At 32.3% G+C, this 54,750-nt stretch carries 37 protein-coding genes and 1 pseudogene; 25 read left to right on the top strand and 13 right to left on the bottom strand.

Going from position 1 to position 54,750, the window contains the following annotated elements; all coding sequences use genetic code 11:
- A pseudogene (locus IUY40_RS17565) lies at window positions 1-306 on the bottom strand (hypothetical protein); the annotation flags it as partial.
- 372 nt (window positions 307-678) lie between these two features.
- Between IUY40_RS17565 and IUY40_RS17560 the strand changes: the two are divergent.
- The 12 genes from IUY40_RS17560 to IUY40_RS17505 all read left to right on the top strand — a co-directional run bounded on the left by IUY40_RS17560 (window position 679) and on the right by IUY40_RS17505 (window position 21,816).
- Window positions 679-2,781 carry a glycoside hydrolase family 97 protein gene (locus IUY40_RS17560; RefSeq protein ID WP_195738165.1) on the top strand — a complete coding sequence of 701 codons (2,103 nt, stop codon included), beginning with the start codon at window positions 679-681 and terminating at the stop codon, window positions 2,779-2,781.
- Window positions 2,782-3,096: 315 nt separating this feature from the next.
- A complete protein-coding gene (locus IUY40_RS17555) occupies window positions 3,097-4,062 on the top strand; it encodes a type I phosphomannose isomerase catalytic subunit (protein WP_195738164.1) in 966 nt (321 codons plus the stop codon).
- 356 nt (window positions 4,063-4,418) lie between these two features.
- Complete coding sequence (locus IUY40_RS17550) at window positions 4,419-5,429, top strand: LacI family DNA-binding transcriptional regulator (protein ID WP_195738163.1); 1,011 nt, start codon at window positions 4,419-4,421, stop codon at window positions 5,427-5,429.
- Between the two features lie 299 nt (window positions 5,430-5,728).
- Window positions 5,729-8,818 (top strand): SusC/RagA family TonB-linked outer membrane protein, encoded by a 3,090-nt coding sequence (locus IUY40_RS17545; RefSeq protein WP_195738162.1) that lies wholly within the window; start codon window positions 5,729-5,731, stop codon window positions 8,816-8,818.
- 16 nt (window positions 8,819-8,834) lie between these two features.
- Window positions 8,835-10,349 (top strand): SusD/RagB family nutrient-binding outer membrane lipoprotein, encoded by a 1,515-nt coding sequence (locus IUY40_RS17540; protein ID WP_195738161.1) that lies wholly within the window; start codon window positions 8,835-8,837, stop codon window positions 10,347-10,349.
- A gap of 483 nt (window positions 10,350-10,832) precedes the next feature.
- On the top strand, window positions 10,833-12,821 hold the full coding sequence (locus IUY40_RS17535) for a glycoside hydrolase family 2 protein (protein ID WP_229335638.1): 1,989 nt from the start codon (window positions 10,833-10,835) through the stop codon (window positions 12,819-12,821).
- A gap of 221 nt (window positions 12,822-13,042) precedes the next feature.
- Window positions 13,043-15,307 carry a GH92 family glycosyl hydrolase gene (locus tag IUY40_RS17530; protein ID WP_195738160.1) on the top strand — a complete coding sequence of 755 codons (2,265 nt, stop codon included), beginning with the start codon at window positions 13,043-13,045 and terminating at the stop codon, window positions 15,305-15,307.
- Window positions 15,308-15,509: 202 nt separating this feature from the next.
- Window positions 15,510-17,795 (top strand): GH92 family glycosyl hydrolase, encoded by a 2,286-nt coding sequence (locus IUY40_RS17525; RefSeq protein ID WP_195738159.1) that lies wholly within the window; start codon window positions 15,510-15,512, stop codon window positions 17,793-17,795.
- Between the two features lie 4 nt (window positions 17,796-17,799).
- Window positions 17,800-19,260: a glycoside hydrolase family 125 protein gene (locus IUY40_RS17520; RefSeq protein ID WP_195738158.1), complete on the top strand. Its 1,461-nt coding sequence runs from the start codon at window positions 17,800-17,802 to the stop codon at window positions 19,258-19,260.
- 131 nt (window positions 19,261-19,391) lie between these two features.
- On the top strand, window positions 19,392-20,294 hold the full coding sequence (locus IUY40_RS17515) for an ROK family protein (RefSeq protein WP_195738157.1): 903 nt from the start codon (window positions 19,392-19,394) through the stop codon (window positions 20,292-20,294).
- A gap of 176 nt (window positions 20,295-20,470) precedes the next feature.
- The gene (locus IUY40_RS17510; protein ID WP_195738156.1) at window positions 20,471-20,635 is read left to right on the top strand and encodes a twin-arginine translocation signal domain-containing protein; all 165 of its coding nucleotides are present in this window, start codon (window positions 20,471-20,473) and stop codon (window positions 20,633-20,635) included.
- A 176-nt stretch (window positions 20,636-20,811) separates the two neighbouring features.
- The gene (locus tag IUY40_RS17505) at window positions 20,812-21,816 is read left to right on the top strand and encodes a N(4)-(beta-N-acetylglucosaminyl)-L-asparaginase (RefSeq protein ID WP_195738155.1); all 1,005 of its coding nucleotides are present in this window, start codon (window positions 20,812-20,814) and stop codon (window positions 21,814-21,816) included.
- 106 nt (window positions 21,817-21,922) lie between these two features.
- Here IUY40_RS17505 and IUY40_RS17500 read toward each other — a convergent pair whose 3' ends face one another.
- Window positions 21,923-22,531, bottom strand: coding sequence for a YkgJ family cysteine cluster protein (locus IUY40_RS17500; RefSeq protein WP_195738154.1), 609 nt, complete (start codon window positions 22,529-22,531; stop codon window positions 21,923-21,925).
- Between the two features lie 437 nt (window positions 22,532-22,968).
- Between IUY40_RS17500 and IUY40_RS17495 the strand changes: the two genes are divergently transcribed.
- The gene (locus IUY40_RS17495) at window positions 22,969-23,439 is read left to right on the top strand and encodes an Mpo1-like protein (RefSeq protein ID WP_195738153.1); all 471 of its coding nucleotides are present in this window, start codon (window positions 22,969-22,971) and stop codon (window positions 23,437-23,439) included.
- Between the two features lie 117 nt (window positions 23,440-23,556).
- On the opposite strand, the gene IUY40_RS17490 is transcribed toward IUY40_RS17495, so the two are convergent.
- On the bottom strand, window positions 23,557-24,606 hold the full coding sequence (locus tag IUY40_RS17490; RefSeq protein WP_195738152.1) for an AraC family transcriptional regulator: 1,050 nt from the start codon (window positions 24,604-24,606) through the stop codon (window positions 23,557-23,559).
- A gap of 262 nt (window positions 24,607-24,868) precedes the next feature.
- Between IUY40_RS17490 and IUY40_RS17485 the strand changes: the two genes are divergently transcribed.
- Together IUY40_RS17485 and IUY40_RS17480 are read left to right on the top strand one after the other, a co-directional pair.
- Complete coding sequence (locus IUY40_RS17485) at window positions 24,869-27,364, top strand: TonB-dependent receptor (RefSeq protein WP_195738151.1); 2,496 nt, start codon at window positions 24,869-24,871, stop codon at window positions 27,362-27,364.
- 9 nt (window positions 27,365-27,373) lie between these two features.
- Entirely contained in the window at window positions 27,374-28,690 is a 1,317-nt protein-coding gene (locus IUY40_RS17480) for a hypothetical protein (protein ID WP_195738150.1), read from the top strand.
- 312 nt (window positions 28,691-29,002) lie between these two features.
- On the opposite strand, the gene IUY40_RS17475 is transcribed toward IUY40_RS17480, so the two are convergent.
- Complete coding sequence (locus IUY40_RS17475; protein WP_195738149.1) at window positions 29,003-29,866, bottom strand: DMT family transporter; 864 nt, start codon at window positions 29,864-29,866, stop codon at window positions 29,003-29,005.
- 216 nt (window positions 29,867-30,082) lie between these two features.
- Between IUY40_RS17475 and IUY40_RS17470 the strand changes: the two genes are divergently transcribed.
- The 3 genes from IUY40_RS17470 to IUY40_RS17460 all read left to right on the top strand — a co-directional run bounded on the left by IUY40_RS17470 (window position 30,083) and on the right by IUY40_RS17460 (window position 33,404).
- Entirely contained in the window at window positions 30,083-30,571 is a 489-nt protein-coding gene (locus IUY40_RS17470) for a GNAT family N-acetyltransferase (RefSeq protein ID WP_195738148.1), read from the top strand.
- A 5-nt stretch (window positions 30,572-30,576) separates the two neighbouring features.
- Window positions 30,577-31,059: a MarR family transcriptional regulator gene (locus IUY40_RS17465; protein WP_195738167.1), complete on the top strand. Its 483-nt coding sequence runs from the start codon at window positions 30,577-30,579 to the stop codon at window positions 31,057-31,059.
- Window positions 31,060-31,946: 887 nt separating this feature from the next.
- A complete protein-coding gene (locus IUY40_RS17460) occupies window positions 31,947-33,404 on the top strand; it encodes a glycosyltransferase family 2 protein (protein ID WP_195738147.1) in 1,458 nt (485 codons plus the stop codon).
- 712 nt (window positions 33,405-34,116) lie between these two features.
- Here the strand turns inward: IUY40_RS17460 and IUY40_RS17455 are convergent.
- Window positions 34,117-35,112 (bottom strand): metal-dependent hydrolase, encoded by a 996-nt coding sequence (locus tag IUY40_RS17455; RefSeq protein WP_195738146.1) that lies wholly within the window; start codon window positions 35,110-35,112, stop codon window positions 34,117-34,119.
- A 371-nt stretch (window positions 35,113-35,483) separates the two neighbouring features.
- Here IUY40_RS17455 and IUY40_RS17450 point away from each other — a divergent pair, with 371 nt between their 5' ends.
- A complete protein-coding gene (locus IUY40_RS17450) occupies window positions 35,484-36,275 on the top strand; it encodes a polysaccharide deacetylase family protein (protein WP_195738145.1) in 792 nt (263 codons plus the stop codon).
- Between the two features lie 632 nt (window positions 36,276-36,907).
- Here the strand turns inward: IUY40_RS17450 and IUY40_RS17445 are convergent.
- The 8 genes from IUY40_RS17445 to gndA form a co-directional block, all read right to left on the bottom strand.
- Entirely contained in the window at window positions 36,908-38,125 is a 1,218-nt protein-coding gene (locus IUY40_RS17445) for a hypothetical protein (protein WP_195738144.1), read from the bottom strand.
- A gap of 30 nt (window positions 38,126-38,155) precedes the next feature.
- The gene (locus IUY40_RS17440; RefSeq protein ID WP_195738143.1) at window positions 38,156-39,073 is read right to left on the bottom strand and encodes a DUF4625 domain-containing protein; all 918 of its coding nucleotides are present in this window, start codon (window positions 39,071-39,073) and stop codon (window positions 38,156-38,158) included.
- 27 nt (window positions 39,074-39,100) lie between these two features.
- Entirely contained in the window at window positions 39,101-41,533 is a 2,433-nt protein-coding gene (locus IUY40_RS17435; protein WP_229335636.1) for a TonB-dependent receptor, read from the bottom strand.
- Between the two features lie 9 nt (window positions 41,534-41,542).
- Complete coding sequence (locus tag IUY40_RS17430; protein WP_195738142.1) at window positions 41,543-42,049, bottom strand: DUF4625 domain-containing protein; 507 nt, start codon at window positions 42,047-42,049, stop codon at window positions 41,543-41,545.
- A 452-nt stretch (window positions 42,050-42,501) separates the two neighbouring features.
- Entirely contained in the window at window positions 42,502-42,816 is a 315-nt protein-coding gene (locus IUY40_RS17425) for a hypothetical protein (RefSeq protein WP_229335634.1), read from the bottom strand.
- Window positions 42,817-43,550: 734 nt separating this feature from the next.
- Window positions 43,551-44,264 carry a 6-phosphogluconolactonase gene (pgl, locus tag IUY40_RS17420; RefSeq protein WP_195738140.1) on the bottom strand — a complete coding sequence of 238 codons (714 nt, stop codon included), beginning with the start codon at window positions 44,262-44,264 and terminating at the stop codon, window positions 43,551-43,553.
- A 10-nt stretch (window positions 44,265-44,274) separates the two neighbouring features.
- Complete coding sequence (zwf, locus tag IUY40_RS17415) at window positions 44,275-45,783, bottom strand: glucose-6-phosphate dehydrogenase (RefSeq protein WP_195738139.1); 1,509 nt, start codon at window positions 45,781-45,783, stop codon at window positions 44,275-44,277.
- Window positions 45,784-45,802: 19 nt separating this feature from the next.
- Complete coding sequence (gndA, locus tag IUY40_RS17410; RefSeq protein ID WP_195738138.1) at window positions 45,803-47,209, bottom strand: NADP-dependent phosphogluconate dehydrogenase; 1,407 nt, start codon at window positions 47,207-47,209, stop codon at window positions 45,803-45,805.
- Window positions 47,210-47,953: 744 nt separating this feature from the next.
- Here gndA and IUY40_RS17405 point away from each other — a divergent pair.
- The 6 genes from IUY40_RS17405 (at window position 47,954) to IUY40_RS17380 (ending at window position 54,405) form a co-directional block, all read left to right on the top strand.
- The gene (locus IUY40_RS17405) at window positions 47,954-49,972 is read left to right on the top strand and encodes a site-specific recombinase (protein ID WP_229335632.1); all 2,019 of its coding nucleotides are present in this window, start codon (window positions 47,954-47,956) and stop codon (window positions 49,970-49,972) included.
- A 30-nt stretch (window positions 49,973-50,002) separates the two neighbouring features.
- On the top strand, window positions 50,003-50,956 hold the full coding sequence (locus IUY40_RS17400) for a YARHG domain-containing protein (protein ID WP_195738136.1): 954 nt from the start codon (window positions 50,003-50,005) through the stop codon (window positions 50,954-50,956).
- 164 nt (window positions 50,957-51,120) lie between these two features.
- Window positions 51,121-51,963: a GNAT family N-acetyltransferase gene (locus tag IUY40_RS17395; RefSeq protein ID WP_195738135.1), complete on the top strand. Its 843-nt coding sequence runs from the start codon at window positions 51,121-51,123 to the stop codon at window positions 51,961-51,963.
- 415 nt (window positions 51,964-52,378) lie between these two features.
- Entirely contained in the window at window positions 52,379-52,867 is a 489-nt protein-coding gene (locus IUY40_RS17390; protein ID WP_195738134.1) for a helix-turn-helix domain-containing protein, read from the top strand.
- Between the two features lie 82 nt (window positions 52,868-52,949).
- Window positions 52,950-53,855, top strand: coding sequence for a DMT family transporter (locus IUY40_RS17385; protein ID WP_195738133.1), 906 nt, complete (start codon window positions 52,950-52,952; stop codon window positions 53,853-53,855).
- A 91-nt stretch (window positions 53,856-53,946) separates the two neighbouring features.
- Window positions 53,947-54,405, top strand: coding sequence for an RNA methyltransferase (locus tag IUY40_RS17380; protein WP_195738132.1), 459 nt, complete (start codon window positions 53,947-53,949; stop codon window positions 54,403-54,405).
- The last annotated feature ends 345 nt before the right edge of the window (window positions 54,406-54,750 follow it).

Raw genomic sequence — 54,750 nt, 5'->3', positions numbered from 1 at the left:
GTAATTTTTCTCTAATAGTATAGGTATATTTACTGTGTGGGAAGGAGCCATAGGGGCAAAACCTAAATAACGGCTAAAGGATTTAACCTCTTTGTTTTTTGTTACAACTCGGTTTTCATTATCAAGACCAATTTCAAAAAATGAATCATCTCCATTATGACCTAGCAGCGGAACATCTCTTATGATTATATCTCCATTAACATCCAATGTTGCTTTTGGTGTTGTTGTATTTATACCTGTATTTTGTGCAATACTGAATTGTGATATAAGTAATGATAATAATAAATATGTAATTGAGAATTTCATAAATCGTTTAGAATTGATTTTACATGAATTATTTGGTATTAAAATAATTAATACCTTTCAATATAAAAAATGATTATTAGATTAAGTGTTTATTTTTAATCGGCAAATGTACAATTAAGACCTGCATTAATGAATTTATAAGCACGAATTGCGAATATTTAATTATTTAGTTCCTTTATTTTATAAATCATGATTTTTTTATAAAATAAAAGCTTATTTTACTCAAAGAGTCTCATGTTTTTTGTCTTTATTAGATATTAAATTAGGCTTGCTTACCTTGTTTAATAATACTATTTATAAAATTATATAAAGTATAACTTTTTTTGTTATTTTTACTAAATCGATTTAGTTGTTAATGTTACTTTAAAATTTATGAAAAACATACTTTTTCTCTGCTTTGTTTTTGTTGTTTCATGTGCATTTTTAAATGCACAAGTACTAAAATCTCCCGACAGGAATTTGACTTTAGAATTTCAATTAAATAGCGAGGGAACTCCAACTTATTCGTTAAGTTATAAGCAAAAAGAAGTGATTAAGGAAAGTAAATTAGGCTTTATGATAAAGTCTGATATTATACTTAATAAATATTTTCAGATTGCAGACAGCAAATTTCAGTCAGAAAACAGTACTTGGAAACCAGTTTTGGGAGAACAAAAAGAAATACGTAATATGTACAATGAATTGAAAGTGGACCTTGTTCAAGAGAAAAGTAAGCGTAAAATATCAATTTATTTTCGTTTGTTTAATGATGGTTTGGGATTTAGATATGAATTTCCCGTTCAAGATAATTTACGTCATTTTATTATTCAGGAAGAAACAACAGAGTATAATTTGACAGGAGATCATAAACTTTTTTGGATTCCGGGTGATTACGATACAAACGAATATAGTTATACGACTTCTAAAATATCAGAAATGCAATCTTTGGTGTATAAAGCCGTACATGTTCCTCTGGCCGCACAAGCTCCAATTAAGAATTTGGCAACACAAACACCTTTAATGATAAAGACTACCGATGGACTTTATATCAATATTCATGAAGCAGCTTTAAAAAATTATCCAGCAATGTGTCTTAATGTCGATGATAAAACCTATTCGTTAAGCTCGCATCTTGTTCCAGATGCTGTAGGCAACAAAGGATATATTCAAACAGGAAGTTTCACGCCTTGGCGAACGATTGTTGTAAGCGATGATGCGAGAAATATTTTGGCTTCAAAAATGATATTGAATCTTAATGAGCCGTGCAGTTTTGAAGATACTTCTTGGATTAAACCAGTGAAATATATTGGTGTTTGGTGGGAATATTTTACAGGAGGAGGATCTACTTGGGCATATTCGGATAATCAAGATGTTGTTATTGGTTCTACCGATTTCTCTAAATTAAAACCTAATATTACGCATGGAGCGAATACCAAACATGTAAAAGAATATATAGATTTTGCTTCTGCAAATGGTTTCGATGCCGTTTTGGTTGAAGGTTGGAATGAAGGCTGGGAAGATAATACTGCTTTTAAGAAAGAACGCATTTATAGTTTTACCAAAGCATATCCAGATTTTGATGTAAAAGATTTAAGTGAATATGCGAGTAAAAAGAATGTGAAAATTGTCATGCATCATGAAACTACATCTTCGACTGCCGAATATGAACGACAATTAAATGACGCATTAAATTTCATGGTTGCTAATAATTATAATGCGGTTAAAACAGGATATGTTGGTTCAATTATTCCAAGAGGAGAACACCATGACGGACAACAAATGGTCAATCATTATACGTATGTTGCAAAAGAAGCTGCAAAGCATAAAATAATGGTAAACTCACATGAAGCAGTTCGACCTACAGGATTACATCGTACCTATCCAAACTGGTTTGCACAAGAATCAGCACGAGGAACAGAGTTTGAAGCGATGGAAGGAATTCACCCTGATCACACTACAATCTTGCCTTTTACTCGCCTAATGGGAGGCCCAATGGATTATACACCTGGTATTTTTCAAGGAGATTTATCGGTTTATGGTTCTAAAAAGAATAAACTAAGTACAACACTTGTAAAGCAATTGGCATTGTATGTTACCATGTACAGTCCGTTACAGATGGCTGCTGACTTACCAGAAAATTATATGCGTTTTAAAGATGCATTTCAGTTTATAAAAGATGTTGCCCTAGATTGGGACGAAACTTATATTCTTGAAGCTGAACCAGGAGATTATATCACCATTGCAAGAAAAACCAAAGGAAAGAAAGAATGGTTTATAGGCGGAATTACTGATGAAAAGCCACGTACTGCTATGATTGATTTTAGTTTCTTGCCTGCAGGAAAATCATACACAGCAACGATTTACGAAGACGGAAAAACAGCAGATTATAAAACCAATCCACAATCGTATAACATTCGTAAAGTAACCGTAAATAGTAAAACTAAATTAAAACAAAAATTAGCTGCAAGCGGTGGTGTAGCTATTTCTATAAAATAAACACTGTTTATGAATGGTACGCGGATGATACGGATTTCCTAAAGGAAAGACGCTGATAAAAACGGATTTTTTATTTTATGAATTGATTAAAAAATCTGCTTAATCTGTTTGATCTGCGAGAAAATAAAATCATTTTAATCTGTGGCTAAACTTTTCTCTCGCAGATCAAGCAGATTGAGCAGATTTAAGCTAGAGACAAAACAAAGTATTGTTTTAAAATCCGTGCTTATCCGTGTTTTCGCGATAGCGAATCCGCGTCATCCGCGTTCCCTTTTAGGCAATCCCAAAAAAACAATAATTTAAAAAACATAAAAAATGAGCATAAAAATTTATCCTTTACAATTTGAACCGATCTTAAAAGAAAGAATCTGGGGAGGCGAAAAACTAAAAACTGTTCTTAATAAACCCATCGTTTCTAAAATTACGGGAGAAAGTTGGGAATTATCTACAGTAGAAGGAGATATTAGTATTGTTGCCAATGGCGAATTAAAAGGGAAATCATTAACAGAATTAATAGATGAACAGCCAAACGAAATTTTAGGAACGTCTGTTTATAACCGATTCGGGAAACAATTTCCATTGCTTTTTAAATATCTAGATGCTCGCGAAGATTTATCGATACAAGTACATCCTAATGATCAGTTGGCAAAAGAACGTCATAATTCATTTGGTAAAACCGAAATGTGGTATGTAATGCAAGCTGATGCCGATGCAAGGATTATTGTAGGATTTAAAGAAGATTCTAGTAAAGAAGAATATCTGGAGAATTTAAATAACAATACATTAGTTTCTATTTTGGATGATGTCAAAGTCAAAGCTGGTGATGTGTTTTTTCTTGAAACAGGAACGGTTCACGCAATTGGTGCAGGATTGGTTGTTGCAGAGATACAGCAAACATCGGATATTACGTATCGTTTATATGATTTTGATAGAGTAGATGCTCAGGGAAATAAAAGAGAATTGCATGTTGATTTAGCTTTAGATGCTATCAATTATAATACAGTTGATACGTATAAGAAATACGAAAAGACTGTAAATGAGTCTAATGTAGTTGTGGATTGTACTTGTTTTACAACCAATTTTATTCCGCTAAACGGAGAGATTAAAGTAAGTAAAAAAGGTGATACTTTTACAGTCTATATGTGCATCGATGGAGCTTTTGAAATTAGATATGAGAATATAACCTATCAATATAAAAAAGGTGATACTGTTTTAATTCCTGCTGCCATGACTGTTTATGTATTAAATGGAGAAGCATCTATTTTGGAGGTAACGATTTAATTGTCAATTATTAATTGTTGATTGTGAAATGTCAGGCGTTGATTAAAATTCACACAATAGCACCACAATATTGTCATCCTGAATCTCCACTAGAAACTCGACAAAGATTGGTTTAGGAGTTGAAGAAAGGTTCAAAGAGACAAAGGTTCTGAGACTATCACTGAACACTAAAACTGAAACTGAACACTGAATGCTAATTAATCGGTAAAGACTTATGATAACTGATGAAAACACTAATAATTATGCATAAAATAGCGATATGTTTAAAAAAATAATTACAAAATCGTTTTAGTAATTATTTTTATATATATTTGTGATATAATTAATAATAGCTTATTAAAAAATTAACCTGCTAAATGAAAAAGATTACTATTAAGGATATTGCCACAGAGGCGCAAGTGTCTATATCTACAGTATCTTTTGTCATTAATGATAAAGGCGAAAAAATGGGAATTAGTCCTGCAGTAATTAAGAAAGTGCAAGAAGTTGCCGAAAAACTTAATTATCGACCTAGCATGATTGCAACAAGTCTTAGAACAGGAAAGACCAGATCTATCGGACTTATTGTTGAAGATATTTCGAATCAGTTCTTTGCAGATCTTGCCAGAGTTATAGAAGATGAAGCTAAAAGTATTGATTATAGAGTTTTTTATTGTAGTACAGGTGGAGATGATGAACGTTCTGAAGAGTTAATACATAGTCTCTTGCAGGCAAATGTAGATGGCTTTATAATTACACCAACTGAAAAGTTGGAAAAAAGTATAGACCTACTTTTAAAATTGCAAAAACCAGTAGTATTAATAGATAGATATTTTCCTAACCAAAAAGTGAGCCATGTAGTTATGGATAATTATGAAGGTTCCCATTCCGCAACTAAATATCTATTAAATAAAGGAAGAAAAAATATTGCTGTTGTTAATACTAATTCTGGAATGATCCAGATGAAGCTTAGAGAAGAGGGATATAGAGATGCTTTAAAAGAAGAAGGCATTTATAATGATTCCCTAGTTCTTCATATGGATTACAATAGCAGCGAGGAAAGTAAAATTGCCGATATATTTAGTTTTTTTACAAAGAATCCACAAATAGATGCCGTGTTGTTTTTAGCGAATTACATGGGATTAGCAGGTCTTCAGGCTTTTAGAAGAATGAAGTTTAGGATTCCAGAAGATGTTTCGGTTATAAGTTTTGATGATCATGATAGTTTTCGATTACATACTCCAACCATATCAGTTATTGCACAGCCAATTAAAGAAATAGCTGAAAATGCAATAAAATTATTAATGGATCAAATGACAGGAATTAAACCTTTTGTTATTGAAGGAATACGTAAAAAAGGAAATTTAATAATAAGAGAATCGGTATAATAAGATGCCCTTAAAAAAAGAAGAAAGGGAACTTTGGTTTTTTTTACTCTTTTTACTAAATCGTTTTAGTAGGTTTTAATTTATCAAAAAAGAGGAATTGTTAAATTTTTTTGACCAGTTCACTATATCGATTTAGCAAAATAACAGAAGTGTTAAATAGTTGCTAATCAATGATATTTATGGTTTAGAGACTATGGATGAAATAATTAAATTGAGTTTATATTTTTTATTAATATTTTAAAAACAAACAAGTCAAACACAAACACAAATCAAAACAAATAAACCAAAAACAAACGCTTATGAAACAAATTTTAGCAGTGTTAGCGATGGTAATGTTAAGCAGTTTAGGAGCTGTGGCGCAAAACCGATCACTAACTGGCGTAGTAGCAGATGCAGATAACAAAGGAATTGTTTCTGCCACCATTAAGGTAAAAGGAAAATCAATTAGTTCTATAACGGACTCTGAAGGACGCTTTGCAATGACTATTCCAGTAGGAAAGGTTAGTCTAACAGTATCTTCTATTGGTTATGTTACACGCTATATAGAAGTAGGAGAGAAAGAAAACACTATTAATATCTTATTACTATCTAGCGTAGAAGAATTAAAAGATGTTGTGATTACTTCATTTGGAGTAAAAAAACAAAAGAAAAGCTTAGGATATGCAGTTGGAGAACTCAAAGGAGATGATTTAACAAAAACCAAAGAAATTAACCTAGGAAATGCACTTCAGGGGAAAATAGCTGGGGTAAATGTTTCTGCACCAGTTACAGGACCATCAGGCTCTAGTCGTGTAGTAATTCGTGGAGCCACTTCGGCATCAGGATCTAACCAGCCTTTGTATGTTGTAGATGGTATTCCTATTGATAATAGCCAACAGGGGAATGTAATTATATGGGGTGGAGCAGATAAAGGAGACGGTATGTCTTCGTTTAATCCAGATGATATTGCATCTATGTCTGTATTAAAAGGGAGTGCTGCATCGGCACTTTATGGATATAGAGGTTCAAATGGGGTTATTTTGATTACAACTAAAAAAGGTAAAGGTGGAAAAGGATTAGGAGTTGATTTTAGTACAAATTCTACATTTAATACACCAGTAAATCTTTTAAGATGGCAAGACCAATATGGTAGTGGCCAGCCAGTAGATGGAGTTCCTACAAGATTTACGACTTTACAACAACTTAGAGATAGTTATGTTTTAGCTTGGGGAGATAAATATGACGGAACACCTTCACTTTCTCTTGATGGAATAACCAGACCTTATCAAGCTTATGGTAAAGATAATGTGGGCAATTTTTATAGAACTGGATATTCTTTTAGTAACACTTTGGCAGTGTCTGGAGGAAATGAGAATACAAATTTCAGATTATCATTTGGAAATACAAAAGATGAGGCAATCTTGCCAGGAACAAATTTTAGAAGAAATAACTTTGCTTTAAATTTGAACTCAGTTGTAAATGAAAAGATAAGTATTGAGACTAATGCACAATATATCTCTGAGAAAAGCCATAATAGACCTTATTTGAATGATTCTCCTAGAAATGCATCTTATTCTACAACATTTTTGAATCCAGGGGCAGACATAAGATGGTTAAGTAATGGTTATGATGAAGATGGTGGTGAAGCAGATTATTTTGGAACAAATAATTATCAAACAAATCCTTACTTTGCTACACAAGAAACATTAAATGAAGATCTTAGAAAGCGTTTTATTGGTTCAGCTAAAGTAAATTATAATATCACAAAAAATGTTTATGCTAAGGCAGTAATTGGTATCGATGATATTAATTATGAATATACAGAAATTGAACCTACAGGAATTAACTACCAGCCAGGAGGATCTTATGAAAACAGAATTGAAAGCCGTTCTGAGGTTAATGCATCTGGTTATTTAGGATATAAAGGCGATATAGGTAAAGATTTTTCATTAGATGCATTTGTTGGGGCAAATCGTCAGCATAATAGGTTTAGTGCCAATAAAATGAAAGGAAAAAACTTTATTGTTCCGTTTAAATATTTTTATGGAAATACTACACCTGAGAAAACAGAGAAGTTATATGCAGAAAGCGAAGTAAATTCTCTTTTTTATTCTGCTGATTTAGGATACAAAAATTTATTATATTTAAATGTAACAGGTCGTCAAGATTGGTTTTCTACTTTAGATCCTTCAAATAATAGTACTTTTTATCCATCTGTTAGTACAAGTTTTGTTTATTCTGAGTTATTCAGTTTACCAGAGTGGATTTCATATGGTAAGATTAGAGCAGGTTGGGGTAACGTAGGAGGAGCTTTGCCAGATGCGTATGCACTTGCACTTACTTATATTGGACCAGACGGTCAAACAGATGCGCAAGGTCAACCAATTTTGGGAGTTAACGGAGAAACAGTTCCAAATAAATATTTGAAACCATATAACGTAAGTACAATCGAGTTTGGTTTCGAAAATACATTCTTCAATAACAGAGTGAGTACAGATTTGACTTTTTACGAAAAGAGAACAACAAATGATATTACCGATGCAGATATTTCACAATCTTCTGGATATAGAACTACAAAAATTAATGTAGGAGAAATTGTTAACAAAGGAGTTGAGTTTGCAATCAATGTAAAAGCGATAAAAACGGAGAACTTCAGTTGGAGTGTTGGTTATAACTTTGCTTACAACCACAGTGAAGTAGTTAATTTATCGGATAAGATAACAACCAAAACATTAGAAGGTAACAGAGACTCAAGAGCATCAGTAGTTTTAGAAAAAGGACAACCATTTGGAGTAATCAAAGCATACGACTATTTAAGAGATAAAGATGGAAATATCGTGATTGGAGCAGACGGTAAATTCTTGAGAGGAGATTTAATCGTTGCAGGTCAAGGTGTAGCTCCTACATCAATGGGACTTTCTAATGATTTTACATATAAAAATCTAACACTTTCAGTTTTTGTTGATGCTAAATTTGGAGGAGACATTTATTCAGCTACAAATCAGTTAGGAACGCGTTATGGATTATCAGATAAGACACTTGAAGGTCGTGAAGGAGGAATTGCTGTAACAGGTACTGATCCTAATGGAAATCCTGTAAATAAACAAGTTTCAGCATTTGATTATTGGAGAAGTTATGCTGATGTAACATCAAATTTTGTTTATAGTTCTGATTTTGTTAAGCTAAGAGCCATTTCGTTGAGCTATAACTTACCGAAAGCATATCTTGCACATTCGCCATTTCAATCTGTTAGTTTGGCATTTTCTGCTCATAATTTATGGACAATTTATAGTGTAACACCTAATATTGACCCAGAGTCAAACTTTACTAATAGCAATGCTCAAGGGCTTGAGAGAGCATCTATGCCTTTGACTAGAAATTATGGACTAACTCTTAATGTCAAATTTTAATAATAAAAATTGTAAGATGAAAAATAAATATATAAAAATATTTTGTATCGCAATAGTTGGCGCAATGGTATTGACAGCATGCGATGAAGGATTCGAGGATTTAAACAAGAATCCAAATGCTTTGATAGATCCAGCGCCAAAATCGATGTTTACGCTTGCTGAGATTTATATCGATGGACAAGATTATTCGAATACAAGAGGAAATAATGGATATGCTGCTCAAATAGTGCAACACTTTGCTTCATTAGGAGGACCAGGTTCAAAATATACCTACTCATCAGAGTATTCAGGTTCTTTGTTTGGAGAATCGTATGGTAAAGGATTGAATCAAATTTTCCAGTTGTTATCCGTTTTACCAGATACTCCAGAAAACTCGAATATGATTCAGGCATGTAGAATCATGAAAGTATTTATGTTTCAAAAATTGACAGATACTTACGGAGAAATTCCATATTTTGAAGCAGGTAAAGGATATAATGGAAATGTTTATGCTCCTAAATACGATACACAACAAGCCATTTATAATGATTTATTAAAAGAATTAGACGAGGCTGGTACTGCATTAGATGTGAATAAACCTTTTGTAGGTAATGCTGATTTATTTTACCAAAGCGATGTAACAAAATGGAAAAAATTTGCCAACTCATTGATGTTGAGAGTAGCCATGCGTTTGTCTAAAATAGATCCTGCAAAGTCGAAGGAGTTTGTAGAGAAAGCTGCTACTAAAGGTGTTTTTAATTCTAATAACGATAGTGCGGTATTAAAACATGATCCAAGTCCACAAGGGGTTAAAACAAATCCGATTACATCTTCTTGGGTTATGAATGATTTAAAGGGAGGTAATACAGATATTAAATACAGTAAAACTTTTATAGATTTATTAAAAAATACAAATGATCCACGATTAAGAATTTATGCTAAGTTAGAAGGCTCAGGAGATAATAACCCATCTCATCAGCAAGGGCTTGCAAATGATGCAAAAGAATTCCCGGGTGGAGATAAAAAACTGTTTTCAGATCCTAATACTTCTACTGTATTGCGTTTAGATGCGCCTACATTAATCATGACTTATGCCGAAGTAGAATTTTTATTGGCAGAAGCTGCTGCAAAAGGTTGGAACGTATCAGGAACAGCTCAACAGCATTACGAAGATGGAGTAAAAGGAGCAATGTTTGGTCTATCTATTTTTGGAGACAAAGTACCAGCAGTTACCATTGCAGAGTATAATGATTATATCACAGCTCACCCATTTAAAGCTACTGGAACAGAAGCAGAGAAAATAGAGCAAATTATAACTCAAAAATGGATTGTTTTACTATTTAATGGTTTCGAAGCTTTCTCAGAATGGAGAAGAACCGGATATCCTGTTTTAGTACCAGTTAATGATCCTCTGGGAGAAACAGATGGTACAATTCCAAGAAGATTAATATACGATCAATCGGAGTTAATTACAAATGGAGCAAACTACAAAGAAGCAATACAACGTCAAGGGTTAGATTTAATGACAACTAGAATTTGGTGGGATAAATAAATAATTAATTTGGTTGATTAGTTAGAATAAGTCGGGTAGGATATACCCTCCCGGCTTATTTTTAAGTTTCTATTTTGATTTTTATATAAAAAAAAAACATTTATTATAAAGAGGTTAATACATTGTTTTTTAGTACCTTTTTTTTCGCAATCAGTAAAATACTTTTTGCTGAAAAAGATGGAATTACTTTCAATATAACTTAAAATGAATGATTGATTTTTTTAAGCAATCTAAAATCTAAAGTCACTCCCGAAGCGTCGGGACTAAAATTAATTAAAGTTTGGCAGCCGTAAAAAGGGAAAATAATGTCTAGATATTTTTGTTAGTTACTCTTATTCTAAGATATAAAACCTAAAGAGAGAAGGAATTAATTGTGGAGGGCAATTATCCTTCTCCCACTGCCAACGGCTAAATTATCTTTTGCTATTTGCAAAAAAACTTTTAAGAATTAGACATAAATAATAATTTTATTACTCAGTAAAAATGGAATGTAAAAAAAGCTTTTATTGGTTTGTCGGCATATGTCTTGCAAATTTTTCATTTGCAGTACGTGCACAAAATATAGATATAAAAAAAGATTGGCAATATCGGGAAACAAAAACCACAAAGTGGTATCCAGCAACTGTTCCTGGAGAGATTCATACCGATTTGTTAAACAACAAATTAATACCAGACCCATTTTATCGGGACAACGAAAAAAAGCTGGAATGGATAGAAAAGAAAGATTGGGAGTATAAAACTACCTTTCAGGTTACGCCAACAACGCTTAACAAAAAAAATGCAGAACTAGTATTTGATGGATTAGATACTTATGCAACAGTTTACCTGAACAATCAATTGGTTTTAAAAGCCGATAATATGTTCAGACAATGGAGAGTTGATGTAAAGAAAATAATCAAATCAGGAAATAATGATTTGGTAATCGTATTTAAATCGGCACAAAATGTAGTAGACTCACTAGCTAAGAAAGATTTACCATTTGTAATTCCAGATAATCCTCGTGCTTATGTGCGTAAAGCGCAATACCATTTTGGATGGGATTGGGGACCAAAATTTACTACTTGCGGAATATGGAAAACACCACGATTAGAAGCTTATGACGAAAAAACTCCTGAAAAACCGTATGTACTTAACCGTAAGATAGAGCTAGTACAACAACCAGACAGTTTAGGTAAATCATTCTATTTTAAAATCGACGGAAAGCCTGTCTATATGAAAGGAGCCAATTACATTCCTTCAGATGCATTTCTTTCCCGAATGACCAAGAAAGAATACGAAAAAGTAGTTTTGATGGCCAAAGATGCCAATATGAATATGTTGCGTATTTGGGGTGGAGGAGTTTATGAAGATGATTATTTTTATGACTTATGTGATAAATACGGAATTAATGTTTGGCAAGACTTTATGTTCGCAGGAACAATGGTGCCGGGAGATGATGCCTTTTTTGACAATGTAAAAAAAGAAGTGCAATATCAGGTAAAGCGTTTGCGTCATCATCCGAGTATTGTATTGTGGTGCGGAAATAACGAAGCCGATGAAGCATTTAAAAACTGGGGTTGGCAAAAAAGCATGAATATGTCCAAACAAGATTCAACACGATTGTGGAAAGATTACGTTCGCTTATTTCAGGATAGTATCCCAAAATGGGTAAAAGAAGTCGATAATAAAAGACCATATATTAGTTCATCACCATTATTTCATTGGTCTAAAGAAAAAAGTATTACCGAAGGAGATAGCCATTATTGGGGAACTTGGTGGGGACTAGAAGATGTAGAAGCCGTACAGAAAAAAACAGGACGGTTTGTGAGTGAATACGGAATGCAGGCAATGCCAAATTATTCTTCAGTCGAAAGATTTACTTTGCCAGAAGACCGATATTTATATTCAGATATTTTGCAAGCGCATCAAAAAGCAGGAAAAGGATTCATGAAATTAGATTCTTATTTGAGCAGATATTTCATTGATTCGACTAAAATCAAGAAAATGAATGTCGAGGATTATACGTATCTCACACAGTGTTTACAATATTATTCGCTTAAAAATATTATCGGAATTCACCGTTCTAAAGCACCTTATAATATGGGAACATTGGTTTGGCAACTTAACGATTGCTGGCCAGTAGCAAGCTGGAGTGTAACCGATTATTACGATCGTCAGCCCAAAGCTGCTTGGTATGCTATGAAAGAAGCCTATCGAGATGATATTAAACCAGAAATTGATTTGACACGTCCGATAGATTTAAAACTAGAAGACCCAAAAATCACATGGAAAGTTCAAGGAAATAAGCTGACCCTGAAAGCTTCTAAGTTTGCCAAATATGTAAATGTTTCCATAAAAGGATATACAGGAAAATGGAGCGATAATTACATCGACTTAAAAGAAGGAGAAGAAAGAACAATTACGTTTGAAGGGAAAATTGCAAAACCAGAGGTTAAGGTTTATTCTCTTTATGATGTTTTAAAGAGGTACTAAAAAAAGGTACTAAGGTTCTGAGGTGCAAAGTGACAAAGGTTTTCCGTAGAGGTCCACAGCAGTGCGTCTACTTTGTGAACTTTGCGTATCCCGATAGCTATCGGGACTGTGTACTGTGCGGTTAATTTTTTTATGTTCAAAGATTAAAAAATATCTGCGTAAATCAGTTTAATCCGCGTCATCCGTGTGCCATGACACAAGTAAAATAAAAAACGAATAACATGATTACAAAATATAAACACATTGTTTTCTCCATAATTATACTAATTAATTTACCTGTTATTTCACAGGAAAAGAAAGCAAAACAAACTAGTATAGATTACACCCAATATGTAAATCCACTGATAGGATCTGCAGGACACGGACATGTATTTGTTGGTGCTAATGTTCCCTTTGGAGCAGTACAATTAGGACCAGTAAATGTTTTTGAAGGTTGGGATTGGTGCAGCGGATACAATTATGCCAGTAATACCATTTTAGGATTCACACACACACATTTAAGCGGAACTGGAATTGGGGATTTAAATGACATTCTGTTATTGCCAGTATCAGGAAAAGTGCCACTTACCAAAGGAACAAAAGAAGATATGGTAACTGGTTATGGATCTTATTTCTCTCATAAAAACGAAGTAAGCAAAGCTGGATATTACAGTGTTTTATTGGATAAATACAAAATTAAAGCAGAGTTAACAGCAAGTGAAAGAGTAGGTTTTCATAAATATACATTTAATGCCGCTACAGATAATCACGTTTTACTAGATCTTGCAGACGGAATTGGTTGGGACAAACCAGTAAAAACATTTATAAAAAAGATAAACGAAACAACCCTTGCAGGATATAGATATTCTACAGGTTGGGCTGCTGATCAACGTATATTTTTTACAATGGAATTTTCTGAGCCAATTTCAAATATGGCACTTTATGACGATAAAACTTCTGTTTCAGGAAACGAAGGCGAAGGATTAAAAATGAAGGCCGTTTTGGATTTTACAACTTTAAAAAATAAACAAGTTTTAGTAAAAGTTGGAATATCCCCAGTAAGTTATGAGAACGCTTCCGCGAATATCAAAGCTGAGATTCCAGGTTGGGATTTTAATGCTGTAGCAAAAGAAGCAACTTCAAAATGGAACAAAGAATTAAATAAGATTCAGATAAAAGCAGATGATAAAACAACAAAAGTTTTTTATACTGCCATGTATCATACCATGTTTGCACCATCAATCTTTAATGATGTAAACGGAGATTATAGAGGGACAGATAAAAAAGTATACGAAAAAGCAAATTTCACCAATTATACTACCTTTTCTCTTTGGGATACCTACCGTGCTTTGCATCCTTTATACACGATTACACATCCAGATAAAATTAATGATATTGTTAAATCATTTTTGGCAATCTACGAGCAACAAGGAAGATTACCTGTTTGGCATTTAATGGGGAATGAAACCAATACCATGAACGGGAATCACTCGATTGCAGTTATTGTAGATGCCTATATGAAAGGTTATAGAGATTACGATGTGGCATTAGCTTATGAAGCCATCAAAAAAACAGCTATGCAAACACGCGAGGGAATGGATTATGTTCAGAAATTAGAATATATTCCTGCGGATAAATTGTTAGAATCTGTTGGGAATGCTTTAGAATATGCTATAGATGATTATTGTATTGCACTAATGGCAAAATCATTGGGTAAAACAGATGATTATAATTATTTCACTAAAAGAGCTAATTTGTACAAGCTTTATTTCGATAAAGAAACAACATTCATGCGAGGAAAATTAACCGATGGAAATTGGAGAACACCATTTAATCCGCTTTCATCAGCACATCGTAAAGACGATTATGTAGAGGGAAATGCATGGCAATACACTTGGTTAGTTCCTCAGGATCCTTACGGACTAATTGAATTATTCGGAAGCGAAGATAAATTTCTTGCCAAGTTAGATTCATTGTTCCTGATAACAGATAAAGTCGAAGGCGAAGAAATTTCACCAGATATTAGTGGATTAATTGGTCAATATGCACAAGGAAATGAGCCAAATCACCATATTCCATATTTATATGCATACGCAGGACAACCTTGGAAAACTGCAAAACTTATTCGTGAAATAGATGATAAATTCTACTCTACAAAACCAGACGGTTTATGCGGAAATGAAGATTTAGGACAAATGTCGGCTTGGTATGTATTCTCAGCAATGGGATTCTATTCAGTTAATCCCGCAAACGGAATTTATGTTTTAGGAAGTCCAATAGTAAATACAGCGACAATTCATCATAAAGAAGGAATTTCATTTACATTGAATGCAATAAATAATAGCAAAACAAATATCTATATCCAAAAAGCAGAGTACAACGGAAAACCTTATAGAAAATCATATATCACGCATGATATGATTGTAAAAGGAGGAGAGTTAAAATTGTTTATGGGAAGCAAACCATCGACAACTTTTGGAGTGAAGAAAGAAGATAGGCCACTTTAATTTTAGATTTTAGAGAAGAGATTTTAGATTTAAGAAGTAGGAACGTTGATAAAAACTCAAGTTTAAAGTTGGTCTGCGCAATTTTGCCATTTGAAATGACAAGTTTTGGGATTGTTTTGGGCATATATTAACACAAAGTTTAGAGTATATACTCACAGTTTAAAGCTTATAGCCTACAGCTTAAAGCGTAAAGCATATAATTATGAAAATAAAAAGTTTAATTTTTTTAGGGATATTACATTGCTGCATTTTTGTAAATGCACAAATTAAAACGTTAGATCCTGTAGAATATGTTAACCCGTTAATGGGAACACAATCGTTACACAGTCTTTCAAACGGAAATACCTATCCTGCAATTTGCCGACCATGGGGAATGAATTTCTGGACGCCGCAAACAGGAAAAATGGGCGACGGATGGGCGTATGTTTATACCGCAGAAAAGATTAGAGGATTCAAACAAACGCATCAGCCATCACCTTGGATGAACGATTACGGACAGTTTTCGATCATGCCAGTAACAGGAAAATTAGCTTTTGCAGAAGACGAAAGAGGAAGCTGGTTCAGCCATAAAGCTGAGGTTTCGAAACCCTATTATTACAGCGTTTATCTTGCCGACTACGATGTTACAACCGAAATTACAGCAACCGAAAGAGCGGCACATTTTCAGATTACTTTTCCTGAAAACGAACAATCTTCTATTGTAATTGATGCATTTGATAAAGGATCTTATATTAAAATAATTCCGTCAGAAAATAAAATTATTGGCTACACAACTCGCAATAGTGGCGGAGTTCCGGAGAATTTTAAAAACTATTTTGTATTACAATTTGATAAACCATTTGCAACAAATTATACTTGGCATGGCAAGGTTTTAGAAAAAAACAAACTAGAATTAAAAGACAATCATGTAGGTGCAATAGTTGGTTTTAAAACTAAAAAAGGAGAGAAAGTAAATGTAAAAGTAGCCTCATCATTTATCAGCATAGAACAAGCAGAGCTGAATTTGAATAGCGAGTTAGGAAAAGCAACTTTTGATAAAACAGTAGCCGAATCAAAACAAGAATGGAACAAAATTTTAGGGAAATTAACTGTAGAAGGAGGAAGCGAAGAACAACTTAAAACATTTTATTCCTGTTTGTATCGTACCGTTTGTTTTCCACAAAAACAATATGAAATAGATGCTAAGGGAGAAATTATGCATTACAGCCCTTATAATGGCAAAGTATTGCCGGGTTATATGTTTGCAGGAACAGGATTTTGGGACACATTCCGTGCTTTATATCCATTACTTAATTTAGTTTACCCTTCTATAAACAAAGAAATGCAGGAAGGATTAATTAACGATTATAAAGAAGGCGGATTTTTGCCAGAATGGTCAAGTCCGGGGTTTAGAAATGTAATGGTTGGTAACAATTCGGCATCAGTAGTGTCTGATGCTTACATAAAAGGATTGCGAGGATATGATATTAATAAATTATATGAAGCCTTATTACATGGAGCCAATAATGAAGGGCCAATGGATGCAGTAGGAAGAAGAGGAGTAGAATATTATAACACCTTAGGATATGTTCCTTATGATGTTAAGATTAATGAAAATGCAGCTAGAACACTAGAATATGCATATGATGATTTTACAATTTGGAAATTGGCGAAAGCCTTAAACCGTCCTAAAAATGAAATCAGTTTATTCGAAAAACGAATGATGAATTACAAGAATCTTTATAATCCAGAAATCGGATTGATGAGCGGTAGAAATAAAGACGGAAGTTTTCCTAAAAAATTTAATCCATTTAAATGGGGAGATGCATTTACCGAAGGAAATGCTTGGCATTATAGCTGGAGTGTTTTTCATGACGTAAATGGTTTGATTGATTTAATGGGTGGCGAGAAAAAATTTACAGCCAAATTAGATGCTGTTTTTACAACTCCACCAGTTTTTGATGATAGTTATTACGGAGCTGTTATTCATGAAATCCGTGAAATGCAAATCATGAATATGGGACAATATGCACACGGAAATCAGCCTATCCAACACATGATTTATTTGTATAATTATGCAGGCGAACCTTGGAAAACGCAATATTGGTCCAGAGAAGTAATGGATCGTTTGTACAAACCAACTCCGGATGGATATTGCGGAGATGAGGATAACGGACAAACTTCGGCTTGGTATGTTTTCTCTGCAATGGGATTCTATCCCGTTTGTCCAGGAACAGACGAATATGTTCTGGGAGCGCCATTATTCAAAAAAGTAACATTACAGTTAGAAAACGGAAAGCAATTTATTATAAATGCACCAAATAATTCTGAAACCAATAAATATGTTCAGGATTTAAAATGGAATAATGCAACGCATACCAAAAATTTTATTAACCATTTTGACGTATTAAAAGGTGGTGAGTTAAATTTTGACATGACCAGCAAACCTAATTTACAAAGAGGGACTTCAGCAAGTGCCTATCCATATTCTTATTCAACCTCAAAATAATACTATGCAATCACGTAGAAAATTTATAAAAAACACAGGGATTTTTTCAGCAGGATTATTGGCGCTCCAAACAGACGCTTTCGGAATGCAATCAGATGCTTTTAATTTTGCACTAAAAGATTTTATTACCAAAAGACCACCATTAGCCGAAAGAAAATTCACAAGTAAAGCTATTGAAGCAGCTATTGTAAGAATCAAAAAACAAATAGCAAACCCAGAATTGGCTTGGTTGTTTGAGAACTGTTTCCCAAATACACTAGATACAACTGTTGATTTTGAAATCATCGACGGAAAACCAGATACATATGTAATTACAGGAGATATTGATGCGATGTGGTTACGTGATAGCACAGCACAAATATGGCCTTATATTCCGTTTGTAAAAGAAGATAAAAAATTAGCCGAATTGGTAAAAGGTGTAATCAACCGCCAAACGAAATGTATTTTATTAGATCCTTATGCGAATGCTTTTTACAAAGATTTTAATCAGGTAAGCGAATGGAAAAATGACATGACCAAAATGCAGCCGGGTATTCACGAGCGCAAATGGGAGATTGATAGTTTGTGTTACCCGATACGATTGGCACACGGATATTGGAAAGAAACCGGAGACACAAGTCTGTTTGACAGTAAGTGGAAAGAAGCTATGCTTTTGGTATTGCAAACGTTCAAAGAACAACAACGCTGGACAGATAAAGGACCATATAATTTCCAGAGAGTAACAGCTTGGGCTACAGATGGAGTACCATTAAGCGGTTACGGATATCCTGTAAAGCCATGCGGATTAATTGTTTCGACTTTTAGACCGAGTGACGATAGTACATTATTTGGATATTTAATTCCGAGTAATATGTTTGCTATCGAAGTACTTGGATATCTTCAGGAAATCTTCTCTTTACCAGCATTAAAAGATAATGATTTAGTTGCTAAAGCCAAAGAATTACAAGGGCAAGTTCAGAAAGGATTAGAAGAAAACGGGATCATAGAACATCCAAAATTCGGAAAAATTATTGCTTTTGAAGTAAACGGTTACGGAAGTTTCCATATGATGGATGATGCCAATGTTCCTTCCTTATTATCATTACCGTATTTAGGAGCTATTGAACCAGATAGTCCACTTTATCTGAATACCCGTAAAGTAGTACTTTCAGAAAATAATCCTTTTTTCTACAAAGGAAAAGCAGGAGAAGGTGTTGGAGGTCCACACACAGGAACAGATACCATTTGGCCTATGAGTATTGTATTAAGAGCTATAACTAGTGTCGACGAAAATGAAATAAAACATTGCATTAGTAATTTGATAAAAACAAATGCCGATACAGGATTTATGCATGAGTCATTTCATAAAGATGATGTTACCAAGTTCACCCGAAAATGGTTTGCTTGGGCAAATACATTATTTGGAGAAATGATAGTGCACACAAGTATTCATTATCCACAAATTTTAAAAGACAAAAACATTTAAAAAACTAAAAATATATTTACCATTAAGAGATTAAGTATCCTAATAAGTTTTTAAAACGGGTTAGGAATGAATTGAAAACAAAAGTTAGATTCAGTTAATTGATTAATGGTTCAATTCCAAAAAAAATAAGAATGAATAAAGAATATGCCGTTGGATTAGACATTGGAGGCACACATATTACCGCAGCGGTTATAAATATAACAGACATGAAAGTGATTGATTTTTCATTGCATAAAGAATCTTTTGATTCAAATATACCAGTGGAAGAAGTGATGACTATTTGGGAAAAAGTAATTCGTACTTCTATCGAAAATTCTAAAATAGAAAAAACAATAGGATTAGCAGTGTGTATGCCAGGACCATTTGATTATACGAATGGAGTTTGCTGGATAAAAGGACAATCTAAGTATGAGCATTTTTACGGATTAAATGTTAGAGATTTATTTAAAGATAAATTGAATCTTTCAAGTAATTTTCCAATTCTTTTTGAGAATGATGCTGTTTGTTTTGGTAAAGGAGAAGTTTTTAAAGATGCTGATAATCTTTCTAAAAAAGTTATGGCTATTACGCTTGGTACTGGATTAGGAGCTTGTTTTATAGATAAAGGAAAATCGATAAGTACAGGGAATTTAGTTCCAAATGATGGTGAAATATATGATCTTCCGTATAAAGATGGAATAGCTGAAGATTATGTTTCGGCACGAGGACTTATAGCTGGTTATTTCGCTTTAAGCGGAAAAGAAATAAACAATGGTCTAGAACTTTTTAATCTGGCAAAAACTGGAGATAAATTGGCAATAGAAGTATTTGAACAAATGGGAGAAGATTTGGCTACAATTGTTTTTCCGTGGTTAGGGAATTTCTCTGCCGATAGTTTTATTATAGGAGGAAAGATTGCAAATGCAAGTGAGTTTTTCTTGCCTACTTTCATTAAAAAAATAAAAGAAGCAGGAAGTAAAGTCGATGTTTCTATTTCTACAGATAATGAAAAAGCAGCATTATTAGGTGCTACAAGTATGCTTTATACAGCTTAATTCGTTAAACCATATAAGTTATATAAGTTCATGTAAAAGAATTTCTGATAACTTGGTTTTAATTTTTTAGTAGCTATAAATGTTCTAAATATTACTTATATGATTTAATTTTGAGTTGCTATAAACAGCCCACTTAAATGATCTTATATAACTTATATGGTTTAAAAATATTTAATATGACAAATTCAAATCGTAGAAATTTTATAAAAACAGCTGCAATAGCTTCAGTTGCCGTCATTAAAAAAATAAAAAAAGCAGGAAGTAAAGTCGATGTTTCTATTTCTACAGATAATGAAAAAGCAGCATTATTAGGTGCTACAAGTATGCTTTATACAGCTTAATTCGTTAAACCATATAAGTTATATAAGTTCATGTAAAAGAATTTCTGATAACTTGGTTTTAATTTTTTAGTAGCTATAAATGTTCTAAATATTACTTATATGATTTAATTTTGAGTTGCTATAAACAGCCCACTTAAATGATCTTATATAACTTATATGGTTTAAAAATATTTAATATGACAAATTCAAATCGTAGAAATTTTATAAAAACAGCTGCAATAGCTTCAGTTGCCGTAGCATTGCAATCTTTTAATTCAGATTCGAAAGAAGAAGAAAAAGTTTTGATATCTAAGAAAGGAAAGAAGCCAATTGTACTTTCTACATGGAAGTTTGGAATTCCTGCAAATGAAGCTGCTTGGGAAGTTTTAAAAAGAAAAGGTAGTGCTCTAGATGCTGTCGAAGCTGGAGTAAAAATCCCAGAAGGCGACCCTAAAGAGCGAAGTGTAGGTTACGGCGGACGCCCAGACAGAGACGGTAGGGTAACGCTGGATGCTTGTATCATGGATGAAAATGCCAATATTGGTTCAGTTGCTTGTTTAGAATATATAAAACATCCTATTTCGGTAGCAAGAGCCGTAATGGAAAAAACGCCTCATGTAATGTTAGTTGGTGATGGCGCTTTGCAATTTGCATTGGAGCAAGGTTTTAAAAAAGAAAATCTGCTAACAGAAGAATCGGAAAAAGAATGGAAAGAATGGCTGAAAGACAGCAAGTACAAACCAATTGCGAATATCGAGAATCACGATACTATTGGAATGATTGCTCTGGATGCCAATGGAAATCTCTCGGGCGCGTGTACGACAAGCGGAATGGCTTTTAAAATGCATGGACGCGTTGGAGATTCTCCAATTATAGGAGCAGGTTTATATGTTGATAACGAAATAGGGGCTGCAACAGCTACAGGACATGGAGAAGAAGTAATTCGAATTTCGGGTTGCCATCTTGTTGTAGAGTTAATGCGACAAGGAAAATCTCCTCAAAAAGCCTGTGAAGAAGCAGTAGCAAGAATTGTAAAACTAACCAAGAACAGAAACAAAGATTTAAAAGATATTCAGGTAGGATTCATCGCCTTGAATAAAGCAGGGGAATATGGCTCTTATTGTATTCAAGGAGGTTTTAACTATGCAGTTTACGATGATACAGGAAATAAATTAATCGATGCCGATTATTTTTTGAAGTAAAATAGTAGTTAGCTGATTAAGAGTTAATTATTTTGTAATGCGCAAATGTCTCTAACTTTTGCGCATTTTTTTATGTTTAGTTAATATGAATTAATCGGAGTCAGAATTAGGCAATATTTTCTAATCCACCCGGAAATGGTCTGTAGGCATAATAATGCAAAACTTCTTCAATAGCCATTTTTAGCGCTTCGTTTATAGGAAGTAATTTAATTCCCATTTTAAGGTCAATTTGTGCTAGGCGCATATAATAATCGGTAAAAATAGGTACGTTTTTTCCTTTATTGATTAATTCTTCGGCAGTTTGAAAGTTTTGCTGTTGCTCTTCTTTTATGATTCTGCAGGTTGCTAATCGTAGTTTTCCGTATTTATCAGTGTTTGCAGCATAACCAAAAAGACGGCATATTAATCCGCGATAGCGGTAATTGCTACATTTCCCTTTGTGATGTTCTAAAGTAGAGAGAGGGTGGTATAAATGACAATAATTACTAGTAGAATTATTTAGTTGTGCTAAGGTTTCTTCGGCTTTGCCATTCAAGAACAAATGAAATGCCCAAGGTAAGAATTCTAAAGGAGAAGCATCTATACTTGGGTTTGAGCAGCATTTACCACAACCAGCGTTGCAAAATAGATGAGTCTCCGATTTAAAAGCAGCAATTTCAATCTCAAGGCGGTCAAACAATGCTTCAACGAGCCGAACTTTATGTTCTAATGCCATTTTTTTTTTGTGAAAGGTAGTTTAATTGAAATTGCTCATGCTATACTTTGCTTTTTTTGTGATTAGTTTTTTAAGGGTCTAAGAAGTAGAGGTTCAAAGGCTTGGGTTTTGGATAAAACATTACGGAATAAGGAATACATAGGATAGTTTAGAGTTAAAGAGTTTCCTTAAACTTTTTTTTCTGAGCGCTAGTGAAGAATTTCATCAAGTAGCACGACATCATTTATGGAATTTCTCGATGAGATTCCTTCTGCGTTGGAATGAGAATTATGAGAAAAAGATAAATTTTAGAATAATATCACAATCATTTTTATCTGCAAACTAAACTACCTTTGAAGCTTTGTTCCTTTCTTCAAAATCTCAGTACCTTTCCTTAAAAAAAAATCTTGAATCTTCCATAAAATTTATTAGATTTACGTATCTGTAAATCCTGTAATATGAGAACGTTAGAGCAATGGTTTGAAGAATATGCAGTAAGTCATCAGAACCCTATAAATAAAGCAATACATTATATATGTGTACCAGCCATTTACTTTTCGATTGTGGGGTTGTTAATGAGTATTCCGAGTGGTTTTATTGCCAATACTTTAAAACTGAATGCTCCAATAATCGAAAATTGGGCTACTGTGGTATTGCTTTTTGTACTTGTTTTTTATATTCGATTGTCGGTTACAATGGCTTTTAAGATTGCGATTTTATCGGCGATTTGTTTGGTAGTGAATTATTACATTGGACAATTTTTTCCGTTATGGATTTTCTCGATTGGTATTTTTGTTATTGCATGGGTTGGACAATTTTACGGACATAATATTGAAGGCAAAAAACCTTCTTTCTTAAAAGACCTTCAATTTTTAATGATTGGACCAGCTTGGGTAGTAGAGAATTTATTTTCTAATAAAAAAATATAAAGCGCTAATTTTCTGTAAAGTAAAGGTTTATTACTCTTGTTTTTGTGTGCTAGATGGGTAACAAATAGCCAAATGATGAGAAAGCTGCTGTTAATAAAAAAGCGTAAGTAGATGAATTTATATTAGTAGTAAATCCAGAACGGATATTTCTGTTATAAAAGGACAAAGCAGACTAATTCCTATTTCTTTCGCTTTTGTTAGACCTGAAGCTAGTTGATTAACATGATTCTTAATTTGACTAGGTGGATAACCAAAATATTTACGGAATGCTGTACTAAAATGATTTGGAGTTTTATATCCTAATGATTCGGCTATTTGATATATATTGAGTTCATCTTTTAATAATTTTTGTTTGGCTTCGTTCATTTTTAGTTCATTTAAGTACCCAAAAACGGTTGTGCCAAATAGTTCTTTAAAGTGTTTTTTTAGCTTAAATTCGTTAGTACCCACCTTACGAGCAAGATCAATTAGAGAGCAAGGAGTAATTATGTTTTGCATTACCAATTCTCGGGCATGGTACATTCTTTCTATATCAATTTTTGGAATGTTAATAGATGTATTTTGAGTTTGGATTAACTGTTCTACTTGTAGCAACAATAATTCTGTAACTTTTGTCTCCATATAGATTCTACGAAAATGTCCTGTTCTTTCGCAAGAAACGATATCTCTTACTGTAGCCAGAATTTCTGTTGACATGATTTCGGTATGTTTTATTTGTTTTGCAGGATTTTCATTGGAACAGGTCGAAATAAATTCGAAATTTAAATCTAATGAATCTACAAGCTTTGTGTAGTTGTCCTGAGAAATTAATATCGATAAATATTGTAGTACTGTTGAGGTAGCTGGAAGTTTCGCCAGTTTTATACCTGCTGGTAAATAATGTATTTGATGATGCATCAGATTGGAACAACCTTTCATAAAAAAGAACATTTGTATGACAGGCTCATCTGTATAATATTCAACTTTTATAGGCTTAAGTAAATCTACTTCAATGCAATTTATAAAAAAAGATCCGGCTAAAGTATGACTGTCTTTTATAGTACCATATTCAAGGTCACTATAGGTATTGATTTCTTCGATAAGTTCATAAGATTGGGCATCTTCTCCAAAAAATACCTTATCACAGAGTGTATAGTCTATATCTTTTATTGTAGTTTTAAGTTGCATGGAAAATCTTACTTTAATGTAGCGCAAATATACACTTAATATTCCGTATATGTATTGAGTCTAAATAAAAACAATCCTTTTTGTGTATGTTATAATCCTTAATTGAAACCCTTATCCATAGTGACTAGAGGTAAGTTTGCACGTAAATTAATAATGTCAATTTTACTTTGTAATGGGTTTAAAAAACTACATAGATTGTCTTATAGTAATCAATAATATAATAACATCTTGTTTAACAGGTATATGCAAAATTGTTTTAAGGTTGAATAGGATAGTTCCCTTTTCGGAAAATGGAAATCGATCAGCTTTTAAAAGGAATATTTTTTTAGTACAACCTTTAAAATACAGTATATTTTTTATTTCCATATTTTTTTTACCATCTGGCCTATTCGCACAAAACGGAACTCTTTCGGGAGTTTTAAAACTAGAAAATGGAACCCCAATTACTTACGCAGCTGTTGCTGTTAAAAATACTAAACATCAGGTAATTACTGATGATGAGGGAAAGTTTGAGTTTAGTGGACTTGTATATGGTCAGCACGAAATTGAAGTAAGTTCTATTGAAATTACTCAAAAAAGTATTAAAGTACATTTTAAAGAGAATAATGAAAGGATTTTGTTAATCGTTGAGCCTTCAGAAAGTGTAGGTTTAAAAGAAGTTATAATTAAGGTTAAAACTGAGAAAAAAGAGGTAGAAACAAAGGGTTTTGCAGTAAATGTGATCGAAACTCAAAAAATGGCTTTGCAGTCGATACAAACAAATGAACTACTAGATCGTTCAGCTGGAGTTCGTATTAGACAAGATGGAGGATTGGGATCTAAGATTGATTACAATATTAATGGGTTATCGGGTAATGCTGTTAAGGTTTTTATTGATGGGGTTCCTGCTTCAAATTTTGGTTCATCGTATTCTTTAAATAGTATTCCACCAGCTTTAATTGATCGTATTGAAGTTTATAAAGGGGTAGTTCCTGCTAATCTTTCTGAAGATGCATTGGGTGGAGCGATAAATATTATTTTAAAGAAAAAAACTAGAAATTCTCTTGTAACATCTTATTCCCTAGGTTCATTTAATACACACCAATGGAATATAGCAAGCAATTACCGAAAAGAGAATGGACTCACAATTGATGCTTCGGCTTTTTATAATTATAGTGATAACAATTATGAAGTTTGGGGAAAAAGCATCACTTTCAAGGATTATACAGGAAAAACTACAACTAACCATCGTGCAAAACGTTTTCATGATGCCTATAAATCATACGGAACAAAGGTAGAAGTTGGTTTTACAGATGTAAAATGGGCCGACAGATTTATGATTGGGGGTATTTTATCTAAGGATTATAAAGAAGTTCAGCATGGTATTACAATGGATAATGTATATGGTGACCGTCATACCAGACGTAATTCTAGTATTGCCACATTGACTTATAGTAAGAACGATTTTTTGGCAAAAGGATTATCATTTAAAGCAGATGCTAGTTATTCTTATCTAAAAAGGCAAGCAATAGATACTGTAGGTGTTATGTATGACTGGAGAGGAAAACCATTGATGTATCCTGATGGAACTTATGTAAAATATACTAGTGGAGCTGAGGTTTCTAGTGCTAAAACTTTGGGAATTAATTCTGATAAGACTTTGTTTGTTCGTACAAACTTAGGATATACTATTAATGATAATAACACGATATACGCCAATTATATGTATAATAATTTTATACGTGGCATATCAGATGAATTACAACCTTTAGGATTGCAATTATTAGAGAATACAAGAGATTTACAAAAAAATATCGTTTCGTTTACTTATGAGAATCTTGCTTTTTCTCAAAAACTAAGAACTAATATTTTTTATAAACATTATTTTCAAAAGGCTACTTCAAATGAGCCTTACAGAAATGATATTATTACGGGTGTACCAAATTACGAAAAGAGAAAATTTACTAAAAAATCTGATTTTAGCGGATATGGTATTACTTTATCTTATGAGCTAAATCCTAATTTGTATTTATTGGGATCTGCAGAAAAAGCAATGCGTTTGCCTAGTGCCAACGAATTATTTGGTAATGTTAATGATAATTTACTTGCGCCAGCAGGAGAACTAAAGCCTGAAACGAGTTATAATGTAAACATTGGAGTAAATTGGGCTGTATTAAGGCTCGATAACCACTCTGTTAGATTAAATACCTCTCTTTTTTATAGAGACACAAAAGGAATGATTAGAGAGTCGATAAGAGCAGGGAGCTTTACGTATTCGCAATTTGAAAACTTAGAGAATGTAATGTCTCGAGGCATAGATGCTGAGATAATTTATGACTATGCTAAGAAGTTTAATCTCTCTTTTAATATATCAAAATTTGAGTCTTTGTTTAATACCAGATTTGATGCCAATGGTGCTCCATACCTATTTTATCGTATGCAAATAAGAAACGAGCCTTCGTTTAAATTTAATGTTAATGCAATATATTATCAGGATGATTTATTTGCAAAAAAATCTAAAGCTTCTATTTATTATAACATCAGCTACGTAGATGAATTTCTTAGGAATTGGGCAAATGTAGGAGGGAAAAATCTAGACTATATTCCAACACAATTTTCTAATAGCATAGGGATTGCATATACTTTTCCATCTAATAAATTCACCATTAGTGTGGATGCAAAAAACATATTTGACCAACAAATATTTGACAATTTCGGTTTACAAAAACCAGGTCGGGCATTTTATGCCAAATTAACATATTCACTAACTTCAAAATAATTAATTGCAATGAAAATTAAATTTAGAAATTTAAAAAGTACATTATTCTCAGGGGCTTGTGCAATAGCATTACTAAGCTCATGTAGTAATAATGATAGTAGTGAGGATGCTTCTTCTATATTACCCGTAAAAAATGATTTCCAGATGGTATTTGCTAGTGGTTCTGGGAGTATTTCGGGTACTTATCTTCAGGGTGTTTCAGATCTTTCTAAAGGGGAGGTGTCATTTTCTGGGAAAGGGTATTCGATGACATCATCGCGTACAGCCAGAGTATTTACATCTACAGATGGTTCGATCGTTTACAGTCTTAATTATACAGTGGGTACTATTGATAAGTTAACGTATCATGGCGGACAAAATTATAAAATGGTGACTACTATAGACGCTTCTATTCCATTGGGGATAAAGGCTATTCGTTTTACTAAAATGAATGACAAAGTGGGTTCTGTACACAGTATTGCTGCTTCTCCAGTATATGAAGAAGCTAATAATAAAGAGTATCTAAAACACAAAATGACTGTAGCTATTGGTCTTCTTGATTTAGAGGCAATGTCAATAGGAAACAATTTCAAGAAAGACATTGACTTAGTTCTTCCGGGAACTTTAGCAAGTGAGGGGTATTATATTTCTCGTATAGATTGTCCTGTTATTTCTGGAAACAAATTGTATTATGGTACATCCGTAAGTAAATTTAATACAGCAACTGGTAAAGGAGGAGAAACAGATAAAACTTTTACTCTTGTACTTGATTATCCAAGTTTAACTAATGCTACTGTAATTAGTACTTCACACGTTAAAGGAGCAACAAATGGATATCGTACACCTACGCAACACTTTAATGAAGCTGGAGAAATCATGCAAATGGTAAGCAATGGTAAAGATTTAAATATCGTAAAAATTAAAGACGGGAAATATGATGAATCATATAAGTTTAGTGTAAGCGAATTGTTAGATAAACCAGCTTCTAGTAATGGTTGGTTTTATGCTGGCAACGGAATTGGTTATATTCCTTATGAGAAAATAGGTGGTGATGAAATTCAGATTGGTGTTGATTCAAATAATAAACCAACATATTCAGCTGAATGGGGATTGGCAAGAATCGATTTTAATACTAATACAGCTTTAGATTTAAACGTACCTAAAGGATTATGGTTGCAACAATACCAAAATTCGGTTGTGAAGGACGGAAAATTCTATATTGCATTAACTCCAGTTGGTATAGAAGGTAACATCCATATATTTGACGTGAATTCTAAAGACCCTAATGGTATTTTGGGAGCAAAAATAACTTCAGGTGCTGATCAATATTATATCGGAATATTTTAATAAAGGTTCTGAAAAAGGTACTAAGACACTAAGGTCTTAAATAACAAAGGTTCAAAGATTGTCTGGTTTATATATAAACTTGAGCAATCTTTGAACCTTTGAACTTTTCTACACAATCCTTTTATAGAAAGGTGCTAAGTAAAGTTTACTTATTTTACACATAAGACAATTATACTATTGTTCTCTGAGCGTAGGTATAATTATAAATTAGGAAAGGATAAGACTAAAATAACAATGAGTAAATGTTCAGTCTAGCTTTTCTACTTCAATAGTTAAGGAAAAAATCCTTCTAAAACTCGTAATGAAGATTCCCTAATCTTTGATTTGAATTGCTTTCTTAGCAGTCATTGTAGAACCAGCAGATGCTATTATTACAAAAAATACGGCAAGTATTTCGCTAGAAGCAAGATGTTCTTGTAAAAAGAAAAAGGCGCAAATTGAGGCTGCTGCAGGCTCTAGACTCATTAAAATACTAAAAGTACGTGGAGGTAGTTGCCCAAGTGCTTTCATCTCTAAGGTAAATGGTATTGCACTTGATAGCAATGCAAGTGCGATTCCCATTCCTAAATAAGTTGGAGTTAGGTTGCTTAATCCATTTTCCATGATGCCAAAAGGAACTATCAGTAGCGATGCAAATAACATTCCGGTTGATACTGCATCACCATCTTTCATTACTTTCGAAACTTTTCCACCCAAGACAATATAAGTTGCCCAGAAGACACCAGCTAATAATGCAAAAAATACTCCAATAAGGTCAATACCATTACCAGACCATGGCGCAATAAGGGCAATTCCTATCGCAGCAAGTAATACCCAAAAATAATCTACCATACGTTTTGATCCAAAAACGGCTAGTACCAAAGGACCTATAAACTCTAATGTAACTCCTAAACCAACAGGAATTCGTTCTATTGCGAGGTAAAAGATTAAGTTCATTGAACCTAATGACAATCCATAAGGAATAACAAGTTTCCATTGTTCGGGTGTAATCGTACGCAAGTTTGGTCTGTATGCCAATAATAATATTATTGCAGAAATACCTATTCGTAATGATGCAGTTCCAGCTGCACCGATAGCAGGAAAAAGACTTTTGGCAATTGCCGCTCCAAATTGGACGCTTATAATTGCTAAAAGTATTGCTGGAAGTGGTGGTATATTTATTAATTTATTTTTCATGAATGGGTTCAAATTATGAGGGCGCAAAATTACAAAAAAAATCACTCAGACTTTTTGCCAATAAGTTAAATGAATTATAATGTTTTTAGAAGCTATTTTTAATGAAAAAGAGGCGTTATTGCTTAGCTATTTACTTGTAAGTTCTTAAAATTTTAATAAAGCAATTTTGTTTTAGGTATTTAACTACGTAGTTTTGAATTTTAAATATTTTAAGTTATGAATATAGTAATTGTTCCTATTGAAAATAATCATTCAGAAGCTGTAGTCGATTTAATTTTAAATATCCAGCAAAAGGAATTTAATGTTCCAATAACGCTAGAAGACCAACCAGATCTTCTGCAAATAAATGATTTTTACCACAAAAAGGGAGGTTGCTTTTGGGGTGCCTTTATAGATGGAAAATTAGTTGGAACTATTGCTTTGGTAAAATATGGTGATAAAGAAGGAGCAATAAGAAAGATGTTTGTGAAAAAAGAATATAGAGGTAAAGAGTTATTTATTGCTCAACAACTTTTGGATACATTAATTACTTTTAGCAAGAAAAACGGTCTACTTGATTTATATTTAGGAACAATTTTGATATTAGAAGCAGCTTTACGCTTTTATGAAAGAAATAATTTTGTACGAATTGAGAAAGGAACACTTCCAGATGCATTTCCAATAATGGGTGCAGATAATGTGTTTTGTCATTTAAAATTAAACTAGAAATGATGAATATTATAAATGAATCGGGCATTTTGGCTTTATCGACAAGACTGCAGCGGCTTAGTGAACAATTGCGTAAAGACGGCGCGATGCTCTACAAATCATTTGATATTGAATTTGAACCCAAATGGTTTCCAGTAATTTATACACTTCATAATAAAGGTGTATTAAGCATCGTTGAAATTGCCAATGAGATTGGTTATACACATCCATCTACAATTAGTCTGCTAAAAGAATTAGAGAAGCATAAGCTTATTCGCTCCAAAAAAGATAAGGAAGATGAGCGTAAACGTTTAATTGTACTTACCACAAAAGGACAAGAGCTTATTTTACAAATGAAACCTGTTTGGGATATTATCTCTGAAGTGCTCAATGAAATTACTAACAATGAGAATAATTTGCTAAAAGCTATAAATGAAGCCGAAAGTAAAATTGCCAATCAGAGTTTTCTGCAAAGAGCATTACAATTAAAAGAGAGTAAATTATAGACAGTATAAAAAACGAGATCCTATACAGAAAAGAAGAAAGTAAAATGCAAATTTATTTTGTCTGTTCGACTTTAGTATCGAATCATGAATTGTCACCAATTAGTTTGTTAAATTAATTTTATTCCTCAAACTAAGGTTAATATTTTAGGATTTGTATAAAATTCATCAATTTCAAAAAACAACTAAATAATTAAAATGTATTCTAACATCAATATTAGAAACAAAAGAATTAAACTAGTATCAATTTCCTTCTTCTTTTTAGCATTCATATAAAATTATGGGATTCCCCAGTTGTAATAAACTACAAAATACAATCAATACCTTTTAATGCTCTAATTGATAAAAACGGAATTATTCTAGCCAAGAATATTCATGAAAATAAGTTAGACGAACTAATTAAAGTAGTAACTGCCGATAAATAATCTTCTCTTTTTTTAATTTTTTTTCCCGTCAACTTGTGATTACTAATATTCTCTAATATTTGTAAAGAGTGGGGGGAGATACTTATATCTATAATGTAAAGAATTAAAAATGAAATTAATTACTTTCACAATTCTTGGTATGTAATCTGGCTTTGATGTAAAAGCATAAAATTATAGTGTTGTACTGATCTTTCTTATTTCACAAAAGGATACAATGTGTATATTTTTTACACAATTTGGGTAACACCTATACATCGTAAACTTGTATAAACTATTGTAAACGCCTCATTTTCTACTAAAAACGATAATGGCATGAGGCTTGCTAAATATGATTTGTCCATTCTTCTATACAATTTAATTTGATCGTTGAACAGAGTAATTAACGATAAAAATGAATGAAAAAAGAATAGACATTTTAATTAAGAGCCATAATATAGAAATCGATAGTAATACAACAATACAAGCATGAAAACTGAAACAATTTCAAAACAATTTTACGCTACAAACAATGCTACAAATAGCAATGAACATTCTTTAGCAAGTTCTTTCTTTAGTATTAACAGCAAATCTTTAAAGAAGGCAATAAAAGATAATGCAAGTCCATTAGGTTTTATTGTACTTATAAGTAGTTTTATATTAATGATTACAGGAGCTTTCTTGGTTTATAAATTCCAAGCAGACTTTGATCAATTTCATATAGACAGAATAAACTCAACGTGGGGTTATCCGTTTTTGGTAATAACTACAGTCTTTTTTATGTTTAAGGCCGGAGTTTTTCTATATAATTTATTTCTATATTTTCGTTACAAGCCTATCGAATCAGTTTCTGATGAATTATTGCCTACCTGTACGATAATCGTTCCTGCATATAACGAAGGCAAGCTAGTTTTAGATACCTTAATAAGTTTGGCAGATAGTGATTTTCCTGAACAAAAAATGCAAATACTTGCTATTGACGATGGAAGTAAAGATGATACTTGGTATTGGATGCAACAAGCAAAAATAAAATTAGGAGATAGATTGTCAATTTATCAGCAACCTAAAAATCAAGGAAAACGTCACGCACTTTACCGTGGATTTGAATTAGGTACTGGAGATATTTTTGTTACAGTAGATAGTGATTCAGTTGTGAAAAAAGATACAGTACGAAATTTAGTTAGTCCTTTTATAACTAATGAAAAATGTGGAGCCGTTGCAGGTAATGTTCTCGTCTTAAATAATAAAAAAGCGATACTTCCTAAAATGCTAAATGTAAGTTTTGTAATGAGTTTTGAGTTTGCACGTTCTGCTGAGAGTGTTTTAGGATCTGTTTTTTGTACTCCAGGAGCTTTAGCTGCTTATCGTAGTGAAGCGGTATATGAATGTCTTCCAGAATGGATCAATCAAACTTTTATGGGGCAGCCTTCAGACATTGGTGAAGACCGTGCGATGACTAATATGATTTTAAAACAAGGACGTCAGGTATTGTTTCAAAGAAACTCATATGTATTAACTAATGTACCTGAAGATTATACAGGATTGTATAAAATGTTTATCAGATGGGGCAGAAGTAATGTGCGTGAGAATTTAATGATGGCAAACTATGTTTTTAAAGATTTTAGAAAAGGATCTAAATTTGGAACAAGGCTTTTATATATAGACCAAACATTAAAGATTATTATGGCATATCCATTCGTCTTATTTATGTTATTCTTTATAGCAATGCATCCAATATTATTTTTTGGTTCTACACTTTTAAGTATTATGATTGTATCAAGTTTTTCAGCTTTATTTTATGCTAAAAGACACAGTATTTCTGAATCATTTTGGGCTTATTCGTATAGCATACTTTTTACCTTTGGATTGTTTTGGATTACTCCTTATGCTATTGCTACTGCTAATAAAAGTGGCTGGTTAACGCGTGGTTTAGCTCAAGGTAAATAAAAATATAGACAATGATGTACTTCGGTACATCATTGTTTAATTAAACAAGATAATAATTTTTTATTATCATTTTTATATTGGAAAAGCATAAGAATTATCTAAGTTAGAGCATGCTCTTGAACGAAATGATAAATGTTAGAAAAGCGCTTATATAGAACTAAAAAGGGAAGTTTTGACTATTTGTTAGTTCAGCATACTAAAAATATAAATTATATTATTTGATACCCCGTTGAATTTACTTTTATAATTTTAAAAGATAAAAAAATGGGAATCAAATTAAATCCCATAAGGATATAAAACCTATATAAACTTATGAAACGGAAGATACTTTATCAATCGTATTTAGCTTGCAATTTTTAAGATTGCAGTAAATAGTATTATAATTGCATAAGTAATAAACAGTAAATAGCCAGGTGTGAGTCTCATCCTAATTTTGGCTATTTTTTTTAATTTATTCCGATGTAAGTTCTTTGTCTGTAAGTCTTTTTGTTTTGGAATACTCATAATTAATTTATCTTTTTATTATGTGTGCAAAGACAGTACCTGTATTATATATGTTGTTTAAATTATTGATTATAAAGTAATTGTGTGTTTTATAGTCTTTTGATATAAAATAAGTACTATCAAAATGATATGGTATTTCTCAAAATAAAGTAGTTAATAAAATTTGTGAAGTAATTTTAAATAAATAATGAACTTAAGCTTGGTGTTCCTAATTTCCCTTAATTCTGTTTAAGATTCCTTTCATTAAAGCTTTTCCATCACGTTTCTGTTTTGGAACTTCTTGTGCTTTTAATCTTCCATTTTCAACCTTAAATACATAACTAAATGCAAATTGTGGCTGTTTAGGATCTTTGGTAAGTAAACCAAAACGCAAGTCATTAAAGTGATATTCATTATTTTTTTTAGTTATAATATACCATCCTTCACTTACTTTTTTCAAGGTTTCAAAATCAGAGTTTCCGCTAAGTTGTTCTGAAAAGTTATTGTTTTTTTTATAGCTTTCAAAAGTAATTGGCAGGCTATCAAAGAGCGAATAATCACCTAATAAATAAGCCTCTTTAGTAGCTACATTAGCATTCCATAAAATACAATTAAAGGCAGTAGGTTTCACGATGATACTATCATAAGCAATATGTTGTTGTTGCAATGCATTTTTAAATTGCTGCAAAGCATATAGTTTTAATCCACAAGTTACTAAGAGATAGAATGAGCTAATATATATTCCGCGTAAAACATATTTTTTCCTCATAGAGAAAGTAGGTTTTCGCCAGGCTAAAATTAAACAAATAAGCAGCGGAAGTGTATATAGAGGATCAATTACAAAAATAGTTTTTAAGGCGATACGGTCAGGTAGTGGCCAGAAAATTTGCGTACCCCAAGAAGTAAACATATCCAAAAGAACATGAGTAAGCAAACACCAAAATACCATAAGGCTAGCAGTACGGAAATTAATTTTCCCCCGTTCTATTTTGGCAATAGCCCAGCCTAAAATAGGTGTAAGCAATCCAAAAAATAATAAGGAATGACTTAGTCCCCGATGTATTGCTACACCATCAACAGGATTTAATAACTGTCCAAAAACTACGTCCAGATCAGGAATAGTACCTAGAATAGCACCATATATAAACGTTTTTCGTTGCAGTTTATCGCCTGCACATAATTCGGCAGTTGCAATTCCTAGTATAATCTGAGTAAAAGAATCCATGAGATAATTATTGATTTGTAAATTTAAACAGAAAGAAGTCTTATCCTGTCGAAAAAAACTTTTATTTAATCTTAACTCGTTGCTATAATTATTTTCAACACAGATTCAGTAAATTTAAACAGACTTAATTTTAAAAGTAGTCATAAAAAAATATGCGTTTCATCAGTTTCAACTTTTTAAAATGTGCATAACAAAAAACTTTTACATGCTGAAAATTAGAGTTTTTACCATTTCCAGTTAAAGGCTTGTTATAGAGTAATCTTAGAGTTAAATTAGTCAATAAAAGGAAGGCCTTATTAATAAATTAATTAATAACAGCAAGGAGATTTTTTTTACAAAATAATCACTAAATTAGATTGAAAATAGCGGTTATGAATAAAACTACGTATGTATTTATTGGTCTTTTTACTGTTGTAATTTTATTAATTACGGCACGTATTTATTCAGGCGGAGACGAGCCTGAGCCAGTTGGAACTACAAAGAAGGAGTATCAGCCAGGTATACTCTTATCTTTTGATGATAATTATGTTGAAGACTGGTATAATGCCGAAAAAAGATTGCATCATTTAGGATGGAAAGCAACTTTTTTTATATGTAAATATGATTCTTTGACAGCCAAGCAAAAGAAAAAATTACACTACTTAAAGGATATGGGGCATGATATAGCAGCACATGGTTATAATCATGAAAATGCACTTAAATATTCAGCAGCATACGGAATTAATAAATACATAGATAATGAGATAACACCTCTAAAAGTAGCTATGGATAAAGATGGGTTTAATATTCGCTCATTTGCTTATCCTGATGGGGCACGTGATGCTGCTTTAGATAAGGAATTATTAAAACATTTTGACATTATAAGGGGTACAACTTACGGAATGCTTTCTCCTGAATCGCAGTATTGCTATTATGAAGGAAACAGAGTAATTTACGGTTTGGGTATCGATGATGATTATAAACAGTTTAATGTTGATTATTATAAAAGGTTAATGGATTATGCCAAGAAGCATAACAAAATTGTTGTTTTCTATGGTCATAAAACAGTAGATAATGCTGACGAAAGACTAGAAACGCCACTTGCAGCATTAGAAGAGTTGTGTAAATACGCAATAAATAATAATCTTAAGTTTTATACGGTTGATGATTTGAAAAATTTATAATTCACTACAGCACTATAGATTTAGTATTTAAAAATAGAGTTAAATCGTTTTCTAAAACTGTACCAGCAATGGGATATTAAAAGTGATATTAGAAAAAGTTAGACGACAGAATTACTAATCGACTATTAAATATTTTTTGTCGGTTGGAGAAGCGCTATCGTGGGTAGGTTTTTTAATCTAGGTAGTGTAAATGCTATTTTTGAATAAAAAATTTAACCTATCTCACTACTTAAACCATTTATGTAGCTTTTAATGCCCCTGCCACTTTATGGCTTTATTTTTATCAATGTTAAAAAAGTAAACCTAAAGTTTCTCTTGTTTTTTGTATTGTACTTTTTAGCAGATTGTTATCTGCAAGAGTGTAGCCAACGCTACGTCAGCCTTGAATTTATTGTATTAAAGTTTAGAAAATATTAAGTTTGATTTTAGCTCTTGGAATTGTCTTTTCAGTAAGTAAAAAAGACCGTGAAGAAATTGGATTTACATTTAAAGGTTAATCGATTGCTATAGTGTTAAACAAAAAGAAGAACTTTCTAGCTTATTAGGTATAAAATAAAAAAATAGAAGGCGATAGAAATAATGTATCGCCTTCTATTATTAATTAATCTTTGTACTACGATAACAAGTTAAGTTTAATGGGCTTTGCTGTTTTCGAAACCAAGAATCGTAATTCTATAAGGAGTAGAAGAAACTTTTATTTTCTTTACAATAGTCATAGCAGGTAAGCTTAGTTGTAATAATTCTCCAGTAGTTGGAGAAGTGATATAAGCAAAATTTTCTGTTAGTTCAATTTGAGGTTTCGTTAAAGCAGCTTTTGCCGTTTCTCCAATTACCTTTCCTTCTTTTTCAACTTGCAACGTAGTTAAATTGAATAATTTAAAATTACCGTTATGCAATAAAATGCCTAGTTTACTCTTATTGTAGCTTACTTTACATTGTAGAATATCGGCACTTTGTAAAATTGGCTTAATTGTATTGTTAATAACATCAATTAAGTAAGCACCTTTATCAGCAGTATAACCTATAAATTTCCCTAGTGCTTTTGTTTCTAAAATACTTCCGAACCATGATGTTCCAAAACCTTCAGGATGGGGCATAAGCTTTTGCTTTCCTGTGCTTTCAACTACAAGTATACCGCTTGCTGAACCAAAAACAGCATAAGTTCCGTCAGAAGCATTTCCGTGAATTCCTTTTGTTGAAATTGTAGCTTCAAAAATAGTTTTACCTGTATTAGCTATAATTTTTACTTTTTCAGGAAGTGCTCCTGCAACCGAATTGTCTTTTTGGGTAATGGCATATGTTCCATTAGAAAAAGTTGCCATAGCACCATGATGAGCTAGTAAGCCTGTATTTATTACTTTAAATTTAGCTCCAGCTGTATTAACCTCAGATTCTTTGGCTACAGATAATGTTCCATCACCATCATTAAAAGTTAGTAATTCTCCAATTTTACTTTTAAAATGAGTAGGCAGAGACGCTTGACCCGTTAATGCACCAAACTTTGGAATTCCGTCTACATCAACATGGTCACCATGACCTTCAAAACCACTGTCAAAAGTTTCTACAGTATTGTCTGCTCTATGAATGATTCCTGCATATCTGCCTGATTCAGTAGTGTAAATAGCGGATTTTGCAAATTTCGCATTAAAAAAAGTAGAAGTACCAGCTACTGGATTAACAAGCGTAATCTCAGTTGTTTTTTCATCAGAAAGTAATACTCTCAAAAACTTATATTCAGCCAAAGTTTCCTTTGGAGTTTCATTAGTATTGTTGTCATCGTCATTGCTACAAGAGATTGTAAAAGCGGATAAAGTAAATAATAAAATCAGTTTGAAATAATTGTTTTTCATAGTTAATGTGTGTTTAAAATAATATTTAGATTAGTATTTAATGGTAATAGACATTGATTTATATACAGTGAGATTGTAGGTGGTATTTTTATACAAAACCACCCAATTATATACTCCAGATTCCCAGGCTTTTGCGCCAGTAATTGGGTTTGGGTTCGGCTTGTTTTCATCGTTTAAGGCACCTATAACAATTTTTTCACCACCCCAAACATCATTTGTTTTTTGTATTGTTGTAATTTTTGATCCAGGTCCAAGGCCTTTATGCTCGACTTTTGAAATGATGATTACTTTTTTAAAATCAAGATTATCAATACTCTCAGGATGATAATTAGCACTTTTTTTAATTAGTACAGAATACAATATTCCATCGCCTTTAATTTGGCTTATCTGTGCATGAGCTGTTAGTTCATCATTTTTTTTGAAGATCAGTTCAGGTTCTACCCAAGTTCCCATATGATAAATTAAAGTTTCGTTACGAGAAATCATATCTCTACCAATTAATGGATCGGTAGGTAAATTAGCAGCATCGACAATCGTTATATCTTCTTTAATCTCTAACTTAGAACCATTGCTATCCAATACTATAAAGTAAAAGTCATATTTACCTTCAGGAGCTTCTTTAGGAATATTAAAGTGTTTATGGACAGTTGTGTTTTTAGTACCAACATATTCAGCCCAACTTAGTTCTAATTTCCAATCTTTAGCATATTTCTCTCCTTTTTTAGGAAGTATTTTAAGTTGTACAGCTGCAATTTTATAACCAGCGGTAACATCTGCATTAAAGTGAAAATCACGACCAATGATACCTTGCTTATTATTAGCAGAGCCTATTTCTAGATTCGTCATGGTTGGTTTTGCAGCTTTAGGGGGATTATCGTCGTCATTGTTACACGCAGTAAATGCGCTAACAAATAGTAAGAACAAGGGGAACAAATTTGTTTTTTTCATAAGGGTTTTTGTTTAAAAGAGTTTATATTATTTTTGTTTAAGAATTAAAAAAGGAATTTTAAGGGATACAATAATATTTCTGCTAGCCTCAGGAAGTTCAATTAGCCTGTAAAAGCTGGTGTGATTGAGGTATTTTGTATTAAACAAGTTTTGAACTTGCAAGGAAATAGCTAAATCCTGTTGTCCTGCTCTTACTTTTGTTCCCAATGCTAGGTTGAAAATAGTACTGCTGGCTGTTTTCTTTTCAGGAGGTACAATTAGATTTTGTTTAGCTGTATATCGAAAATCAAGTGAGAAATACGTATCTCTTAGATTTTTGATTTCTGGACTATAAGTTAAACCGAATAAAACTGATGCAGGAGGAGAAAAGGGTAGGGTATAGCCTTTTTTGCTACCCGATAGTTGTTCCGAATAAAGATATTCTACGAGAATTTCACCACTTAAATCTTTTAAGAATTGATAACGAGTTTGTAATTCACCTCCATATCGCATGACTTTACTTTGTGAATATTCAAAAACCTGATTGCCTGCTCCGTAATAAATATCATGTTGCGAAGTAGGGTTGAGATAGATGTAATTCGGAAAATAATTAAAAAAAGGACTTAGTTGTACAGACCATTTATTCTCCTGCCATTCTAATCCAAGATCTAACTGATAGGATTGTTCAGCAGCTAAGCTTGGATTTCCTTTTTCGAATCTAAAATAATGATAATTTACGCCGTTTGAAGCTAGTTCTTTGGCAATTGGCATCCTAAAACTAGTTCCGGCATTGGCTTTCAAAGAAAATTTTTCCAGATTATAATTTACTCCAGCCGACCAGGTAAAGCTTCTAAATGTTCGTGTAAGTTCTTCCGAACGTTGTAAGTATTCAAAATTTGTTTCCCCATTAGTAGTTACTTCACTTTCAAACCAATCTGTATATTGTTTTGTTTTGATTTTGCCACGGTCCAATCGTACTGCTGCATGAAGTAGCCATTTTTCGTTTAGCTGTAATTTATCGTAGGCAAATGCACCCATATTAATTTGTGTAAAAGCAGGAATCAAGAAACTCCAACCACCAATTTTATTTCGTTGTACTTCGGTATTTAATCCCACTGTAAATTTGTGTTCACCTAGTGCAAACTCATCTTTTATAGCTACCGAAAATACTTCTTTGTCGTATTGACGTTCAAGATCCTGAGGGGCATACATATCGTCAGGATATATTGGTGGCATAAAACCATGATTAACATAATGACTTCGCTCGCGACGGAAATTTTTCTGAAAACCCAATTGAGTTTCCAATCGATGTTCGCCTAATTGAAAAGAAGTAGTATTACTTATTTTGGTATGGTTTACTTCCTGATGAGGCATTTGTATGTCTCTGCTTGATTTATCATGAAGCTCAAGATCTACATTTCGAGGTTCAAGACCGTGAGCATTGGCAAAAAAACCAGTTTTATTATATATATTACTGGTATATAAAACAGATTTAAACTTGGAGTTTATATATCCAACGCTAGCATGTAAATCTAGTTCACGTCCTGCAGTATTTCGCAAGTGATTTTTATACAACGGGACAGCATAATTATACACATGAACAACATCAGTAGGAACACGATAGTCTCCGTAATCCATTGTTGTCATTCGGGTATCAAAAAACCAATTGTCATTGCGCCCAAATAAATTGATAGAACTCCCGTATTGTTCGTTATTGGTTTTACCAGTGAGGATAGCACTTCCTCCCAAAACGTGTTTGGCAGGAAATGGTAAAGGTTTTATATTAATAGCACCGCCAATAGCATCTGATCCATAGATAAATGAGGATGGTCCTTTGATTATTTCTACACGATTTACAGCATATTGGTCAATTTCGAGTCCGTGATCAGCACCCCATTGTTGCCCTTCATGTTTAATACCATTTTCTACAACAATAACCTGATTAAAACTTAATCCTCTAATTAGAGGTTTTGACCCGCCAGATCCAATTGAGATGGTTTTTACACCAGGTAATCTTTGTAATGATTGCATCAAGCTGCCACCAAGATTGCGCTGGATAAAACTACTAGTCACTACATCTATGCTAAGCGATTCTTTTTTGTTGAGGCGTGTTGCATAATTATCTTTTATTATAACTTCTTGTAATTCTTTAATTTCTGGATGTAAAAGAATATCTGGTTGTGCATTTGGATTTTTATCCAAAAAAAGTTTAATTTCAGATGGGATATAACCTGAATAACGAATAATAAGCTTCTTTGAGTTTAAAGGAATTTGATTAAAGTAAAAAGCGCCTTCTTTATTCGTGATTGTGGTTGCAAAAGAGGGATAAATCGTTACAGTCGCACCTTCTAATGGTTTATGATTATTAGAAAATATTTTACCAGATATGTTGGTTGTTTGCGCTGATACTTTCGTAAAAATAACTACGCAAAACAACAACAGATAGATAATCCGTAATCGATTTGATTTATATTTGTTCATCAAAATCACTTATTTAATTTTGATGCTTAAACCTTTAATCGTCTGCCAACCTTCTTTATCGGTTAAGCGAATAAGGAAATGATAATCTCCAGGATCTATATCTGTAGGAATGTTGATTTCCTGAGTTGCTTCGTAACTTTTTAATCCTTCTGGAATAGTTACAGAATTGATGTAAAGCAATGGTTTTACTGGTTTTTTTACCGCTTCGGGAGTACAATTATTTACTTCAGTACTATGGTTATGATGGTCGAAATTATGATGTATATCCAAGCTATATGATCCTAATGCCGAATTGTCGGTAAACTTTGCTCTGAATATAAATTTTTGTCCACGAATTGCTTCGCTACATTGAATTGGGAATGCATTTGCAGCCGAAATGTCTATTACTGGATATTCAGTATCAATTTTGTTGTCATCACTATTGCTACAAGCAGTAAATAGACTAGCTATTGCAAATGTTGCCAGCATAAATCTTGCAGTTTTAGTTTTATCTTGTTTTAGTTTTACTCTGTTCATAATATATTAATTTTTGGTTACAGGTTTAGAAATACGCTTTTTGAAATGACTTAGTTGAGCGCATTGCCAACTTAAAAAGGAGTATACAAGAGCATATTCATAGCATAATTTTCTATGAAATAAGCATTGTTTTTTAGGAATAGTAATTAAGTAGTAGTAAAATCTTGAATTTTTAGTAAACGAAATCAAAGTCAGCTTTTATCTTCTTAGTTCTATAAAACTATTTGAAATCTTATAAGACATTTAAGAAAATATAAGTTTTATAAACATTTTGTTTATAGGAACTTATATAACTTATTGAGTTAGTTTTTACAAGAATTTAATAAACGCGAGATCTATAAGCTGGTTGCTTATAGCGACCTATGAGTATGATTGGTTTTGTACTAAATAAGCTCAAATAAGCTTTTTTAAAATTGATAATGCCGAGAGGCAAATTGCTAATAGATTTTACTTTAAATTGTTGGAGGAGCTCGAAGAGCAAATAAGGATCCTTTAAAGAAAGAGGAATAAGATTTTAAATAAAAAGAAACAGATGTGGTTATGCTACACTTTTTATAAAACTCAAAAGATATGAAAGTAAATGTACTTACAGGAGTGAATTTAAAATGACAAATAGCACATTCTTCAGAAGAATGATTGTGTGTTATAAGTTCAGTTTTAGCAGAATTTAAGTGCAGTGTACTTTTATGTCTTACATCATGACTTTGAGTATGTTCATAAGAATGGATTACTGGAAATAGTATTGCGAATACTACTATCAGCGGCATAAGAAGATTAATAATTTTAAATTTCTTTTTCATTCTAATGAATCAATATTGTTAGAGCTTAGATAAAAACAAATAGATTATTTCTAGTTTTAATCTTTTTTCCTTAATGCAATGTTGTTGCAAATATAGAAATCTTATTTACAAATGCAACATTGTTTCATTAAAAATAAATAAGAGCAATCTATTTTTGTTCTTTCATTTTAATTGAGAATTGCAACAGATGTATAAAGGCTATAAATTTTCTGCTCTAAAGATTGATAAAGTGATTTGTCTTCTTTTGTAGCAACAAGAAAATAATCAGTAAAATAACAGCATTTTTCAAAAAATAATTCTTGATATGTATATTACATATACTTATAATTGCTTCAAAAGGTAAAGGAAACTGTTGTTAAATTTGCAGTCAGTAAAATTTTTTAATAAATAAAAGGTACAGTACTTTATAGTGATTTTGGTTTTGAAAACTTCATAAATGACACTCTAAATAAAGTTAAATTAAATATTCAAATAAAAGTATATAATTAGGTGTAAATTAAGTGAATGAATAGTATAAATATTTTTTGTAAAACTAGGAATTTCTAAGTTTATGAATACCCAATTAGCAATAAATAAAAAGGGCAGTTCAACTGAACTACCCTTTTTTTATGAAGGAATTTTTAAAAATATAGTATCTAATTTTAAAAATATAATTTTAGTTTTTTTGCGAAACAGCTAAAATAGCTTCGGTTACATCTTGGTTATATTCCTGCTGCACTATTGTCTACTAAAAACAATAATTCTCCTGAAACAGGTTTAATCAACTGCATTGGGTAGGTATTAGGGTTATAATCTCCGTATAATACTTCTTTCAGAGCATGAGTCTTTTTTTGACCAAATGCAACTACGATTATCTTCTCTGCTTTATTTATTAAAGGAGCAGTTAAAGTAATACGATGCATATTTTGTGATTCTAATCGGTAGGCAGCTACCCATTTTGTTTGCTCTTGAAGTACTGCTTCACCTGGGAAAAGAGAAGCGGTATGACCGTCGTCTCCAAGACCTAGAAAAATAAGATCAAATTTTCCGTTAGTACCTAAAACAGTTCTGATAGATTGCTCATATTCAACAGCATAATCTTCGGGTGAAACCCCATCTTTGTACATTGGGAATACATTGTTCTCAGGGATGGGTACATGACTTAAAAGGGTATCAAAAGACATTTTTGCATTACTGAGATCGTCATCAAGAGGTACCCAGCGCTCATCACCCCAAAAAATATAAACTTTATTCCAGTCTATCTTTGTTTTGTATTCCGGAGAAGCTAATAGTTTGTATATTCCTGCTGGTGACGAACCTCCAGTAAGTACGGCTGTAAACCTCCCTTTTTCGAGTATTGCTTTTTTTGCAGCTGCTACAAAAAGGTCAGCAGCCTTATTATTTATAGCTTCTATAGTATTATATATCTGTATCATTTTAAATTTTTTATTTCACAATATTTTGAGTGTTAGCAACCCAAGCGTGTCCTTGACGAGCAAGTAATTCGTCTGCAGCTTCGGGTCCCCAGCTACCAGCTTTATAATTAGGAAAATCAGTAGGTGCATTATTTTTCCATACTTCCTGAATTGTATCAATTGCATCCCATGCTTGTTCAACCTGATCCCAACGCATAAATAGGGTAGGATCTCCTGCCAACGCATCAGAGAGTAGTGTTTCATAGGCCTCTGGTGACATTGTAGAACATTGAAAATAATCAAAAATCATTTCTGCAGGTTGTAAAGAAAGAGATAAGCCTGGTTTTTTAGTCATAAACTGTAACTTAATATCCATTGCAGGTTGAATATTTATGATAAGCCTGTTAGGAGTCATTCCTTGATTATCATATGAAAAGGAGGAATGGGGTACAGGTTTAAACTGAATGATAATAGAAGATTGCTTTTCTTGCATTCTTTTTCCTGTACGCAAATAAAAAGGAACCCCTTGCCATCTCCAGTTATCAAGATAAATTTTCATTGCCACATAAGTTTCGGTATTCGAATCGGGAGCTATTCCTTTATCATTTCGGTAGGAAGGAACAAGCTTGCCTTTTATTAAACCTTCATCATATTGACCTCTAACGGTGTAATGATTAACTTCATCTGGTTTTATGCGTCGAATCGATTTTAGCACATCAGCCTTACGGTTTCGTATGTCATCAGCTCCTAATGAAGCAGGAGCTTCCATAGCAGTCATACATAAAATTTGTAGCAAATGATTCTGTATCATATCTTTTAAAGCACCCACTCCTTCATAAAAACCACCGCGTTCTTCAACACCCACTTCTTCTGCTACAGTAATCTGAACAAAATCAATGAAGTTGCGGCTCCATAAGGGTTCAAACATAGAATTTCCAAAACGAAACGCAAGGATATTCTGAACAGTTTCTTTGCCTAGATAATGGTCAATACGGTAAATTTGTTCTTCGTTAAAAGTTTGTGATAGCATTTCATTAAGTTCAATCGCAGAGCTTTTATCGTAACCGAAAGGTTTTTCGATAATGATACGATCCTGTTTGGCATTGGCAGCTAGACGCAACTTTTTCATGTTACCAGAGATTGTAGCTATAAATGAAGGAGCTATAGAAAGATAGAAAAGTCTATTGGCACGTACACCAAAAGTCCGATCAATACTATTTAACTTCGAATCTAATTCTTGGTATGATTCTTCTTTATCAATATCATGTCTCAAATAAGTTATATGAGAAATAAATTTTTCAGTTTCTTCGCTAGAAAGTGCTGCTTTTCTCGAAAAACTATTTAAGTTTTCGATTACATAACTGCGAAATTCTTCGTTGCTTTTTTCAGCTCTTCCTAATGCGATAATCTGAAATTTTTCAGGCATGCGACCATCGAGGTATAGATTTTGAAATGCTGGAAAAAGTTTTCTTTTTGCTAAGTCACCAGATGATCCAAAAATAACAATTATAGTTGGATCAGTATTTTTAACATTATTCATTGTTTTCACTTAAAGTTTCTTAATCATTCCATTGGGTATGAAAAGTGCCTGGTAGATCAGTACGTTCGTAGGTATGTGCTCCAAAATAATCGCGCTGTGCCTGAATTAGGTTTGTTGGAAGATTTTCAGATCTGTAAGCATCAAAATAGGCTAACGAGTTCATAAGCCCAGCTACAGGCAATCCTTTTTGAACAGCAAATTGAATAACTTTTCTAATACCAGCTTGAGTTTCATTGAATTTAGCTGCAATATCAGAATCTAAAAGTATATTTGGCAGATTGGCATCTTTAGCAAATGCTTTTCTAAAATCTTCAAGAACATCAGCACGGATGATACAACCTCCACGCCATATTTTTGTAACAGTTTCTAAATTTAGTTCATAGTTATATTCCTTAGAAGCAGTTCTAAGCTGAGCCAGTCCTTGAGCATAAGTAATTAGGATAGAAAAGAATAATGAATCTTTTAGCGCACTAATAGCTTCGGGTACATTTGTAGTTGTTTGTTTGTCGTTCCAAACTAATTTAGTAGCAGCCTCAATTCTTTCAGGTTTACTTTTAGACATATCACGCATTACTACAGCAGCATCAATGGTAGGAACAGGTACTTGCAGATCCATAGCATTTTGAGAAGTCCATTTTCCTGTTCCTTTAGATTTTGCCCAATCAGATATCAGATTGATTAATCTCACTCCATTTGGCTCTTTTACTTTAAGTATAGCAGCTGTAATTTCGATTAAGAATGACTTAAGATCAGTTTTATTCCACTCTTCAAAAGTTTTTTCTATCGTATCTTCATCCAAATTATAACCGCGTTTCATTAGGTCATAAATTTCAGAAATAAGCTGCATTATTCCGTATTCAATTCCGTTGTGAACCATTTTTACATAGTTACCCGCAGATCCATTTCCTAAATATTCTACACATGGTTCACCATCTACTTTAGCAGCTATAGCTTCAAAAATAGGACGGAGTCTCTCGTAAGCTTTTTTATCCCCTCCCGGCATCATACTAGGACCAAATCGAGCTCCTTGTTCTCCTCCAGAAATTCCCATGCCAAAGAAATGAATCCCTTTAGTAGATAATTCAAGGAAGCGTCTATCAGTATCAGTAAAGTAAGTATTGCCGCCATCTATTATAATATCTCCTTCATCCAGATGCGGCAAAAGGCTTTGAATAGCACTATCGACAGGTTTACCAGCTGGTACCAAAAGCATAATTGCTCTTGGACGTTTGATAAGTTCTACAAAATGTTTAACGTCAGTTGTTGCTTCTAATGTATGCTCTGAATCAGCCTCCTGTTGTAAAGAGTTGACTTTTTCTGTATCTAAATCTAAACCTGCTGCTGCAAATTTATGGCTGGCAATGTTTAAAAGTAGGTTACGACCCATTACGCCGAGTCCGACAATGCCAAAATCAAATGTGTTCATAATTTTTAAAATTAACTAAATTATTAGTAAGTTTCTATTCGCAATGCATTGAAATAATGAGTAGTACAGCTTTTTTTTAATGCATTTAAAATCCCGATTTTTATTTTAATAACAGTTTTTTATTGTTTAAAATCGGTAGCGCTAAGTTAAATAAAAAGGTTGGAATACTATATAATAAACTAGCTGATCTATTGTATTGACTCTATCGAATTTAAGAATAGCACTTTTTGTTAGCACTTTTAAAAACTGAAAAAGATGAAGATGTAATAGTATTATTATTTGAGAACCGTTATTTAGATGTTACTTATATAGTTTATATTAATTAAAATTAATTTTTTTTGGTTTCTTAAACCTAGTAGGATTTTAAGTTTATAAACTTATTTTAAACTAAAATTCACTTTTAATTATATAAGATGCTATGAGATTATTAAAATGTTATAGTAGTTGTAAGATATTTAATTTTAGTTATTTATAATTTAATTTGGTACCTAAAAAAGAATTAAAAAAGACAAATAATATTTTGTTTTTTGATTCGCCAGAGGCAAGATTACAAATGGAAATGGAATTAAAACTCTATCTAAATAATGTATGGTAAACATTCTTTATGAAAAAAATAAAAAGAGTATAGTTTTTAGATAGTATATTGCATTACAAGAACGAGCAATTTTTTTGTATTTGATAAAAGAAGATTCGTAATAATTAAATTTGATTAGAATGAGATTGAGATTGAGGAGAAAACCAAAAATGACCTTAAAACGCTATTTTGATGAAAACTTTAAAGACCAAAAGTTATGGGAATATAACAAAGGAAGTGTAGAGTTACTGGTAGAACTGGTAAACTTGGTTCGTCCAAAAAAAATAAAAAAAACTACAGTTGTAGATTTATCAGAATTGATTTATCTGCTTAAGGAAAATCAAAATTATCGTGATGGGCTGACGAACTGTGTTAATGCTCATTTAGAAAAGAAGAAATTTAATAAGATCCTTTCTGATGCGGGTATTCTACAGAATGCAAATTTCTTTTATGAAGTACGTAGGCGACTATTTGCTAAATTAATTCCTGAACAACCTGAAAAAGATACACTGCAATTTATACTAAATCAGGTATTCTTTGTTAAGACTGATCCGCTTTGGATTAAAAAAATACCAGAGGAGCAAATAAGGGAGTTGTACTCTTTATTACAATTTCGCTCTATTTACGAATCCAGTGAAGAGAATTCATCGCTTACCGAATTAGTTTTTGCGATGGAGGTTATTACCTATCGTATATGTGGGTGTGCAATGGAAACGGATGTAATCCAGATGGTACCTGAATATGAAAATTATGAAAGTCCATTTCTTGCCTTCCAGCGAGAGTTATTGCTTATAAGCGAGAAGCTAATCGAATCTAGCAAGAACTTTATGCACCCTGATGATCTAGGTTATAAACAATTGATTATCCTACACAAACAATGTACAGATTATATAGAAACTGCTTTTAAAAACAGTAGTAAATTTGGGATTTCATTACGAGTAAATCAAAGCTTGTTGCGAATCCGTCAGCAACTTTATCGTCTCAAATCATTATTACCACTTTTAATACAGACAGAAGAGAAAGATGCTGATAAGAATACGATTTACCTCTCTTATATACTGATAAAATACAATTGTGATAAAAACAATATTGATAAATTAATCAGTGAGAGTACACAGCTTTTATCTTATGAAATAACACAGCATACAGCCAATACAGGAGAACATTATATTACAAACAGCCGTAAGGAATATTATAAAATGTTCTATTCAGCAGCTGGAGGAGGTTTTATTGTAGGTTTGCTGTGTATCATTAAACTATTATTAGGAAAAGTAGAGGCCAGTGGGTTTGGGCATATTTTCTTATACAGTATGAATTATTCGATAGGATTTATTATAATTTATATCCTTGGATTTACGTTGGCAACAAAACAACCTGCAATGACGGCTTCTGCTTTGGTAAGAGCTTTACAAGAAGGCTTTAAACACAAAGAGCAAGAAAAAAATGAATATAAATATAAAGAGTTCGCCATATTTTTTGCACGAGTATTCCGCTCACAGTTTATTGCATTTGTAGGGAACGTTACTATAGCATTTCCAGTTTCATTACTTGGTGTCTGGATTATTGATAAAGTATTTCATTATAATATTGCTAAAGAAAAATGGCCAGTTTTAATAAATGATCTGAATCCGATTTATTCTGCAGCAATTTTTCATGCTGCTATAGCTGGAGTTTTTCTGTTTTTATCTGGAATTATTGCTGGGAGTATTGCCAATCGAGACAAGCATAACCATATTTATTACCGCATTCAGGAACATCCCTTGCTAAAATTGAGTTTAGGAAAAAGAATGACTAAAAAACTGGCTACTTTATATGAGAAAAAATGGGCAGGAATTATTTCTAACTTTTGGTTTGGTGTTTTTATGGGAAGTACCGTTTTTATTGGAATATTTTTTGGATTGAACATTGATATCAGGCACATCACTTTTGCTAGTGGGAACTTTGCCATGGGGTTATATGGAGCAGACTTTTATGTTACTCATGGGATGTTTTTTTGGTCAGTTTTAGGTATTGGTATTATCGGTTTGGTCAATTTTCTGGTTAGTTTCAGTTTGTCACTTGGGCTTGCATTTCGTTCCCGAAACATTCCGATTTCTGAATTAAAACAGGTAACAGGTGCAGTCTTTAGGTATTTTTTAAGCAAGCCTTCGCATTTCTTTTTTCCACCAAAGAACCATACAATACAATAGTATTGCAATTATTAACCAAATAGTATTCTGATGAAGTTTTATGTATATATAACGCTATTAATAACACTTTCGTTAAACGCACAAAATAAGATAGATTGTTCTAAATGTTTAGTAGAACTTATTGACGATAGTAAATTACAAAATGAGGGTCTTTATTCTTTGAAATTATTAAAGAATGAAATTTATGCAAGGAAAGGGTATGTTTTTTCAAATCCTGAATATGCTAATTTTTTCAAGAAGTATAGTTGGTATAAGCCAGTAAAGGATAATAAAAGTATTGTTTATTCGGATATAGAAATTAAAAATATTGCAATTCTATCGCAGCTCATTAATGGGATCTCAGAGTTTCTTGTGAATGAAAATAACAGTAAATACATAATAATTTCAGAAGAAAAGACCAATGAAATTTTTACGAATGAGAAAAAAAAGGAATTAGGAATAAAATTTGATATCTGGAAGGTTTACAATTATAAAGATAAAACTGGAGAGTATTATTTAGTCTTAACAGAAAATAAAATTAAAGAAGCTGCTAATGGAAATTTTTTAAATAATTCTATTAAAGCATTCAACTTTAAAAAAGAAAACAATCGTTTGGTAAAAACTTTTGAAACCAATGATGCTAAAACTGAAAATGAAGAAAGTATTTGGTTTTGGACGCGGTATATTTATGTGGAAGACTTTGATAATGATGGTATTATAGAACCAATACTAATTTATGGAACTAGTGGTAATAATGGATATGATGATGGAAGAATAAAAATTTTACTGTATTATAAAGGTAAAAAGATCGGAATTCGAATTCAAAATGGAGTTTTAGATGGCGAACGAAACTTTACTGTAGATGCTGCTTTTTATGCTGTTTCAAAAAAAATACAAGAAAAAATTATAGAACAGATGAATTTAATAGAAGGGAACAATCATTCTATTCTGCCTTACGGATGGCAAAAAAAAATGGCAAAAAAAATGACTTTCATTCAAGAATAAAAAACATAATGAAACAGATTTTTCAAAACTAGATGTTGTTCTATTTAATTTATGGGATAAAAATCTAGTTTTGGAAATTGTTGGTTTTACTTTATGTATGTGACTGAACAAAAAAAATAATAAACAGCATATTCTTTAAAAAATATGTTATAAAAGTTTTAAAAATGGAGCTTAATACTTTAGAAACAATTGGAATTGATGCTATAGTTGATGTATTAAATCTGTCATTTTCAGATTATATTGTACCACTACAACTTAATTCAGAACAATTACAGGCTAAGATTGTTGCAGAAAATATAAAATTAGATTTATCAATTGGAGTTTTTTCATCTGGTAAGTTAGTTGGTTTTATGCTTCACGCTGTAAATAAATTAGAGGGGCAATTGATGGCTTATAATGCTGCAACAGGAGTTATTCCTGATTACCGCGGACAAGGCTTAGTTGCAAAAATGTATGATTATTTACTCCCAAAATTAAAAGTATTAGGTGTATCTGAAATGGTATTAGAAGTAATCGTAGGCAATACAGCTGCAATTAGAGCTTATGAAAAAATGAATTATAAAATTCATAGAACGGTTAATTGCTATGGAGGAACTATTGCAATAACTGATAAAAAAAATAGTATAAAAATTAAAGAATGGAGAGATTTTGAATGGGATACTTTTACCTCATTCTGGTCTACAGAACCTACTTGGCAAAATACAATTCAAAGCTTAAATAATAGCAAAGAGCATTGCCACATTTTGAAAGCCTATATCAAGAATGAACCCGTAGGTTATATGGTTTATAATCCTACGTCACGACGAATTTTACAAATTGCCGTTGCCAGTAGTCATAGACGTAAAGGAGTAGGGTCACAATTAGTAAATACGATGTCAGAAGCTGTAAATTCTAAAGAATTATTCATGAATAACGTTGATGACAATTCGCTAGAAACAAATACTTTTTTAAAGAATCTGGGGCTCCTAAATAAAGTGTCACAGTTTGAAATGAAAAGAAAAATATAAGACTCTTCAGTGCAACTCGTGTCGGTTCTTAAATAAATCAAAGAATAAAATTTCAGTTAATAAATAGCTAACAGTTTTAGATAGGATTTGTTGAGGTTTAAAGTGAGAAATGAATAAATTATCTTCTGAAGTAAAATATAATTTGCTTTAAATTATAAACACAATTCTTTTGGTGTTTCATGACCAATCAGGTTTACTTAAACAAGATTGGATTTTTTTTTAAACATATTTACTTTATAATAACTCAAATACTTAGATGTCGAGAGATCTATTAAATCATTAAAAGATGAAATACTTTGTAGAGCTACACTTCTTCAAACAGTGTATTTCTAAAAGGGTATTCAAATAATATTTTTCAAATAGCGTAACCAGTTACGAGTTTTTTTGTATTTTTGCGTAACTAGTTACGTAATTTATGGTACAAAACGATTTTTTAATTGAAATACAATTGGTAGGACTTACTAGCCGATTAAAGAGACTTACTGATAATATACTATATAGTACTAAAGATTTTTATAAAGCAGTAGGAGTTGATATTGAGCCAAACTGGCACCTTATATTCTTGCTTTTAAAAAAACATAAGGAACTCACAGTAACAGAAATTTCAGAACGTTTACAAATGTCACATCCAGCAATTGTTAAGGTTATCAGGAATATGAAACTGAAAGATTATATAGGAACTAAAACAGATACTACCGACTCACGTAAACAATTGTTGTATTTAACAAATAAAGCAGAGTTAGCATTGCCACAATTAGAAAAATGTTGGGAAGCCTGTATTCTAACCATGGAAGAGTTACTAGAAGGGAATGAGCTTTTCTTAAAAAATCTAGAGCTGATTGAGGAAAAAATTGGAAAGAAGAGCTACAAAGAGAGAACTTTAAATAATTTAAAAAAGATTTAAACAAACTATAAGAATGTTTATAGCAAAAACAGCAAGTTATGCTGGCTCAAAACTAATAAAAGGGAATTTTAAGAGATAATATATGGTTAGATATGTTTTGATGGTACTTGTAGGAGCTGCAAGTTTTGGTATTCTTTCGTCATTTGTAAAACTGGCATATAAGCAAGGTTACACAACACCCGAAGTTTCTTTTATCCAGGCACTTTTAGGTGCAATTGTATTATGGGCAATTGTTTTCTTTACAAAAAAGGAAAGTCAAAAGCCTAAAGAAATAGGATGGTTACTATTTACAGGAGCAGCTATTGGTATAACAACTTTTCTGTATTATTTATCGGTAAAGTTTATTCCAGCTTCTATTGCTATTGTGTTGCTTATGCAGTTTACATGGATTGGTATTTTACTAGAATGGCTTTTGTATGGAAAGAAACCGCTTAAAATGGAATTAATAGTTACAGCAGTTGTTATTTTTGGGACGCTACTGGCAAGTGGGATCGATTTTAATCAAAGTAATTCCTTATCGATAAAAGGGGTTGGATTTGTACTATTAGCTTCTCTTATTTACTCCATTTATATTATACTCAATAGCAAGACAGGCAAAGAAGGAAACTGGCAAAACAGAAGCGCATGGATTATGACAGGCTCCGCGCTTTCTATCTTAATTTTAAACTTCAAGCCTTTAGTGTTCTCTACCCACTTAGACTTTCATTTATTAAAATGGGGGCTTTTTCTTTCCGTTTTTGGAACCATTCTGCCTCCAGCTTTGTTCGCCATAAGCATTCCTAAAGTAGGCGTAACAACAAGCGGACTTTTAATGACTGTTGAGTTGCCAGTGGCTGTTCTTACAGCTTATTTGGTATTAGGAGAAAATATTACTTTCGTTCAGATTATTGGAATTTTAATCATGATAGTAGCAATTATAGTCATGAATCTGAAAAAGGAAAAACCACTTTCTGAAAAGAAACAAGAAGGGCCTCTTTTGAAAAGTTAGTGCAGATGCCTAAATGCTCAATCAATAATGGCACTGCTTTCTGTACAATAAAAAATTGATTTATGTACGTACAGTTTGTACTTTTGCCTTTATGAATGATAACTTTATAAATGAATATTTTGGGATAGGGATACAAAATGGTAAAACTCCCGAAAACTTAGGTGTTTTGTGGCGAACGGCTCAAAACTTAGGTGCTACTTTTATATTTACCATTGGCAATCGATATGCCAAACAAGCCTGTGATACTCATGATGCAGTAAAAGCAATTCCGTATTTTCATTATGATACTTTTGAAGCTTTTTTTGAAAACTTACCTAAAGGAGCACGATTAGTTGGTGTTGAATTAGATGAAAAAGCAACTGATTTAGAAGTCTTTGAGCATCCAAGACGATGTGTTTATTTATTAGGAGCAGAAGATCATGGATTATCCAGAAAAGCAATGGATAAATGCCATTATTTAGTGAAGTTTAAATCAGAAAAAAGTTTAAACGTGGCTGTGGCGGGAAGTATTATCATGTACGACAGAAACTTGCCCAAACCGCGTTCTTAAAACAGAACCGAAAAACCCCATAAGCTCCGATGACTGTTTACTTCGGAGCTTTTTCATAATTTGTATTTGCTTACTTTTTAGCTTAGACTGAACTGAAATGAGATGAAAAGGGCAATTCTATTAAATCGGTTGCTCCAGAAGTGCTATTATTACTTACTTTAACATAATAGGCTGAAAATAGTTTAGTACTCTACCAAGTCAAGAATATTACTATAAATTTCCATAATATAAAATTTACATTCTCTGTCATGCCAAGTAAATGCTATATTCTTACATATTTTAATTTTTATATTTAATTTTTTTATAAAAAATCTTACTAATTTGTTTTTTTATTAAGTTTTTATG

This window comes from Flavobacterium sp. ALJ2 (assembly GCF_015594725.1).
Classification (GTDB): Bacteria; Bacteroidota; Bacteroidia; order Flavobacteriales; family Flavobacteriaceae; genus Flavobacterium.
The sequence above is the reverse complement of the archived record's forward strand: the minus strand, read 5'-3'. Positions and strand labels throughout refer to the sequence as shown.

What these genes read in the sequence shown, in the direction of transcription:
- IUY40_RS17405 (WP_229335632.1), top strand. Translation starts at nt 47,954, where the DNA reads ATGACCTTAAAACGCTATTTTGATGAAAACTTTAAAGACCAAAAGTTA.
- IUY40_RS17385 (WP_195738133.1), top strand. Translation starts at nt 52,950, where the DNA reads ATGGTTAGATATGTTTTGATGGTACTTGTAGGAGCTGCAAGTTTTGGT.
- IUY40_RS17530 (WP_195738160.1), top strand. Translation starts at nt 13,043, where the DNA reads ATGATTACAAAATATAAACACATTGTTTTCTCCATAATTATACTAATT.
- IUY40_RS17495 (WP_195738153.1), top strand. Translation starts at nt 22,969, where the DNA reads ATGAGAACGTTAGAGCAATGGTTTGAAGAATATGCAGTAAGTCATCAG.
- IUY40_RS17520 (WP_195738158.1), top strand. Translation starts at nt 17,800, where the DNA reads ATGCAATCACGTAGAAAATTTATAAAAAACACAGGGATTTTTTCAGCA.
- IUY40_RS17430 (WP_195738142.1), bottom strand. Translation starts at nt 42,049, where the DNA reads ATGAACAGAGTAAAACTAAAACAAGATAAAACTAAAACTGCAAGATTT.
- IUY40_RS17555 (WP_195738164.1), top strand. Translation starts at nt 3,097, where the DNA reads ATGAGCATAAAAATTTATCCTTTACAATTTGAACCGATCTTAAAAGAA.
- IUY40_RS17545 (WP_195738162.1), top strand. Translation starts at nt 5,729, where the DNA reads ATGAAACAAATTTTAGCAGTGTTAGCGATGGTAATGTTAAGCAGTTTA.
- IUY40_RS17390 (WP_195738134.1), top strand. Translation starts at nt 52,379, where the DNA reads ATGGTACAAAACGATTTTTTAATTGAAATACAATTGGTAGGACTTACT.
- IUY40_RS17505 (WP_195738155.1), top strand. Translation starts at nt 20,812, where the DNA reads ATGACAAATTCAAATCGTAGAAATTTTATAAAAACAGCTGCAATAGCT.
- IUY40_RS17440 (WP_195738143.1), bottom strand. Translation starts at nt 39,073, where the DNA reads ATGAAAAAAACAAATTTGTTCCCCTTGTTCTTACTATTTGTTAGCGCA.
- IUY40_RS17525 (WP_195738159.1), top strand. Translation starts at nt 15,510, where the DNA reads ATGAAAATAAAAAGTTTAATTTTTTTAGGGATATTACATTGCTGCATT.
- IUY40_RS17425 (WP_229335634.1), bottom strand. Translation starts at nt 42,816, where the DNA reads ATGCCGCTGATAGTAGTATTCGCAATACTATTTCCAGTAATCCATTCT.
- IUY40_RS17380 (WP_195738132.1), top strand. Translation starts at nt 53,947, where the DNA reads ATGAATGATAACTTTATAAATGAATATTTTGGGATAGGGATACAAAAT.
- IUY40_RS17510 (WP_195738156.1), top strand. Translation starts at nt 20,471, where the DNA reads ATGACAAATTCAAATCGTAGAAATTTTATAAAAACAGCTGCAATAGCT.
- IUY40_RS17465 (WP_195738167.1), top strand. Translation starts at nt 30,577, where the DNA reads ATGAATATTATAAATGAATCGGGCATTTTGGCTTTATCGACAAGACTG.
- IUY40_RS17435 (WP_229335636.1), bottom strand. Translation starts at nt 41,533, where the DNA reads ATGAACAAATATAAATCAAATCGATTACGGATTATCTATCTGTTGTTG.
- IUY40_RS17445 (WP_195738144.1), bottom strand. Translation starts at nt 38,125, where the DNA reads ATGAAAAACAATTATTTCAAACTGATTTTATTATTTACTTTATCCGCT.
- IUY40_RS17460 (WP_195738147.1), top strand. Translation starts at nt 31,947, where the DNA reads ATGAAAACTGAAACAATTTCAAAACAATTTTACGCTACAAACAATGCT.
- zwf (WP_195738139.1), bottom strand. Translation starts at nt 45,783, where the DNA reads ATGAATAATGTTAAAAATACTGATCCAACTATAATTGTTATTTTTGGA.
- IUY40_RS17455 (WP_195738146.1), bottom strand. Translation starts at nt 35,112, where the DNA reads ATGGATTCTTTTACTCAGATTATACTAGGAATTGCAACTGCCGAATTA.
- IUY40_RS17515 (WP_195738157.1), top strand. Translation starts at nt 19,392, where the DNA reads ATGAATAAAGAATATGCCGTTGGATTAGACATTGGAGGCACACATATT.
- IUY40_RS17560 (WP_195738165.1), top strand. Translation starts at nt 679, where the DNA reads ATGAAAAACATACTTTTTCTCTGCTTTGTTTTTGTTGTTTCATGTGCA.
- IUY40_RS17480 (WP_195738150.1), top strand. Translation starts at nt 27,374, where the DNA reads ATGAAAATTAAATTTAGAAATTTAAAAAGTACATTATTCTCAGGGGCT.
- IUY40_RS17540 (WP_195738161.1), top strand. Translation starts at nt 8,835, where the DNA reads ATGAAAAATAAATATATAAAAATATTTTGTATCGCAATAGTTGGCGCA.
- IUY40_RS17535 (WP_229335638.1), top strand. Translation starts at nt 10,833, where the DNA reads ATGGAATGTAAAAAAAGCTTTTATTGGTTTGTCGGCATATGTCTTGCA.
- IUY40_RS17490 (WP_195738152.1), bottom strand. Translation starts at nt 24,606, where the DNA reads ATGCAACTTAAAACTACAATAAAAGATATAGACTATACACTCTGTGAT.
- IUY40_RS17395 (WP_195738135.1), top strand. Translation starts at nt 51,121, where the DNA reads ATGGAGCTTAATACTTTAGAAACAATTGGAATTGATGCTATAGTTGAT.
- IUY40_RS17400 (WP_195738136.1), top strand. Translation starts at nt 50,003, where the DNA reads ATGAAGTTTTATGTATATATAACGCTATTAATAACACTTTCGTTAAAC.
- IUY40_RS17450 (WP_195738145.1), top strand. Translation starts at nt 35,484, where the DNA reads ATGAATAAAACTACGTATGTATTTATTGGTCTTTTTACTGTTGTAATT.
- pgl (WP_195738140.1), bottom strand. Translation starts at nt 44,264, where the DNA reads ATGATACAGATATATAATACTATAGAAGCTATAAATAATAAGGCTGCT.
- gndA (WP_195738138.1), bottom strand. Translation starts at nt 47,209, where the DNA reads ATGAACACATTTGATTTTGGCATTGTCGGACTCGGCGTAATGGGTCGT.
- IUY40_RS17500 (WP_195738154.1), bottom strand. Translation starts at nt 22,531, where the DNA reads ATGGCATTAGAACATAAAGTTCGGCTCGTTGAAGCATTGTTTGACCGC.
- IUY40_RS17475 (WP_195738149.1), bottom strand. Translation starts at nt 29,866, where the DNA reads ATGAAAAATAAATTAATAAATATACCACCACTTCCAGCAATACTTTTA.
- IUY40_RS17470 (WP_195738148.1), top strand. Translation starts at nt 30,083, where the DNA reads ATGAATATAGTAATTGTTCCTATTGAAAATAATCATTCAGAAGCTGTA.
- IUY40_RS17550 (WP_195738163.1), top strand. Translation starts at nt 4,419, where the DNA reads ATGAAAAAGATTACTATTAAGGATATTGCCACAGAGGCGCAAGTGTCT.